This window comes from Faunimonas sp. B44, assembly GCF_052655945.1.
The window spans coordinates 165060-220412 of the sequence record NZ_JBQYEX010000004.1 but is presented as its reverse complement, the minus strand read 5'-3'; the positions used below and the strand labels follow the sequence as shown (position 1 = coordinate 220412).

The 55353-nt window shown below is 68.6% G+C and carries 53 protein-coding genes and 1 riboswitch (2 of these 54 running past the window's edge); of the genes, 28 read left to right on the top strand and 25 right to left on the bottom strand.

Going from position 1 to position 55353, the window contains the following annotated elements; all coding sequences use genetic code 11:
- The 3 genes from pth to ACUN0C_RS09910 all read right to left on the bottom strand — a co-directional run.
- Window positions 1-19, bottom strand: the start of a protein-coding gene (gene pth / locus ACUN0C_RS09920; protein ID WP_445466194.1) for an aminoacyl-tRNA hydrolase. Its footprint begins 692 nt before the window's first position; only the first 19 of its 711 coding nucleotides appear in the window; its start codon is at window positions 17-19; the stop codon falls past the left edge of the window.
- Window positions 20-40: 21 nt separating this feature from the next.
- Window positions 41-670, bottom strand: coding sequence for a 50S ribosomal protein L25/general stress protein Ctc (locus ACUN0C_RS09915; RefSeq protein WP_445466193.1), 630 nt, complete (start codon window positions 668-670; stop codon window positions 41-43).
- Between the two features lie 135 nt (window positions 671-805).
- Window positions 806-1765 (bottom strand): hypothetical protein, encoded by a 960-nt coding sequence (locus ACUN0C_RS09910; protein WP_445466192.1) that lies wholly within the window; start codon window positions 1763-1765, stop codon window positions 806-808.
- Between the two features lie 213 nt (window positions 1766-1978).
- Between ACUN0C_RS09910 and ACUN0C_RS09905 the strand changes: the two genes are divergently transcribed.
- The 3 genes from ACUN0C_RS09905 to chrA all read left to right on the top strand — a co-directional run bounded on the left by ACUN0C_RS09905 (window position 1979) and on the right by chrA (window position 7249).
- Window positions 1979-2440 carry an OsmC family protein gene (locus ACUN0C_RS09905; protein WP_445466191.1) on the top strand — a complete coding sequence of 154 codons (462 nt, stop codon included), beginning with the start codon at window positions 1979-1981 and terminating at the stop codon, window positions 2438-2440.
- Between the two features lie 64 nt (window positions 2441-2504).
- Window positions 2505-5873 carry a type ISP restriction/modification enzyme gene (locus tag ACUN0C_RS09900; protein ID WP_445466190.1) on the top strand — a complete coding sequence of 1123 codons (3369 nt, stop codon included), beginning with the start codon at window positions 2505-2507 and terminating at the stop codon, window positions 5871-5873.
- Window positions 5870-7249 (top strand): chromate efflux transporter, encoded by a 1380-nt coding sequence (chrA, locus tag ACUN0C_RS09895; protein WP_445466189.1) that lies wholly within the window; start codon window positions 5870-5872, stop codon window positions 7247-7249. The genes ACUN0C_RS09900 and chrA overlap by 4 nt, the downstream gene beginning before the upstream one ends.
- Before the next feature lie 329 nt (window positions 7250-7578).
- On the opposite strand, the gene ACUN0C_RS09890 is transcribed toward chrA, so the two are convergent.
- The 5 genes from ACUN0C_RS09890 to lgt form a co-directional block, all read right to left on the bottom strand.
- Window positions 7579-8511 (bottom strand): ribose-phosphate pyrophosphokinase, encoded by a 933-nt coding sequence (locus ACUN0C_RS09890; RefSeq protein ID WP_445466188.1) that lies wholly within the window; start codon window positions 8509-8511, stop codon window positions 7579-7581.
- A gap of 145 nt (window positions 8512-8656) precedes the next feature.
- Window positions 8657-9808, bottom strand: a complete 1152-nt coding sequence (locus ACUN0C_RS09885; protein WP_445466187.1) for a M24 family metallopeptidase — start codon at window positions 9806-9808, stop codon at window positions 8657-8659.
- A 2-nt stretch (window positions 9809-9810) separates the two neighbouring features.
- Window positions 9811-10605: a peptidoglycan editing factor PgeF gene (pgeF, locus tag ACUN0C_RS09880; protein WP_445466186.1), complete on the bottom strand. Its 795-nt coding sequence runs from the start codon at window positions 10603-10605 to the stop codon at window positions 9811-9813.
- Between the two features lie 31 nt (window positions 10606-10636).
- Entirely contained in the window at window positions 10637-11710 is a 1074-nt protein-coding gene (locus ACUN0C_RS09875) for a class I SAM-dependent methyltransferase (protein WP_445466185.1), read from the bottom strand.
- On the bottom strand, window positions 11707-12516 hold the full coding sequence (lgt, locus tag ACUN0C_RS09870) for a prolipoprotein diacylglyceryl transferase (RefSeq protein ID WP_445466184.1): 810 nt from the start codon (window positions 12514-12516) through the stop codon (window positions 11707-11709). Before lgt ends, ACUN0C_RS09875 begins: the two co-directional genes overlap by 4 nt.
- Before the next feature lie 218 nt (window positions 12517-12734).
- On the opposite strand from lgt, the gene ACUN0C_RS09865 reads away from it, so the two are divergent.
- The 5 genes from ACUN0C_RS09865 (at window position 12735) to ACUN0C_RS09845 (ending at window position 15692) form a co-directional block, all read left to right on the top strand.
- A complete protein-coding gene (locus tag ACUN0C_RS09865) occupies window positions 12735-13085 on the top strand; it encodes an accessory factor UbiK family protein (RefSeq protein ID WP_445466183.1) in 351 nt (116 codons plus the stop codon).
- A 221-nt stretch (window positions 13086-13306) separates the two neighbouring features.
- On the top strand, window positions 13307-13807 hold the full coding sequence (locus tag ACUN0C_RS09860) for a YbjN domain-containing protein (protein WP_445466182.1): 501 nt from the start codon (window positions 13307-13309) through the stop codon (window positions 13805-13807).
- The gene (gene proC / locus ACUN0C_RS09855; RefSeq protein ID WP_445466524.1) at window positions 13804-14622 is read left to right on the top strand and encodes a pyrroline-5-carboxylate reductase; all 819 of its coding nucleotides are present in this window, start codon (window positions 13804-13806) and stop codon (window positions 14620-14622) included. The genes ACUN0C_RS09860 and proC overlap by 4 nt, the downstream gene beginning before the upstream one ends.
- A gap of 75 nt (window positions 14623-14697) precedes the next feature.
- Window positions 14698-15342, top strand: coding sequence for a TetR/AcrR family transcriptional regulator (locus ACUN0C_RS09850; RefSeq protein ID WP_445466181.1), 645 nt, complete (start codon window positions 14698-14700; stop codon window positions 15340-15342).
- Window positions 15339-15692 carry a tRNA-binding protein gene (locus ACUN0C_RS09845; RefSeq protein ID WP_445466180.1) on the top strand — a complete coding sequence of 118 codons (354 nt, stop codon included), beginning with the start codon at window positions 15339-15341 and terminating at the stop codon, window positions 15690-15692. The genes ACUN0C_RS09850 and ACUN0C_RS09845 overlap by 4 nt, the downstream gene beginning before the upstream one ends.
- Here the strand turns inward: ACUN0C_RS09845 and ACUN0C_RS09840 are convergent.
- The 3 genes from ACUN0C_RS09840 to ACUN0C_RS09830 form a co-directional block, all read right to left on the bottom strand.
- Window positions 15689-17035, bottom strand: coding sequence for an ATP-binding protein (locus ACUN0C_RS09840; RefSeq protein ID WP_445466523.1), 1347 nt, complete (start codon window positions 17033-17035; stop codon window positions 15689-15691). The two genes, ACUN0C_RS09845 and ACUN0C_RS09840, sit on opposite strands and share 4 nt — an antisense overlap.
- Window positions 17036-17105: 70 nt before the next feature.
- Window positions 17106-17810, bottom strand: a complete 705-nt coding sequence (locus ACUN0C_RS09835; RefSeq protein ID WP_445466179.1) for a response regulator — start codon at window positions 17808-17810, stop codon at window positions 17106-17108.
- Window positions 17811-17816: 6 nt separating this feature from the next.
- Window positions 17817-18347, bottom strand: a complete 531-nt coding sequence (locus tag ACUN0C_RS09830) for a MarR family winged helix-turn-helix transcriptional regulator (RefSeq protein WP_445466178.1) — start codon at window positions 18345-18347, stop codon at window positions 17817-17819.
- 161 nt (window positions 18348-18508) lie between these two features.
- On the opposite strand from ACUN0C_RS09830, the gene ACUN0C_RS09825 reads away from it, so the two are divergent.
- On the top strand, window positions 18509-19408 hold the full coding sequence (locus tag ACUN0C_RS09825; RefSeq protein ID WP_445466177.1) for a branched-chain amino acid aminotransferase: 900 nt from the start codon (window positions 18509-18511) through the stop codon (window positions 19406-19408).
- A gap of 254 nt (window positions 19409-19662) precedes the next feature.
- On the opposite strand, the gene ACUN0C_RS09820 is transcribed toward ACUN0C_RS09825, so the two are convergent.
- The 5 genes from ACUN0C_RS09820 to ACUN0C_RS09800 all read right to left on the bottom strand — a co-directional run bounded on the left by ACUN0C_RS09820 (window position 19663) and on the right by ACUN0C_RS09800 (window position 24064).
- On the bottom strand, window positions 19663-20172 hold the full coding sequence (locus ACUN0C_RS09820) for a molybdenum cofactor biosynthesis protein MoaE (protein ID WP_445466176.1): 510 nt from the start codon (window positions 20170-20172) through the stop codon (window positions 19663-19665).
- 8 nt (window positions 20173-20180) lie between these two features.
- Window positions 20181-20432 (bottom strand): molybdopterin converting factor subunit 1, encoded by a 252-nt coding sequence (moaD, locus tag ACUN0C_RS09815; RefSeq protein ID WP_445466175.1) that lies wholly within the window; start codon window positions 20430-20432, stop codon window positions 20181-20183.
- Between the two features lie 4 nt (window positions 20433-20436).
- Window positions 20437-21003, bottom strand: a complete 567-nt coding sequence (gene pgsA, locus ACUN0C_RS09810; protein WP_445466174.1) for a CDP-diacylglycerol--glycerol-3-phosphate 3-phosphatidyltransferase — start codon at window positions 21001-21003, stop codon at window positions 20437-20439.
- A gap of 162 nt (window positions 21004-21165) precedes the next feature.
- Window positions 21166-23121, bottom strand: a complete 1956-nt coding sequence (uvrC, locus tag ACUN0C_RS09805; protein WP_445466173.1) for an excinuclease ABC subunit UvrC — start codon at window positions 23119-23121, stop codon at window positions 21166-21168.
- A gap of 184 nt (window positions 23122-23305) precedes the next feature.
- Window positions 23306-24064 (bottom strand): glycosyltransferase family 2 protein, encoded by a 759-nt coding sequence (locus ACUN0C_RS09800; protein WP_445466172.1) that lies wholly within the window; start codon window positions 24062-24064, stop codon window positions 23306-23308.
- Between the two features lie 195 nt (window positions 24065-24259).
- On the opposite strand from ACUN0C_RS09800, the gene ACUN0C_RS09795 reads away from it, so the two are divergent.
- From ACUN0C_RS09795 to ACUN0C_RS09785, 3 genes are all read left to right on the top strand, one after another.
- A complete protein-coding gene (locus ACUN0C_RS09795) occupies window positions 24260-24910 on the top strand; it encodes an outer membrane protein (protein WP_445466171.1) in 651 nt (216 codons plus the stop codon).
- 174 nt (window positions 24911-25084) lie between these two features.
- Window positions 25085-25702: a glutathione S-transferase family protein gene (locus tag ACUN0C_RS09790; RefSeq protein WP_445466170.1), complete on the top strand. Its 618-nt coding sequence runs from the start codon at window positions 25085-25087 to the stop codon at window positions 25700-25702.
- Window positions 25703-25775: 73 nt separating this feature from the next.
- Window positions 25776-26000 (top strand): hypothetical protein, encoded by a 225-nt coding sequence (locus ACUN0C_RS09785; RefSeq protein WP_445466169.1) that lies wholly within the window; start codon window positions 25776-25778, stop codon window positions 25998-26000.
- A 40-nt stretch (window positions 26001-26040) separates the two neighbouring features.
- On the opposite strand, the gene ACUN0C_RS09780 is transcribed toward ACUN0C_RS09785, so the two are convergent.
- The 3 genes from ACUN0C_RS09780 to carB form a co-directional block, all read right to left on the bottom strand.
- Window positions 26041-26682, bottom strand: a complete 642-nt coding sequence (locus ACUN0C_RS09780; RefSeq protein WP_445466168.1) for a glutathione S-transferase family protein — start codon at window positions 26680-26682, stop codon at window positions 26041-26043.
- Window positions 26683-26686: 4 nt separating this feature from the next.
- Window positions 26687-27160 carry a transcription elongation factor GreA gene (gene greA, locus ACUN0C_RS09775; RefSeq protein ID WP_445466167.1) on the bottom strand — a complete coding sequence of 158 codons (474 nt, stop codon included), beginning with the start codon at window positions 27158-27160 and terminating at the stop codon, window positions 26687-26689.
- A gap of 91 nt (window positions 27161-27251) precedes the next feature.
- Entirely contained in the window at window positions 27252-30596 is a 3345-nt protein-coding gene (gene carB / locus ACUN0C_RS09770) for a carbamoyl-phosphate synthase large subunit (RefSeq protein WP_445466166.1), read from the bottom strand.
- A 272-nt stretch (window positions 30597-30868) separates the two neighbouring features.
- On the opposite strand from carB, the gene ypfJ reads away from it, so the two are divergent.
- The 8 genes from ypfJ (at window position 30869) to ettA (ending at window position 40715) form a co-directional block, all read left to right on the top strand.
- Window positions 30869-31804, top strand: coding sequence for a KPN_02809 family neutral zinc metallopeptidase (gene ypfJ / locus ACUN0C_RS09765; RefSeq protein WP_445466165.1), 936 nt, complete (start codon window positions 30869-30871; stop codon window positions 31802-31804).
- A gap of 10 nt (window positions 31805-31814) precedes the next feature.
- Window positions 31815-32342 carry a DUF2937 family protein gene (locus tag ACUN0C_RS09760; RefSeq protein WP_445466164.1) on the top strand — a complete coding sequence of 176 codons (528 nt, stop codon included), beginning with the start codon at window positions 31815-31817 and terminating at the stop codon, window positions 32340-32342.
- A gap of 168 nt (window positions 32343-32510) precedes the next feature.
- Entirely contained in the window at window positions 32511-33434 is a 924-nt protein-coding gene (locus ACUN0C_RS09755; RefSeq protein WP_445466163.1) for an ABC transporter ATP-binding protein, read from the top strand.
- Window positions 33434-34195: an ABC transporter permease gene (locus tag ACUN0C_RS09750; RefSeq protein WP_445466162.1), complete on the top strand. Its 762-nt coding sequence runs from the start codon at window positions 33434-33436 to the stop codon at window positions 34193-34195. The genes ACUN0C_RS09755 and ACUN0C_RS09750 overlap by 1 nt, the downstream gene beginning before the upstream one ends.
- 257 nt (window positions 34196-34452) lie before the next feature.
- Window positions 34453-35625: a lytic murein transglycosylase gene (locus tag ACUN0C_RS09745; RefSeq protein ID WP_445466161.1), complete on the top strand. Its 1173-nt coding sequence runs from the start codon at window positions 34453-34455 to the stop codon at window positions 35623-35625.
- Between the two features lie 59 nt (window positions 35626-35684).
- Window positions 35685-36593, top strand: a complete 909-nt coding sequence (locus ACUN0C_RS09740; RefSeq protein ID WP_445466160.1) for a trypsin-like serine peptidase — start codon at window positions 35685-35687, stop codon at window positions 36591-36593.
- Window positions 36594-36759: 166 nt separating this feature from the next.
- On the top strand, window positions 36760-38964 hold the full coding sequence (locus ACUN0C_RS09735) for a putative bifunctional diguanylate cyclase/phosphodiesterase (protein ID WP_445466159.1): 2205 nt from the start codon (window positions 36760-36762) through the stop codon (window positions 38962-38964).
- A gap of 95 nt (window positions 38965-39059) precedes the next feature.
- Complete coding sequence (gene ettA, locus ACUN0C_RS09730) at window positions 39060-40715, top strand: energy-dependent translational throttle protein EttA (protein WP_445466158.1); 1656 nt, start codon at window positions 39060-39062, stop codon at window positions 40713-40715.
- Window positions 40716-40730: 15 nt separating this feature from the next.
- Here the strand turns inward: ettA and ACUN0C_RS09725 are convergent, their stop codons facing one another.
- Window positions 40731-42380 (bottom strand): AIPR family protein, encoded by a 1650-nt coding sequence (locus tag ACUN0C_RS09725; RefSeq protein ID WP_445466157.1) that lies wholly within the window; start codon window positions 42378-42380, stop codon window positions 40731-40733.
- Window positions 42381-42383: 3 nt separating this feature from the next.
- Window positions 42384-43025 carry an MT-A70 family methyltransferase gene (locus tag ACUN0C_RS09720; protein WP_445466156.1) on the bottom strand — a complete coding sequence of 214 codons (642 nt, stop codon included), beginning with the start codon at window positions 43023-43025 and terminating at the stop codon, window positions 42384-42386.
- A 132-nt stretch (window positions 43026-43157) separates the two neighbouring features.
- Here ACUN0C_RS09720 and ACUN0C_RS09715 point away from each other — a divergent pair, with 132 nt between their 5' ends.
- The 4 genes from ACUN0C_RS09715 to ACUN0C_RS09700 all read left to right on the top strand — a co-directional run bounded on the left by ACUN0C_RS09715 (window position 43158) and on the right by ACUN0C_RS09700 (window position 45884).
- A complete protein-coding gene (locus ACUN0C_RS09715; RefSeq protein ID WP_445466155.1) occupies window positions 43158-43967 on the top strand; it encodes a polyphosphate kinase 2 family protein in 810 nt (269 codons plus the stop codon).
- A gap of 561 nt (window positions 43968-44528) precedes the next feature.
- Window positions 44529-44783, top strand: coding sequence for a NepR family anti-sigma factor (locus ACUN0C_RS09710; protein WP_445466154.1), 255 nt, complete (start codon window positions 44529-44531; stop codon window positions 44781-44783).
- A 7-nt stretch (window positions 44784-44790) separates the two neighbouring features.
- Window positions 44791-45339 (top strand): sigma-70 family RNA polymerase sigma factor, encoded by a 549-nt coding sequence (locus tag ACUN0C_RS09705; protein ID WP_445466153.1) that lies wholly within the window; start codon window positions 44791-44793, stop codon window positions 45337-45339.
- 83 nt (window positions 45340-45422) lie between these two features.
- Entirely contained in the window at window positions 45423-45884 is a 462-nt protein-coding gene (locus ACUN0C_RS09700; RefSeq protein WP_445466152.1) for a RidA family protein, read from the top strand.
- Between the two features lie 51 nt (window positions 45885-45935).
- Here ACUN0C_RS09700 and ACUN0C_RS09695 read toward each other — a convergent pair whose 3' ends face one another.
- From ACUN0C_RS09695 to ACUN0C_RS09685, 3 genes are all read right to left on the bottom strand, one after another.
- Entirely contained in the window at window positions 45936-47849 is a 1914-nt protein-coding gene (locus ACUN0C_RS09695) for a TRAP transporter large permease subunit (protein WP_445466151.1), read from the bottom strand.
- A gap of 109 nt (window positions 47850-47958) precedes the next feature.
- Window positions 47959-49026 (bottom strand): C4-dicarboxylate TRAP transporter substrate-binding protein, encoded by a 1068-nt coding sequence (locus ACUN0C_RS09690; RefSeq protein WP_445466150.1) that lies wholly within the window; start codon window positions 49024-49026, stop codon window positions 47959-47961.
- A 101-nt stretch (window positions 49027-49127) separates the two neighbouring features.
- Window positions 49128-50225 (bottom strand): DNA topoisomerase IB, encoded by a 1098-nt coding sequence (locus ACUN0C_RS09685; protein WP_445466149.1) that lies wholly within the window; start codon window positions 50223-50225, stop codon window positions 49128-49130.
- Between the two features lie 139 nt (window positions 50226-50364).
- On the opposite strand from ACUN0C_RS09685, the gene ACUN0C_RS09680 reads away from it, so the two are divergent.
- The 3 genes from ACUN0C_RS09680 (at window position 50365) to ACUN0C_RS09670 (ending at window position 54549) form a co-directional block, all read left to right on the top strand.
- A complete protein-coding gene (locus tag ACUN0C_RS09680; protein ID WP_445466148.1) occupies window positions 50365-52671 on the top strand; it encodes a xanthine dehydrogenase family protein molybdopterin-binding subunit in 2307 nt (768 codons plus the stop codon).
- A gap of 43 nt (window positions 52672-52714) precedes the next feature.
- Entirely contained in the window at window positions 52715-53521 is an 807-nt protein-coding gene (locus ACUN0C_RS09675) for a DUF1206 domain-containing protein (RefSeq protein WP_445466147.1), read from the top strand.
- A 104-nt stretch (window positions 53522-53625) separates the two neighbouring features.
- Window positions 53626-54549: a DMT family transporter gene (locus tag ACUN0C_RS09670; RefSeq protein ID WP_445466146.1), complete on the top strand. Its 924-nt coding sequence runs from the start codon at window positions 53626-53628 to the stop codon at window positions 54547-54549.
- Window positions 54550-54552: 3 nt separating this feature from the next.
- Here ACUN0C_RS09670 and ACUN0C_RS09665 read toward each other — a convergent pair whose 3' ends face one another.
- The gene (locus ACUN0C_RS09665) at window positions 54553-54789 is read right to left on the bottom strand and encodes an Lrp/AsnC ligand binding domain-containing protein (RefSeq protein ID WP_445466145.1); all 237 of its coding nucleotides are present in this window, start codon (window positions 54787-54789) and stop codon (window positions 54553-54555) included.
- Between the two features lie 110 nt (window positions 54790-54899).
- Window positions 54900-55001: riboswitch (TPP riboswitch) on the top strand.
- Window positions 55002-55042: 41 nt separating this feature from the next.
- Between ACUN0C_RS09665 and ACUN0C_RS09660 the strand changes: the two genes are divergently transcribed.
- A protein-coding gene (locus ACUN0C_RS09660; RefSeq protein ID WP_445466144.1) for a hydroxyethylthiazole kinase crosses the window boundary here: on the top strand, window positions 55043-55353 show its beginning. Its footprint extends 427 nt past the window's final position; only the first 311 of its 738 coding nucleotides appear in the window; its start codon is at window positions 55043-55045; the stop codon falls past the right edge of the window.

The following is a 55353-nucleotide window of genomic DNA, read 5'->3' as shown; positions in this document are numbered from 1 at the left end:
GCCCGACGATGAGCAGCATCGGCGCCTCCGGCCGCGCGGCTCAGGCCTCGCTCTCGCCGCCTTCGGCCTCGCCCTCGGCGCCCTCTTCCTCGACCTCGCGCAGGACCGCCGGCGCGGCGATCGTGGCGATCGTGAAGTCGCGGTCGGTGATGGTCGGGCGCACGCCTTCCGGCAGCGTCACGTGCGAGATGTGGATCGAATCACCGATGTCGAGCCCGGCGAGGTCGGCCGTGAGGGCATCCGGGATCGCGTCGGCCGGCACGACGAGCTCGACCGCGTGGCGGACGACGTTCAGCACGCCGCCGCGCTTGATGCCGCGCGACTTCTCGTCGTTGATGAAGTGCACCGGCACCTCGAGCACCAGCGTGGCGCCTTCCGCGACGCGCAGGAAGTCGACATGGACCGGGAAGTCCTTGACCGGGTCGAGGCTGTAATCCTTCGGGATCACCCGGATCCGCTCGCCCGCGACGTCGAGCGTGGCGATGGTGGTGAGGAAACCGCCGCCGTGGATCTTCTTGGTCACTTCGTTCGCCGACAGCGCGATCGGGATCGGCGGCTTCTTGTCGCCGTAGATGACGGCCGGGATCTTGCCCTCGCGGCGCACGGCCCGGGCAGCCCCCTTGCCGACCCGGTCGCGCACCTCGGCCTTGAGCTCGTAGGTCTCGCTCATGGTGCACTCCTGAAAGTTGAAACGAGAAATGGCCGCTCGCGCGGCCATGCGGGCGCGAGGCCTCCAAGGGTGCCTGCGCGCGGCCTGCTTATAGGCATGGCGCGGCGAAAACGCAAACGAAACGCCGCGGGCGGCTCAGGGCGCGATGCGCTCCATCTCCAGCACCGCCTCCTTGCCGTAGCCGGCGGTGGCGAGCACGTGGCGGTGCGTGAAGCGGGCGATGAGGGCGAGGGCGTAGTCGTACTCCGCGTCGGCGCGCTCGCTCATCTCCATGCCGTCCGCGAGCTCCGCTGCGAGCCGGGCCTTCACCGCGGCGCGGTCCTCCGGCCGGGCCGCCGCTTCGGCGAGGCCCTGCAGCACGGGCCCGAGGGCGCGCGCGGCGGCGTCGGGGTCCATGCCGATGCGCCAGCCGAGCTCCAGCACCACCGGCTCGCCCTCGCGCCGGCCGGCGGCGCTCGCCGCCCAGCGCCCGTCGACCATCACGGCGCCCGGGCCGGTGTAATCGTCATAGCTGCGCACGCTGCCGTCGGTGTTGAAGCCGAGGAGATGGCCGACGCTCGCGAGATAGAGCGGGCGGTAGAGGACGGTCACGCCTTCGGGGTCGAGGCGGTCGAGCGCGGCGGCGAGCCCGCGCGCCGTCTCCGGGTCGGTGTGGCGGGCGAGCCCGGCCGCGACCTCGCGTTTCAGCGCGGCCCAGGCGGTCTCCACCGGGGCGCCGCTGTCGTGCAGGACGGCCGGCAGCGCGCGGCCTTCGAGCGTCTTCGCGACGAGGTAATAGGGATCGTCGGCGGGGCCCTCGTCGAGGCGGACGTCGCTGAGCGTGATCGTGGCCTCCAGCATGTCGGGCGGCCGCGCCCCGCCGACGCGGACCTCGACCACGTGGCTCCAGGCGCGGGCCTTCTCGGTGCCGGCGAAGACGACCCGGTCGCGCTGCACGATGCGGTAGGCGAGGCGCCCGTCGGCAGGCGGCTTGAAGCGGAAGCGGAGCACCTGCGGCGCCTCGGCCTCCGGTGCCGCCGGCTGCTGGGCGAGACCGAAAGCGGGCGCAGCGAAGGCGAGGAGGGCGGCGAGGAGGAGGCGGGAAAGGGCAGCCATGACCAGGCCTCCGGCAGCGTGATCGCCCGCCCGCGGACGAGGCGGCTTCGTCGCGCGTGGCATTCCTGCGGGAAGGGCGCGGCGGCGCGAAGCTAGCACATCCGCTCCTCGGCACACCACCGGCCCGCACGTTGCCGTGAGGGCGGCCGCGGGTCCTTGGAAGAAGCAGCGCGAGCGGCTATCCGCGAGGCCAAACCAAGTGGAGGGAATGCCGTGCTCGTGAAACAGAAGATGGTCGTGACGAACCGCCTGAAGGCCGACTGCCCGACGCATTCGCGGACGGAGATCGCCGCGCGCGACACGGCGATGGTGATCGACGAGCCGAAGGAGCGCGACGGCACCAACCAGGGGCCGACGCCGACGGAGACGCTGGTGGCGGCGCTCGTCGCCTGCACCAACGTCATCGGCCACAAATGCGCGCGGAAGAACGGGGTGGAGTTCCGGGCGATGTCGATCGCCGCGGAATGGGATTTCGACCGCCGCGGCACGCAGCTCGTGGAGGAGGTCGAGACGCCCTTCTTGGCGATCCGCATGACCATCGACGTCGCGACCGACGCCGACGAGGAAGCGATGGCGCGGGTGCGCGCCGACCTCCAGAAGTTCTGCCCGCTCGCCAAGCTCATCCGCGCCGGCGGCACCACGATCGAGGAGACGTGGAACGTCAGGCGGGGGTGAGGGGGCGGCGGGGCGTTCCCTCGGCGTTCCCGATCGGCTCTAATGTTCCCGCCTTGGGGGAATCATGAGCCAGCTGCTCGTCAACCAGTATCTTGCCGAGATCGAGCGCATCCGGACGTTCTCCGGCGTCAGCGGCGAGCAGGTGATCCGGCCGGCCTTCCGCCGGCTCCTCGACAATTGGGCCTCGTCGCAGAAGCTCGTCTTCCTGGAGGAATATCCCTACCAGACGAGCCAGAAGACGAGCGTGCGGCCGGACGGCACGGTGCTCCACGACATCCGCGTGCCGCTCGGCTGGTGGGAGGCCAAGGACACGGCCGACGTCCTCGACGAGGAGATCGCCAAGAAGCTCCGGCGCGGCTATCCGCAGGACAACATCATCTTCGAGAACTCGGAGACCGCAGTCCTCATCCAGAACCGGCAGGAGGTGATGCGGTGCTCGATGACCGACACCGCCGAGCTGTCGCGGCTCCTCACGCTCTTCTTCGGCTACGAGCGGCCGGAGATCGCCGAGTTCCGCAAGGCGGTCGAGAAGTTCCGGCACGACCTGCCGGCCGTGCTCGGCGCGCTCCGCGCCCGCATCGACACGGCCTATTCGGAGGATCGGGACTTCAAGCAGGCGGCCGACGCCTTCCTCGACCATGCCAGGAAGACGATCAACCCGAGCGTCGGCGAGGCTGACGTGCGGGAGATGCTGATCCAGCACATCCTGACCGAGGAGATCTTCGCCCACGTCTACGACAGTTCGGATTTCCACCGCGAGAACAACATCGCCAAGGCGCTCTACGGCCTGGAGGCGAAGTTCTTCACCGGGGCGGTGAAGCGCGACACGCTGAAGGCGCTCGAACCCTATTACGCCACGATCCGCGCCAACGCGGCGCTGATCACCAGCCACCACGAGAAGCAGAGCTTCCTCAAGGCGATCTACGAGACGTTCTACAAGGTCTACAACCCGAAGGCGGCCGACCGGCTCGGCGTCGTCTACACGCCGAACGAGATCGTGAAGTTCATGATCGAGGGCGCCGACTGGCTCTGCCACAAGCATTTCGGCAAGGCGCTCATCGACGAGCACGTCGAGATCCTCGACCCCGCCGCCGGCACCGGCACCTTCATCTGCGAGCTGATCGAGCATTTCGCCGGCGACAAGCGCAAGCTCGCCCAAAAGTACCGCAACGAGCTGCACGCCAACGAGGTGGCGATCCTGCCCTATTACGTGGCGAACCTGAACATCGAGGCGACCTACGCGGCGATCACCGGCCAGTTCGCCGAATACCAGAACCTCTGCTTCGTCGACACGCTCGACAACGTGGCCGGCCTCGGCATCCGCGCCGGCTACCAGCACGACATGTTCGCCGGACTGTCGGAGGAGAACGTCGAGCGCGTGCGCCGCCAGAACAAGCGCAAGATCTCCGTCATCATCGGCAACCCGCCGTACAACGCCAACCAGCAGAACGAGAACGAGAACAACAAGAACCGCGAGTACAAGCGCATCGACGAGCTCATCAAGTCGAGCTACGTCCGGCTCTCGACCGCGCAGAAGACGAAGGTCTACGACATGTACGCCCGCTTCTTCCGCTGGGCGTCGGACCGCCTGCACGACGACGGGGTGCTGGCCTTCGTCACCAACCGGAGCTTCATCGACAGCCGCACCTTCGACGGCTTCCGCCGCGCGGTGGAGAAGGAGTTCCAGGAAATCTACGTGGTCGACCTCGGCGGCGACGTGCGCGCCAACCCGAAGCTCTCCGGCACGAAGAACAACGTATTCGGCATCCAGACCGGCGTCGCAATCTCCTTCATGGTGAAGCGGCACAGGCAGCAGGGCTGCAGGATCTTCTATGCGCGCCGGCCGGAGCTCGACACGGCGGCGGACAAGCTGGCGTTCCTGGGGTCTTCGAAGCTGTCGGGGATGAGCTTCGAGCGGATCGAGCCGGATAAAAAGGGGAACTGGGTCAACCTGACGGATAATGATTGGGATCGGCTGATTCCCGTCGCGGACAAGAAGACGAAGTCGGCAAAGGGGAGGGGGCAGGAGAAAGCGATCTTTCGTCTCTACTCTCTCGGGATTGTCACCAATCGCGACGATTGGGCCTACGATTTCGACAAGCGCTCTTTGGAGGCAAAGGTTTTGCTTTTCGCCTCATGCTTCAACCGGGAGATTCAACGCTGGCGAGAGGCTGGTCGCCCAAGGAATACGTCTGAGCTGGTTACCCGAGACATCAAGTGGACATCTGAGCTTGAGGCGGAGCTTCGAAGAGAAAAGCCAATCAGGCTCAAGCAAAAAAACGCTCTTCGATCAGCATATCGTCCCTTTGTTTCGAAGTGGACCTATTTTTCGAAACCGATAACGCACAGGCCATACCAGAATTTGGACTTGTTTCCGAACGCGTTAGCCGAAAACGTCACAATCGTTACCGTGGTTGAGCCGCGCGCGGAATTTGCGGTGTTGGCGGCGAACATCCTCGTCAACAAAGATTTTTTTATGCCGAGTGCAGCTCAGCATTTTGCCCGCTTCCGCTACACCGCCTCGGGCGAGCGCGTCGACAACATCACCGACTGGGCGCTGAGGCAGTTCCGGGCGCATTACGGCAAGGGCGGCGGGAGCCCTCACCCTGAGGTGCTGCCGCAGGCGGCCTCGAAGGGCTCCTTCGAGACGGCCGCTGCGCGGCCTCCTCAGGATGAGGGGGCAGAGCAAGCGGCTGTGCGGGCTCCTCGGCCCTTCGAGACGGCCGCTGCGCGGCCTCCTCAGGGTGAGGGGGTGGGGCAAGACGCTGCGCGGGCTTCTCGGCCCTTCGAGACGGCCGCTGCGCGGCCTCCTCAGGGTGAGGGGGCGGGGCGGCGCGGCGGGGCGGCGGCGATCGCGAAGGACGACATCTTCCACTACGTCTACGGCGTGCTGCACGATCCCGTGTACCGGGAGAAATACGCGCTGAACCTCAAGCGCGAGTTCCCCCGCATCCCGTTCTATCCCGACTTCCGGCGCTGGGCGGACTGGGGCGAGCGGCTGATGGAGCTCCACATCGGCTACGAGAGCGTCGAGCCCTGGCCGCTCGAACGCCTCGACGTTCCGGACGAGAAGGCGCGCGCGGCGGGCGTGGCTCCCAAGGCGCTGCTCAAGGCCGACAAGGAGAACGGAATCATCCGCCTCGACACCGAGACGCAGCTCTCCGGCGTGCCGAAGGCGGCCTGGGACTACCGGCTCGGCAACCGCTCGGGGCTCGAATGGATCCTCGACCAGTACCGCGAGAAGACGCCGAAGGACCCGACCATCCGCGAGAAGTTCAACACCTACCGCTTCGCCGACTACAAGGAGAAGGTGATCGACCTCCTGATGCGGGTGACGCGGGTGAGCGTGGAGACGATGGCGATCGTGGAGGCGATGAAGGGCGCGCGCCGGGAGCCGGAGGCGGCCGCGCGGGACGGCGTCCCCACTCCATGACATCTTCCGCCCCCGGCGACCCCGCCCGACCAACACGCCCTGACGAGCCGGTCCCGTCCGTCTCGTTCCGCGAGGCGCTCGGGGTGTGGGCGAAGATCGGGGTGCTGAGCTTCGGCGGGCCGGCGGGGCAGATCGCGCTGATGCACCGCATCCTCGTCGACGAGAAGCGCTGGATCGGCGAGCTGCGCTTCCTGCACGCGCTCAACTATTGCATGCTCCTGCCCGGGCCGGAGGCGACGCAGCTCGCCACCTATGTCGGCTGGCTGCTGCACGGCGTGAAGGGCGGGCTCGCCGCGGGCCTCCTCTTCGTGATGCCGGGCGTGCTGGTGCTCCTCGCGCTCTCCATCGCCTATGTCGCGCTCGGCGAGGTGCCGCTCGTGGCGGGGCTCCTGTTCGGGCTGAAGACGGCCGTGCTCGCCGTCGTCGCCGAGGCGCTGGTGCGGGTGGCGAAGCGCGCGCTCAAGAGCCGGACGGCGTACGGGATCGCGATCGCCGCCTTCGTCGCCATCGCCTTCCTGTCGGTGCCGTTCCCGCTCATCATCGCGGCCGCGGCGGCGTTCGGCTTCCTCGCCGGCCGCCTCGCGCCGACGCTGCTCGGGCCCGGCGGGGGCGGGGCGGCCGCCGAGCCGGCCGACGCGGTGGCGCTGCGCTCCGAGCCGCCGTCCTGGAGCCACGCGATCGGGACGGGGCTCGTCTGGGGTGCGGTCTGGCTCGTGCCCGTGGCGGCGCTCGTCGTCCTCCTCGGCTGGAGCCACGTCTTCGCGCAGGAGGCGGTGTTCTTCTCCAAGACGGCGGTGGTGAGCTTCGGCGGCGCCTATGCCGTCCTCGCCTATGTCGCGCAGCAGGCGGTGGAGGTCCATCGCTGGCTCGCGCCGGGCGAGATGCTGACCGGGCTCGGCCTCGCCGAGACGACGCCCGGGCCGCTGATCCTCGTCCTCGTCTTCGTCGGCTTCCTCGGCGGCTTTCGCGGCGAGACGGGGCTCGACCCCTATCTCGCCGGCACGATCGGCGCGGCGATCACGGTGTGGGTCACGTTCGCGCCCTGCTTCCTGTGGATCTTCCTCGGCGCGCCCTGGATCGAGGCGCTGCGCGGCAACCGGGCCCTGAACGGCGCGCTCTCCGCGATCACGGCGGCGGTCGTCGGCGTCATCGCCAACCTCGCCGTCTGGTTCGCCGTGCACGTGCTCTTCGCCGAGGTCGGCGAGGCGCGGCTCGGGCCGGTCGCGCTGCCGGTGCCGGAGCTCTCGTCCTTCGACTGGCGGGCCGGGCTGATCGCGGCCGCGGCCGGGCTCATGCTGCTCCGGCTCCATGTCGGCATGATCCCGACGCTCGCGGCCGCCGCGGCGGCGGGTGCGGCCTTGACGCTTGCAACCTGATAGTGCAAATCCTGTTGCTGCAATTCAACCTTGCGGGTTGAACCCTCTCGGGGGAGGAAGCAACGATGCCATCCTACTATGTCAATCGGCAGTCCCAGCCGAACGGAGACCACGAGGTCCATACGTCCGACTGCCGGTATCTGCCGTCAGAGTCCAATAGGCAGTACCTCGGCGAATTCGACAGCTGTCAACCAGCCGTTCGCAAAGCGAAGGAATCCTATCGCACCGCCAACGGATGTTGGACGTGTAGCCGAAGCTGTCATACGAGCTAGTCGACAGGCTAGTCATTACCACAAAGCTGCTTTGGTTGTAGGAGAGCCGCCTGCCCGTCAGTCGAACAGGCTCGACACCGATTTCTCCAGCGCCGTCCGGCTGATCGCCTCGCCGAGGAGCGGCGCGATGGAGACGACGCGGATGTTGTGGGCGGCCTGCATCGCGCTCGTCGTCTCGATGGAATCGGTGATGACGAGCTCGCGCAGCTTCGAGGCGGTGATGCGGGCCACCGCGCCGCCGGAGAGCACGCCGTGGGTGATGTAGGCCGTGACCGACACGGCGCCGACCGAGATCAGCGCGTCGGCCGCGTTGCACAGCGTGCCGCCGGAATCGACGATGTCGTCGACGAGCAGGCAGTGCCGGCCCTCGACGCTGCCGATGATGTTCATCACCTCGGATTCGCCCGGCCGCTCGCGGCGCTTGTCGACGATGGCGAGCGGCGCGTCGATGCGCTTTGCGATGGCGCGGGCGCGCACCACGCCGCCGACGTCCGGCGAGACCACCATCACGTTGTTGGTCTCGTAGCGCTCCTTGATGTCGCGGGTGAAGACCGGCGCGGCGTAGAGGTTGTCGGTCGGGATGTCGAAGAAGCCCTGGATCTGGCCGGCGTGGAGGTCGATCGTCAGCACGCGGTCGGCGCCAGCCTCGGTGATGAGGTTCGCCACGAGCTTGGCCGAGATCGGCGTGCGGGCCGCCGATTTCCGGTCCTGCCGCGCATAGCCGAAATAGGGCAGGACGGCGGTGATGCGGCGCGCGGAGGCCCGGCGCAGCGCATCGATGATGATGAGGAGCTCCATCAGGTTGTCGTTCGCCGGGAAGCTCGTCGACTGGACGACGAAGACGTCCTCGCCGCGGACGTTCTCCTGGATCTCGACGAAGATCTCCTGGTCGGCGAAGCGCCTGACGGCGCATTGCGCGAGCTCGAGATCGAGGTAGCCGGCAATCGCCTGGGCGAGCACGCGGTTCGAATTGCCGGCGACGATCTTCATCGGGAGGGGGCCTCGCTTAGGGCGCAGGAGCGGCCGGCCGGGGCTCTGCAGCGCCGCCGACGGAACGGGCGCGCTTTTAGCAATGTCGCTGCGCCGCGACAACAACGCCGTGGCGCATGCACGGCCGCCATGCGCGGCCGGGGCATCAGCGCGTCAGAAGGTCGAGGCCGTGGCGGGACAGCGATTCCGGGTCGCCCTCGGTGGTGAGATAGGTCCGGCCGAGGCACATCGCGGTCTCGGTGTCGGAATCCATCAGGATCATGTGCGCGAAGAGCACCATGTTCGGCACGATCTCGGCCGGGTTCTCCCGGTAGAACATCGGCCAGTCCATCCAGGACGGCGCATAGCGCGCGCCGAGCGAGTAGCCGCAGGCATTCAGCCGGTGGCGGGCGAGGCCGTGCGAATCCATCGCCTCGGCGTGCGCAGCATAGACCTCGCCGAACGTGTGGCCGGGCCGCATCACCGCCTCGCAGGCGGCGAGCGCCTCCACGCAGGCGGCGTGCAGCTCGCGGTGGCGGGGGCTCGGCTCCCCGACGATCACGGTCCGCATCAGCGCGACGTGGTAGAGCCGGTAGGTGCCGGCGAATTCGAGCGTGATCTGGTCCTGCGGGTCGAGGCGGCGGCGGCCGGTCTTGGTGCGGCAGAGCAGGGCGTCCCGCCCCGAGCCGATGATGAACGGGTTGGCCGGGTAGTCGCCGCCGCCGCGGAAGACCGTGCCCTGCATGGCGGCGAGGATCTCGCCCTCGTCGGCGCCGGCGCCGATCCCGGCGAGTGCGGCGTCGAGCGCATCGTCGGCGAGCGCGGCCGCGCGGCGGACGTAGTCGAGTTCGGCTGGGCTCTTCACCGAGCGCAGGCGCGGCACGAGGTTCGAGGCGTCCTCGATCGTGCCGAAGCTCTTCAGCGTGTCGTCGACGGCGCGGCCGTTCGCCGCCGTCAGGCCGTGCGTGTCGTACTCGATCCCGATCCGGCAGCCGAGGAGGTCGAGCTCGTCGAGGAGCTCGCGCAGCTGCGCGGCCGGCGAGGCGTTGAGCTGGTCGGTCCACAGCACGATCGATTCGATGAGCGAGGTGTGGCGCGCCTGGCGCAGATCGGCGGAGCGGGTGAGCAGCGTCACGTCGCCGTCCCGCTTCAGCACCAGGCACTGGAAGAAGCAGTAGCCGAACGTGTCGTAGCCGGTCAGCCAGTAATGGCTTTCGGGCGCGAACATCAGCAGCGCGTCGAGCTTGCGCGCGGCCATCTCCTCGAGCACCTGCGCCTTGCGCGCCTCGAACTCGCCGCGTTCGAAATGGAGCGCCATGCCTAATGCTCCCTCAGCGCGATGGCCGACAGCTGGCGGCCGTAATCCGGTTCGCCGCGATGGGTCGCGCGCCGGTAGGAGAAGAAGCGCTCCTCGTCCGCATAGGTGCAGAGCGCGAGCGTCTCGACCGTGCCCAGGCCGGCCGCGCGCAGCCGCGCGGCGATGTAGCCTGGCAGGTCGAAGCGGGCGCGGCCGTTCGGCCCGTCCGCCCGGAAATATTCCTCGTTGGCCTCGTCGGCGGCGAGGAAGCGGGCGACGAATTCCGGCCCGACCTCGTAGGCCTCCGGCGAGATCGTCGGCCCGAGCACGGCCACCATGCGGGAGCGGTCGGCGCCGAGCCGCTCCATCGCCTCGATCGCGGCCTCGAGCACGCCGGTGAGCGCGCCCTTCCAGCCGGCATGGGCGGCGCCGATCACGCCGGCCTGCCCGTCGGCGAAGAGGATCGGCCCGCAATCGGCGGTGCCGACGCCGATCGCGATCCCCGGCCGGTTCGTCACCACGGCGTCGGCCTGCGGCCCGAGCCCGGGGCCCCAGGGCGCGTCCACGACGACCGCTTCGGCGCTGTGGATCTGGTAGGGCGTGGCGAGCCGGTCCGGCGCGACGTCGAGCGCCGCGGCGGCGCGGGACCGGTTCTCCAGCACCGCCTGGCGGTCGTCCTGCGACCCCAGGCCGGTGTTCATGGCGCCGTAGAGGCCGGTCGAGACGCCGCCCTGCCGGGTGAAGAAGCGGTGCGCGACCCCGGACGCCTGGTCGAGGCCCGGCGCGGCGACGCCGAGCGGCTGGTGCTCTGATTTCATGCGCGGACGTTGCCGCCGCCTCGCCGCCAAGTCAAATGGCTTGGCCGAAGGGCGGCGGCGTCAGCCCGTGCGGCGTGACCGCGACGACCTTGAAGAGCTCCCCCATCGCATCCCGGCCGGCGAGGCGCTCGACCGCGGCCCGGATCGCCTCGCGCGCGGCCTCGTCCGCCGCGGCGCCGAGCTGCCCGGCGCGGTTAAGGAGCCCCAGGTCGAGCAGGAACCGGCCCTGCGCGATCGGGCCGTGGACGGAAGCGCCGCCGGCCCGCGCCGCCGCGGCGAGCGCCTGGAAGTCGACATGGGCGGTCAAGTCGGATTCGCCCGGCGCCTCCAGCGGATCGCAATAAGCGTGCCGCCGGACGGCCTGAAGCGTGTCGCCCGGCGCAGTCGCCGCGTGACCGTAGTCGATGACGAGCGCGGCCCCGCCGTGCCGGGCGATGCGGCCCGCGATCGCCTGCATCATGGCAGCGGCGGGCGGGTTCACCTCCAGGATCGCCCCGTCGGGTGCGGCGAGCGGGGTGTCGATCATGCCGGGCCCGATCCCGAAAGCGAGGCGCTCGCCTTCGCCGAGACCGACCATCCGCTCGCGCCACGCGCCGCGCGCGCGCACGAACTGCCGGATCGGCAGGGCGTCGAAGAACTCGTTCGCGACGAGAAGGATCGGCCCCTCCGGCACGGCTTCGAGGCGGTCGTGCCACGCGATGCTGCCGGCATGCCCGGAGAGCGTCTCGCGCTGGCGGGCGCAGAGGGCCGGGCTGGTCTCGACCAGGTGCACCGGCGCCGCCGCGAGGCCGGGCACCCTGGCGAGGACGCGCAGGACGTCCGCCATCAGCGTGCCGCGCCCGGGGCCGAGCTCCACGATCCGGACCGCGGCAGGCGCGCCGGCGAGCGCCCAGGCGTGGGCGAGCCAGGCGCCGACGATCTCGCCGAACATCTGGCTGATCTCCGGCGCCGTCGTGAAATCGCCGGCGGCGCCGAGCGGATCGCGCGTGGCGTAGTAGCCGTGCTCGGGATCGCCGAGGCAGATCGCCATGTAGTTGGCGACCGTGATCGGCCCGTTCGCCCGGATCAGGCGCGCGAGCTTCGCGGCGAGCGGCGTCCCGGTCACGCCTGGCGCGGTCGCCGGAGCGCCCACACGGCGGCGCCGAGGCCGACGAGCATCATGGGGATCGAGAGCAGCATGCCCATGGTGAAGAAGCCGGTGATGAAGCCGAGCTGCGGGTCCGGCTCGCGGTAGAACTCCACGAAGGTCCGGGCGAGCCCGTAGAGCCCGACGAAGGCGGCGCCCGTCAGGCCGGGCCGCTCGAGGCCGCGGCACCAATGGGTGATGATGCGGAGCGCGAGGAAGAGCGCGACGCCTTCGAGCGCGGCCTCGTAGAGCTGGCTCGGATGCCGCGGCTCCGGCCCGGCGCCGGGGAAGACGACCGCCCACGGCACGTCCGCCGGCCGGCCCCACAGCTCGGCGTTGATGAAGTTCGCGATCCGCCCGAAGAACAGGCCGAAGGGCGTGGCCGCCGCAGCGACGTCGAGGAGCGACAGGATCGGGATGCCGCGCCGCGAGGCGAAGACGACGATGGCGAGGATGGTGCCGAGCATGCCGCCGTGGAACGACATCCCGCCCTCCCACAGGCGGAAGAAGCCGAAGGGATCGTCGAGATAATGGCCGGGCTGGTAGAAGATCGCATAGCCGAGCCGCCCGCCGAGGATGATGCCGAGCGTGACCCAGAGCAGGAGGTCGTCGATGTCGGCGGGCGTCATCGGTGCGGGGCGCCCGCCCCACAGGCGCGGCGAGGCGACGAGGCGGCGCGCATAGTGCCAGCCGAGCAGGATGCCGGCGAGATAGGCGAGACCGTACCAGCGGACGGCGAGGGGACCGATCTGGACGGCGATCGGGTCGATGTCTGGAAAGGGCATTCGGCTCCGTCGGGCTGTGGACGCGGCGGACCATGCGTCCCGGGCCGGACGGGCGTCAAGGCGCGCCCTTGTTTCGGCCCCGCGGCGACTTTATCTAGGCACGGGGCGGAAACCGTCTCGCCGGCGCCACAAAGCCCTGCTTTCTCGATCGGGGTCGATCGGGCGTCCATCCGGCGGCAGGTCCGGCGCCGAACGACGGCAGCCCGCGGGAGAGTAGCATGACCCAATCCTCCAGCCGCATCCTGGATGAATTCGCAAAGCTGATGACCGATGCGGCCGGCGTCGCCCAGGGCGTGCGCCGGGAGGTCGAGACGGCCGTCCGCCACCAGGCGGAGCGCTTCCTGAACGACATGGACCTCGTGCAGCGCGAGGATTTCGAGGCCGTTCGGGAGACGGCGTCCCGCGCGCGTGCCGAGGCCGACACGCTGCGCGCCCGCGTCGGCGCACTGGAGGAGCGGCTCGCGAAGCTCGAGGCAGCCGGCGGAGGGTCTCACACCCCGGGCGCGCGCTCCCGTACCCGCAAGTCCGGGACGAGCGAGGCGGCGTCCGAGGCGGGCACCGACATCTGAGCTTTTCCGCGGGATAACTACCCGCCCATCATCCAGAGAGTGCCATCCCTGCCGCAGCGTGTTTCTATAGTCCGGAACGAAGAGAGATTCGCGCTGTCATTCGTTCGTCACGCGGGGTCAACAGGCTTGGGTCAATCGACGGCACCAACAGCCGAATCGGCCGGGAAGGCCGGACCCGACCCGTTCCGCGTCCCTTCCTCACAACTCAGCGAGGACATTCCATGAGTCTCATCGACATCGACATGTCCACGGCCAACAATCCCGTCGATCTGGTCGAGCAGATCGCCTCGTCGCACGACTGGGCGTTCGACCGCTCCGGCGAGGACGAGATCACGATCTCGGTGGCCGGCAGCTGGTGCGACTACAACATCTCTCTTTCGTGGATGGGCGAGCTGGAGGCTCTGCACCTCGCCTGCGCGTTCGACTTCAAGGTCGCGGAGCGGCGCAAGACGGAGGTCATGCGCCTGCTCGCGCTGGTGAACGAGCAGCTCTGGATCGGCCATTTCGACCTGTGGCAGGCGGAAGGCGTGGTCATGTACCGCAACGGGCTGCTGCTGACCGAAGGGCTGGAAGCCGGCTCCGGGCAGCTCGAGGCGATGCTGAACGCCGCCGTGGACGCCTGCGAGCGCTACTACCAGGCTTTCCAGTTCGTGATCTGGGCCGGCAAGACGCCCGAGGAGGCGCTCGGCGCGGTGCTGTTCGAAACGCTCGGCGAGGCCTGATGCTGGAACGGGCTGCGCCGCTCCTCCTCGTCGGGGCGGGCAAGATGGGCGGCGCGATGCTCGACCGCTGGCTGGCGCTCGGGCTCCCCGGCCCGGCCGTGACGATCGTCGATCCCCATCTGGACGGAGCCCGCCGCGCAGAGCTCGCGGGGCTGGGGGTCCGGTTTGCCGACGAGGCGGATGAGGGTATGGCGCCTGCCGTGCTCGTCCTCGCCGTGAAGCCGCAGTCGATGGCGGACGTGCTGCCGAAGGCGGCGCCTGCGGCGGGGCCCGCCACCCTCGTCGTCTCGATCGCGGCCGGCACCGGCATGGGCACGATCGCGGCCGCCTTTCCCGCGGGGCAGCCGGTCGTGCGGGTGATGCCGAACACGCCGGCACAGATCGGGGCCGGCATGAGCGCGGCCTTCGCGAACGACAATGTGGACGAGGCGGGGCGGGCCGTTGTCGGCGCGCTGCTCGGCGCCGTCGGCGCCGTGGAGTGGCTCGACGACGAGGGCCATCTCGACGCCGTGACGGCCGTGTCCGGGTCCGGGCCGGCCTACGTGTTCCTGCTCGCCGAATGCCTTGCCGTCGCGGGCCGGGAGGCGGGCCTTCCCGCCGACCTCGCCGAACGGCTCGCCCGCCAGACCGTGATCGGCGGCGGCGCGCTGCTTGCCGAGAGCACGCTTCCCGCCGGCCGGCTGCGCGAGAACGTCACCTCGCCGAACGGCACGACCGCCGCGGCGCTCGCCGTCCTGATGGCGGACGACGGCCTGCAGCCGCTCCTGACGCGGGCGGTGGCGGCCGCCAAGGCGCGGTCGATCGAGCTCGGCTGAAGGTGCCCGTCCGCATCGGTTGACGGTTCCGCATCGCTCCTGCTCTATCCCCGGCAGCACGCAACGGAGGCATTGATGGCCACTGCGAAGGTCCGGCAACGGATCAGGGACGCGCTGCTCTCGCTCGCCGCCGAGCGCGGCTGGGAGGAAGCGGGCCTCGAGGCGATCGCCGCGCGTGCGGAGGTCAGCCTCCCGGCGCTGCGCTCCGCCTATGACGGGCGGCTGGCGATCCTCGACGATTTCGTCCGCACGGTGGACGAGCAGGTGCTGGCGGCACGCGATCCCGACCTGTCGGGGGAGGCGCCGCGCGAGCGCCTGTTCGACGTCCTGTTCAGCCGCATCGAGGCGCTGCTGCCGCATCGTCCCGCGCTGCGCAGCCTCGCTGCCGCGGCGCTCAGGGATCCGCTCCTGGCGCTCGAGCTCAACCGCATGACGGTGCGCTCGATGGCCTGGATGATGACGGCGGCCGGCCTCCCCGCGGCCGGCCTGCGCGGCACCGCACGCGCGCAGGGGCTGGCGCTCGTCTGGGCGCAGGTGATGCGGGTCTTCCTCGACGACGAGGACGCCGGGCTCGCGCGCACGATGGCCGAGCTCGACCGGCGGCTGCGGCAAGGGGAACGCGCGGTGATCCGCCTCGACCGGATCGGCCGGCTGTTCGGCCGGGACGGGCGCGCGCCGCGCGCCGACGACCCGGACATCGCCGAGGGCCACCCTTCATGAGCGGCGAGCGGGCGCCGGCCATCTCGTTCGCGGACTTCCTGAAGGTGGACGTGCGGGTCGGGCGGGTGGTCGAGGCCGCGCCGTTCCCGCAGGCGCGCAAGCCGGCCTACCGGTTGGTCATCGATTTCGGCGCCGAGATCGGGCTGAAGAAATCGTCGGCGCAGATCACCCGGCACTATCGCGCGGAAGAGCTGGTCGGAAAGCTGGTGCTGGCGGTGGTCAACTTCCCGCCGCGGCAGATCGGGCCGATGATGTCCGAGGTGCTGACCCTCGGCGTGCCCGACGAGGACGGCGAGGTGGTGCTGATCGCGCCCGACGAGGACGTCCCGGTCGGCGGCCGGCTGTTCTAGGCCGGGATCCGCAGCATCGCCCGCAGCCCGCCGAGCGGGCTGTCGTCCAGGGTGACGTCGCCGCCGTGGCTCCGGGCCACGTCGCGCGCGATGGTCAGCCCGAGGCCCGTCCCGCCGGCATCGACGTTGCGCCCCTTGTCGAGGCGGAAGAAGGGCCGGAACACCGTCTCCCGGTGTTCCTCGGGAATGCCGGGGCCGTCGTCGTCCACGGTCACGGTCAGCCAGCCGCCCTCGTGGCGCGCCTCGACCGCCACGCGGTGCGCGTGCTTGCCGGCATTGCCGACGAGGTTGGCGAGACAGCGCCGGAAGGCGACGGCGCGCACCAGGATCGTCGGCTCGCCGGCGAACGAGACCTCGACCTCGTCGCCGCCCCGGCGCGCGGCTTCGCCGACCGCCTCGAGCTCGGCGGGCAGGTCGAGCGGGACCGTCGGCTCGCCGGCGTCGCCCTTCGCGAAGGCGAGATAGTCCTCGAGCATGCGGCTCATCTCGTCGACGTCGCTGCGGAGCGCCTCCGTCTCCGGACCGTCCTCCAGCATGGCGAGCTCCAGCTTGAAGCGGGTCAGGATGGTCCGCAGGTCGTGGCTGACGCCCGAGAGCATGGCCGTGCGCTGCTCGACATGCCGCTCGATGCGGTCGCGCATGTCGATGAAGGCCTGGCTCGCCTGGCGCACCTCGCGCGCGCCGCGCGGCCGGAACTCCCCGACCGCACGGCCGCGTCCGAACGCTTCCGCCGCCTGGGCCAGGCGCTGGATGGGCTTGATCTGATTGCGCAGGAACAGGAGCGCGATCGCGATCAGCACGAGCGAGGTCACCACCATCCAGACGAGGAAGATGTGGGAGTTCGACGCGTAGGCCTGATGGCGCGGCGCGAAGACGCGCAGGATGTGGCTGTCGAGCTGGATCCGGATCTCCACCATGTCGGAGTTCCCGACCGTGTCGATCCAGAACGGACGGCTGATCCGGTTCGTGATCTCGTTGGAGAGCGCCCGGTCGAGCAGCGAGAAGAAGGGTTTCGGCGCCGTCGGCGGCAGCGGGCCGGGCGGCAGGACGGAAACCGTGAGGCCGAACGTGTTCGCGGCGAGCGCCGTGACGGTGGAGAACCTCGGATCCTGCGGGTAATCCTCGATGACCTGAATGATCGCGGCGATGTCGCGCGTCACCGCCGCGGAAAGGCGCCGCGTCACGGTCTGCCAGTGCCGCTCCATGAAGATGTAGGCGACGACCGACTGCAGGATGACGATCGGCATCACGACGATGAGGATGGAGCGGGCGAAGAGGCCCTTGGGCAGCCGCGTCGAGAGCCGGCCGGCGACCTTCGCCAGCGGGCGCCAGGCGGCGCGCAGCGCGGCGCCCGTGCGCCCCAGGACCCGGGCGGCGCGGTTCACCAGCTCGCGCAGGCGCGGGCGGGCCGCATCATTCGACGAGGAGTCGATAGCCAATTCCGCGCACCGTCTGCAGATGGACCGGGTTGGAGGGATCGCTCTCGATCTTCCGTCGCAGCCGGTTGATCTGGACGTCGACCGTCCGCTCGCCGCCGCCATTGGTGCCGGACAGCAGCTCGTGGCGGCGCACGGTGTCGCCCATGCGCGCCGCGAGCAGCCGGAGCATCTCCCGCTCGCGCTCGGTGATGCGGACCGTCTCGCTGCCGCGCCTGAGCTCGCCGCGGCCGAGATGGAAGAGGAACGGGCCGAAGCGGACCTCCTCGACATCCGGCTGAGGCGGTGTCGCGCCGCGCCGCAGGATGTTGTTGATGCGCAGGAGCAGCTCGCGTGGCTCGAACGGCTTGGCGAGGTAATCGTCGGCGCCCGTCTCCAGGCCCTCGATCCGGTCGTCCGGCTCAGATCGCGCGGTGAGCATGAGGACCGGCACGTCCGAGGTCTCGCGGAGCGAGCGGGTCAGCTCGACCCCGGATTCCCCCGGCATCATCCAGTCGACCACGAGGAGGTCGAAGGCGAGGTGGCCCATGTGGCGGCGTGCCTCCGCCGCCGACGCCGCCGCGGTGACGCGGAAGCCGCTGCCGCCGAGGAACTTCGAGAGGAGCGTGCGGATGCGGTTGTCGTCGTCGACGACCAGGAGATGGGCCGCATCGTCCGCCGGGTTGGCCGCGCTCCGGTTCATGGCGCTCTATCTGGCCTTTCCGTTGGTCCGCGTGAGCGCGGCCGCACGTGAGCGGCCGCTCGCATCGACCATGCCGAACAGGAACCGCGTCACGCTCTCCCGGGCGCCCGCGGGCAGTCCCGCGAGGGCGGCCCGGATCCGTCGCGATTGCGGCTCCGCCAGGCGCCGCGCGAGAACCTGCCCGGAATCCGTGGCGAAGAGGAGGCGCTGCCGGCGGTCCTCGGAGCCGGTGCGCTGCTCGATGAAGCCACCGTCGATCAGCTGCTTCAGCACGCGCCCGAGGCTCTGCTTCGTGATCTTCAGGATCTCCAGGAGATCGGCGACGGTCAGCCCGGGGTTGCGCGACACGAAATGGAGGACCCGGTGGTGCGCCCGCCCGAAGCCGTATTGCGTGAGGATCGCGTCGGGGTCGGACGTGAAATCCCGGTAGGCGAAGAACAGCAGCTCGATGAGATCGATGGGCTGTTCGCCGGCGATTTCGGGCGTGGCGCCGTTCGTTCTCGGCGCCGGCCGGACCGTGCCAGTTACGTCAGTCATGTTGACATATTTCGCCCGGCTGGCTAGCTAAAGCAAGTCTCGCGCCGTAGATCGGAATGGCGTGATCCTCTCTTCGGCAGTTTGCGCGAAAAGCCCAAGCCTGCGCAATCGGCGGCGGCGAGACGATCGCGGCATTCGACCGCCCACTTGAGGAGACGGCAATGGCCGGCGTTCCCTTCGACAGCATGACAGGAAAGATCTGGTACAACGGCGATCTCGTCGACTGGGCGGACGCCAAGGTCCACGTGCTGACGCACGGGCTGCATTACGGCAGCTCCGTATTCGAGGGCGAGCGCGCCTATGGCGGCGCCATCTTCAAGAGCCGCGAGCACAGCCAGCGCCTGCTGGAATCCGCGCGCCTGCTCGATTTCGAGATCCCCTACACGGTCGAGGAGATCGACGCCGCGAAGAAGGCGGTGCTCGACGCCAACGGCTTCAAGGACGCCTACATCCGGCCCGTCGCCTGGCGCGGCAGCGAGATGATGGGCGTCTCCGCCCAGGCCAACCGCATCAACCTCGCGATCGCCGCCTGGGAATGGCCGTCCTATTTCGATCCGGCGCAGCGGCTGAAGGGCATCCGGCTGGACATCGCCGAGTACCGCCGGCCGGACCCCCGCACGGCGCCCTCGCGTTCGAAGGCGGCCGGCCTCTACATGATCTGCACGATCTCCAAGCATCAGGCGGAGCGGAAGGGCTATGCCGACGCGCTCATGCTGGACTGGGAGGGACGGGTCGCGGAGTGCACGGGCGCGAACATCTTCTTCACGAAGAACGGCGTGATCCACACCCCGATCGCGGACTGCTTCCTGGACGGCATCACGCGGCGCACCGTGATCGATCTCGCGCGGGCGCGCGGCATCGAGGTGGTGGAGCGGCGGATCATGCCGGAGGAGCTCGGCGACTTCGAGGAATGCTTCATCACCGGCACGGCGGCCGAGGTGACCCCGGTCGGCGAGATCGGCCCGTACCGCTTCACGCCCGGGCCGATCTGCACGGCGATGTTCGAGGACTACATGGCTGCCGTGCAGCCGAAGGCGGAGCGCAAGTCGGCGGCCGCCTGAGCCTCCGGCGGGCAGGACGGCGGGCACCGCTCTCCGTCTGCATCGCCGCGCTCGCATTCGAAGCAGCGCGCTTCCCACGCATTATCGTCATCGCCGGACTTGATCCGGCGACCCACTCGCGCGCGTCGGCTGGATGCCCGGGTCGGGCCCGGGCATGACGACAGTGGAGACGGGATGGCGAAGGGGAGGAAGGGAGGCGTCCGGACAGCGCCACGCCCTCCGTCGTCATCGCCGGACCGCCCCTTTCTCTGTCGTCATCGCCGGACTTGATCCGGCGACCCATCCGGCCTCTCTGCGGCCCGCGTCCAGCGGCCGGCCGCGGCGTCGTCGCTCGCCTTTGCGGCGACCCAGCCGCCCGAGCCGGTGTCGCGGCGATGCTCCTTCTTCCAGAACGGCGCGCTGGTCTTCAGGAAATCCATCAGGAACGCGGCGGCCTCGAAGGCCGCCTCGCGGTGCGCCGAGGCTGCCAGCACCAGCACGATCGGTTCGCCCGGTGCGATCCGGCCGTGGCGATGGATGACGGTCAGCCCGTCGAGCGGCCAGCGTTCGGCCGCCTGCCGGGCGATCGCCTCGATGGCGTGCTCGGCCATGCCGGGATAATGCTCGAGTTCCAGCGCGGCGAGGCTGCCGCCTTCGTCGCGGCAGAGGCCGACGAAGGAGACGACCGCCCCGATGTCGGTCCGGCCCGCGGTCAGCCGATCCGCCTCCGCGGCCGCATCGAACGGTGCGGCCTGCACGCCGATCCTCGGGCTCCAGGCCGTCATGGCCCGGATCAGCCGCCGGTCATCGGCGGGAAGAAGGCCACCTCGCGCGCGCCGGCCAGCGGCGCATCGTGGTCGGCATGCTCGAGGTCGAGCGCGGCGCGGATGACCTGCGGTTCGGCGAAGGCCGCGGCGTAGCCCTCGTCGCGGGTGGCCAGCCAGCCGATCAGGTCGCCGACCTTCGTCACGCCCTCCGGCAGCTCGACCGTCTCTTCGGCATGGCCGATCCGTTCGCGCACCCAGGCGAAATAGCGGATGTGCATTGCCCTACTCCTTGACGATGTGGCGCAGCCCGGCCCGGAAATAATCGTACCCCGTATAGAGCGTGACGATGGCGGCCGCCCAGAAGAAGGTGAGGCCGATATCGATGATCAGGCCGCTCTGCGCCCCCTGCACGGCCGGCGCGACGAGGAGAGCGGCGATCGCCACCAGCTGCATCGCCGTCTTCCACTTGGCGAGCCGGGTGACGGGCACGCTGACGCGGAGCTCGGCGAGGAATTCGCGCAGGCCGGACACGAAGATCTCCCGCATCAGGACGATGATCGCCGCCCAGATCGACCAGCCGGCGAGCATGCCGTTCGCCACCAGGACCAGGATCGAGACTGCCACCAGCAGCTTGTCCGCGATCGGGTCGAGCATCCGGCCGAGCACGGATTGCTGCTCCCAGGCGCGGGCGAGATAGCCGTCAACATAGTCGGTGATGCTGGCAGCGGCGAACAGCGCGAACGCGAGCCAATGGCCGATGTCGCCCTCGATGAAGAAGGTCGCTCCGACCAGGGGAGCGGCCGCGATCCGGCCGTAGGTGAGCAGGTTCGGCACGGAGAGGGCGTGCATTCGGATTGGCCGCACGTGACCGCTCCGATCCATCGGCACCGTCATGTCTGCACCATCATCATCAGGACCCAAGGCGGTCAAGCCCCGCCGATAGCGCATCGCCGTGACCATCGCATGTCGCGGCGCCCGCGCGCCGCCTGGGGCCCGCCGTCGCGACCGCCGTCATTTCGGTGCGCCTTCGTTGAAATGGTCGTAGATGGCCTCGGCCACCGACTGCGAGATGCCCTTCACCGCCATCAGGTCCGGGATCCCGGCGCGGCTGACCGCCTTCGCGGTGCCGAAGTGCTGGAGGAGGGCGCGCTTGCGGCCCGGGCCGATGCCGGCGATCTCGTCGAGCGGGTTCGCCCCCATCGCCTTGGCCCGGCGGGCCCGGTGCGAGCCGATGGCGAAGCGGTGCGCCTCGTCGCGGAGCCGCTGCACGAAGTAGAGCACGGGATCGCGGTGCGGCAGCATGAACGGCTCGCGGCCCGGCATGTGGAAGGTCTCGCGGCCGGCCTCGCGGTCGCGCCCCTTGGCGATGGAGACGATCGGCTGGCTCTCCAGCCCGAGCTCGCGGAGCACCTCCATTGCGGCGGAGAGCTGGCCCTTGCCGCCGTCGATCACCACGATGTCCGGCCAGGCCGCGTCGACGGCTTCTGCGTCTGCGTCCTCGCCGGGCCGCGGGCCGCTTTCCTTCACGAGCCGCGCGAACCGGCGCCGCAGGACCTCGCGCATCATGCCGAAATCGTCGCCCGGGACGAGCTCGGCCGAGCGGATGTTGAACTTCCGGTAGCTCGACTTCTGGAAACCCTCGGGTCCCGCCACGATCATGGCGCCGACGGCATGGGCGCCCATGATGTGGCTGTTGTCGTAGACCTCCACGCGCCGCGGCGGCCGCTCCAGGCCGAACACCTGTGCGAGCCCGGCGAGCAGCCGTTCCTGGCTGGAGGTCTCGGCCAGCTTGCGTCCGAGCGCCTCGCGGGCGTTCGTGAGGGCGTGCTCGACGAGCCGCACCTTCTCGCCGCGCCGGGGCACTGCGATCTTGACGCGCCGGCCGGCACGCTCGCAGAGCGCCGCGGCGAGGAGCTCCCGCTCCTCGAACTCGGTCGAGGCGAGGATCAGGCGCGGCACCGGCTTGTCGTCGTAGAACTGCGCGATGAAGGCCTGGAGCACCTCGCCCGCTTCCATGCTCTTGTCAGCCCGGGGGAAATAGGCCCGGTTGCCCCAGTTCTGCCCGGTCCGGAAGAAGAAGACCTGAACGCAGGTCATGCCGCCGTCCTGGTGTGCGGCGAAGACGTCGGCCTCCTCGATCCCGCGCGGATTGATCTCCTGGTGCGCCTCGATGTGGGAGAGCGCGGCGAGCCGGTCCCGGCAGATCGCGGCGGCCTCGTAATCGAGATTCTCGGCCGCGCGGTTCATCTGCTCGGCCAGGTGCGTGCGCACCGCGTTGCTCGACCCGGACAGGAAGGCCTTCGCCTCGGCGACGAGCGCCTGATAGTCCGCGATCGCGATCTCGCCGGTGCAGGGCGCGGCGCAGCGCTTGATCTGGTGGAGCAGACAGGGGCGCGTCCGGCTCTCGTAGACGGAATCGGAGCAGGTCCGGATCAGGAACGCCTTCTGCAGCGCGTTGATCGTGCGGCCGACCGCGCCGGCGGACGCGAACGGGCCGAAATAATCGCCCTTCTGCCGACGCGCGCCGCGGTGCTTCAGGATCGCCGGCGCCTCGTGGTCGCCCGTGATGAGGATGTAGGGGAACGACTTGTCGTCCCGCAGGAGCACGTTGAAGCGCGGCCGCAGGCGCTTGATGAGGTTCGCCTCGAGGAGCAGCGCCTCCGTCTCGGTGCGGGTGCGGACGAAATCCATCGTCGCCGTGGCGGCGATCATGCCTGCGATCCGGCCGTTCTGGCCGGCGATGCGCGTGTAGTTCTGGACCCGCTTCTTGAGGCTGCGCGCCTTGCCGACATAGAGCACGTCGCCCTTGGCGCTGATCATGCGGTAGACGCCCGGCGCGTTCGGGAGCGTGCGCACCGCGGCTGCGATCACCTGCGGACCCGGCGCGGCCGAAGCCTCCGCGGTCTCCCAGGCGAGGTCGCCGCGGGCCGGTGTCGTCTCGTCGATCATGTCGGCGTGGGTTTCCATCGCAGCCGTGTGAACCGCGCCGAGCCTTCGCGCGCGGCGGCTCTCGAGCCTCAACAATGACGGGAGATTCGCAAGGCATTGCGGGGTTGCCCCGCGCCCGGCAGATGCGTCGCCGCCGGCGTTGATGTAAGGGCCCGCGTCCCCTCAGTCCACTCGCAGGCGACCTCCGCCGCACGCGCCGAGCCTATTCGAGCGCGGCGAGGAACCGCTTCACGCGCAGGCGCTTCGCACGGGCGTGCTCGAGCGCGTAGCGGAAGCCGTCGATCCCGCCCGTGAAGTGCCTGCGGCCGACGTAGTAGCGCAGGAAGTGCATCGGGGTCTCCGTCAGAAGCCTGAGCCGGAGCTTGGCACGCGACCGCCCGGGCGCCTTCTCGCGGGCCTGCAGGTCGGCGTAGCGCGTCAGCTTCTCCCCGATATGGTCGAAGGACCGGAAGGAATGGTGCCAGACCGAGCCGGGCAGGAGCGCGCTTTCCATCCCGCCGTCCATGACGCGGTCGTCGGTCAGGCTCGGCGAGTAGCGTGCGGCGCGCCGGTCGTAGAGCCGCACCGGGGCGACGTAGTCGGCGAGCGGGCGGGGCCGGCTGCGGCCCGGATACACGGTCTCGATCCTGATCCGGTAGAGCTTCAGCGGCGGGTCGCCGTCCCGGAAGAGTCGCTCGATGGCGGCCGCCAGATCCGGCTGGACGATCTCGTCGGCATCGAGGTTGAGGAGCCAGTCGTGCCGGCATTGCTCCTCGGCGAAACGCTTCTGCGGGCCGTAACCGGTCCAGTCGTGCCGGATCACGCGCGCGCCGTACCGTTCGGCGACGGCGACCGTGTCGTCGGTCGAGCCGGAATCGACCACCACGAGATCGTCGCTCAGGCCGCGAACGGCAGCGAGCGTCGCGCCGAGCCGGTCCGCTTCGTTGCGCGTGATGAGGAAGATGGAGAGGCGCAGCGGCAAGACTGTCGATCGACTCCCATTAGCCGGCAACGCAAGTGTTGCGCGCATGTCACGTCCGGCCTTTTCGCGGGGCCGGCCGCTTTTCCGCCCTGTTCTCGTCGGCCCGCCCTCACAATCTAGATACAGGTTCGGGCCATGAAACGCAGCGCCCATTCACCGCGTTCATGGTGTCCCGGGCATCAGGAGGTCTTGTAAATGCGTATTCGTGTTCTTCTCGCGGCGGTCGCCGCGTCGGTTCTGGCGGCACCGGCCCTCGCGGCCGATCTGGGCGCCATGGAGCCGATGCCCCCCGCACCCCAGATGGAGCCGGTGTCGACCGTCGCTCCGACCTGGTCCGGCTTCTACATCGGTGCGCTGCTCGGGTACACGTGGGGCGAAACCGACACCAATGCGGCGCGTCCGCTCAACAACGTCGACGTCGACGGCATCGACGGCGGCGTCTATGTCGGCGGCAACGTGCAGCTCGACCAGTTCGTGGTCGGCCTGGAAGGCGACATCCTCGCCTCCGGTGTCCGTGACGACACGGCCGGCGTGAACATCCGGCAGGATTGGTCCGGGTCGCTCCGCGCCCGCGCCGGTATCGCGCTCGACAACTTCCTGCTGTACGGCACGGCCGGCGGCGCCATGACCAACGTCAAGATGACGGCCGGCGGCGCGAGCGACGACCACACCCTGATGGGCTGGACGGCCGGCGTCGGTGCCGAGGCGCTCGTGACGGACAACATCACCGCGCGCGTCGAGTACCGCTACACCGACTACGAGAACAAGACGTTCAACCTCGGCACTCCGGTGCGCGGCGATCTCAGCACGCATTCCGTGCGCGCCGGTGTCGGCTTCAAGTTCTAAGCGTCCCTCCCAAGCGGACCACCTGGGGCCCGGGTCTAAGCACCCGGGCCTCTTCTTGTCTGGAGCATGCCGGCGGCCGCGTGACCGCGCGGCGCCGGGCAAAGCCTCTTCTCCCTTCGCGCGAACGGCGGCGATCCGCTATGGTGCCGAACGGGCGAGACCGGGGATCGGGCGATGCTGACGCTCTATTCGCAGCAGGATTCCGGCAATTGCTACAAGCCGAGGCTGCTGCTCGCGCATCTCGGCAGGCCGTTCCGGCTGATCGATGTCGACGCCAATTCCGGCGTCACCCGCTCCGACGACTTCCTCTCGCTCAACCCGATCGGCAAGGTGCCCGTCCTCGAATTCCCGGACGGCAGGCGGCTCGCCGAATCGGGCGCCATCCTCCTCCACCTCGCCGAAGGCACGGCCTTCCTGCCGGGGGACGCTTACGCGCGCGCGAAGGCCTACGAGTGGATGTTCTTCGAGCAGTACAGCCACGAGCCGACGATCGCGGTCCGGCGGTCGCTGCTGATCTATCCGGAGCGGGCGGACGAAGCGACGCCGGAGCGCCTCGCAGCGCTCTTCGAAAGCGGCACCAGGGCGCTGGAGGTGATGGAGAAACGCCTGCGCGACGCGGACTGGCTGGCGGGAGAGGCCTTCTCCGTCGCCGACATCGCCCTCTACGCCTACACGCATTGTGCAGGGGAGGGCGGCTTCGACCTCGGCGCCTATCCGGGCATCGGCGCATGGCTCGACCGGATCGATGCGCTATCTGGTCACGTTACGATGGACTGGCGCCCGCCCGAATGATCCAGCTCAATTCCGCCGCGCCGGATTCAGGATAGCCGTTCGGTCGGGAACAAGCGATTCGCGAGGAGAGCGCATGTCCACCAGGTTTCGCATCACCATGCTGATCTACGGAATGGTGAATGCCGTGCTGTTCGGCGCCGGCGCGATCACGGTCCTGTCCGTCCGCGCCTGGCAGGAGCAGTGGAAGTTCCTGATCCCGGCCGTGGTGGTGGCGAGCATCGTGCTCGCGGCACCCATCGCATGGCTGATCGCGCCGTGGCTGCGGGCGCGCTTCTGGCGGGACCACCCGGACCGCTGAGGCGATCCCCGCCGGCGGCTGCGCCGGCGGGATCGGCGCGTCACGCCATGACGGCCGGCATCGGAATGTCGCCGGTGTGCTTCGGCACGTGATAGCCCTTCTGCACCGCCGGACGCTCCGCGATGCGCAGATACCAGTCGCGCACGTTCGGGAACTCGGCGAGGTCGACTTCCTGCCACTCGAAGCGCGCGGCCCAAGGCCAGATCGCCATGTCGGCGATCGAGTATTCGTCCACCACGAAGCGCCGTCCGGCGAGCCGCTGGTCGAGCACCTTGTAGAGCCGGCGCGCCTCCTTGCCATAGCGCTCCTCGGCATAGGGCGCCTTGCCCTTGTTGTAATGGAGGAAGTGGTGCGCCTGGCCGAGCATCGGCCCGAACCCGCCCATCTGCCACATCAGCCATTCCATGACCTGCCAGCGCCGATCCGGATCGGTCGGCATGAACCGGCCGGTCTTCTCGGCGAGGTAGAGCAGGATCGCGCCCGATTCCATGACGCTGCGGCCATTGTCGCGGTCGACGATCGCCGGGATCTTGTTGTTGGGCGAGATCGCCAGGAATTCCGGGCGGAACTGCTCGTCCTCGCCGATGTTCACGGCGTGCGCCTCGTAGGGAAGGCCCATCTCCTCGAGGGCGATAGAGACCTTGCGGCCGTTCGGCGTCGTCCAGGTGTAGAGGTCGATCATCGGGTCACGCGAAGGTCACGTTGAGGATCTCGTAGGAGCGCGCGCCGCCCGGCGCTGCGACCTCGACCGTGTCGCCCTTGGCCTTGCCGATGAGCGCGCGCGCGATCGGCGACGAAATGGAGATCCGGCCCTCCTTCACGTCCGCCTCGACGTCGCCGACGATCCGGTAGACCTTTTCCTCCTCGGTGTCCTCGTCGACGAGAGTGACCTTGGCGCCGAACTTGATCGTGTCGCCGGACAGCTTGGAGACGTCGATCACCTCGGCACGCGAGAGCTTGTCCTCGATCTCGGCGATCCGGCCCTCGTTCAGGCTCTGCTGCTCCTTGGCGGCATGGTACTCGGCATTCTCCGAGAGGTCGCCATGGGACCGCGCTTCCGAGATCGCCTGGATGATGCGCGGCCGTTCCTCGGCCAGGAGGCGCTTCAGCTCGGCTTCGAGCTGCGCGTACCCGCCAGCGGTCATCGGAACCTTTTCCATTCTCAACCTCCAGACCCGCATCGCGCGGGGCAGACAACAGGAAAGGGCGCCCCAGCGCGTTTCGGCGCCGGGACAACCCGGTCATCAGGGCTCAAGCCGCTGCGAAATAGGCCTGCAGCGGCTTCACCTCAAGCCTGCCGCTCAACAGCGCCTCGATGCCGAGCGCCGCGGCAACCGCACCTGACAGGGTCGTGTAATAGGGGACCTTGTGCAGGAGGGCTGCGCGCCTGAGAGAGCGACTATCGGCGAGAGCCTGCAGGCCTTCGGTGGTATTGAAGACCAGCTGCACCTCGCCGTTCTTGATAGCATCGACGATATGCGGCCGGCCTTCAAGAACCTTGTTGACCTTGTCGCACTCAATGCCCTGCCCGGCCAAGAAGTGTTGCGTCCCCTGCGTGGCGATGATGCGGAAGCCGAGCTCCGCAAGCCGGCGCACCGGCTCCACGATGCGCGGCTTGTCGCCGTCGCGCACGGAGACGAACACGGTGCCGCCGGTCGGGACCTTGGTGCCGGAGCCGAGCTGGCTCTTGGCGAAGGCGATCGGGAATGAATTGTCCAGCCCCATCACCTCGCCGGTCGACCGCATCTCGGGGCCGAGCACGGTGTCGACGCCGGGGAAACGGGCGAACGGGAAAACCGCCTCCTTCACCGCGATGTGATCGAACGCGGGGCGCTTCAGCCCGAAGGAGGCGAGCGGCTCCCCGGCCATCACCCTGGCGGCGATCTTGGCGATCGGGATCCCGATCGTCTTCGCCACGAAGGGCACGGTGCGCGAGGCGCGCGGATTGACTTCGAGCACGTAGATGTCGCCGTCCTTCACCGCGTACTGGACGTTCATCAGGCCGCCGACCTCCAGCCCGCGGGCGAGAAGCTCGGTCTGCCGTTCCAGCTCGGCGATGATCTCCGCCGGCAGCGAGTGCGGCGGCAGCGTGCAGGCCGAGTCGCCGGAATGGATGCCGGCTTCCTCGATGTGCTCCATGATGCCGCAGACGAAGACGTCCTTGCCGTCGCAGAGCGCGTCGACGTCGACCTCGATCGCATCCGCGAGGTAGCTGTCGATCAGGACCGGCGAGGTGCCGGAGACGACGACCGCGTCGGTCATGTAGCGCTCGAGCTGGGCCGGATCGCGGACGATCTCCATGGCGCGGCCGCCGAGCACGTAGGACGGCCGGATGACCACCGGGTAGCCGATCCGGTCGGCGACGGCGCGGGCCTCCTGGGCGGAGCGGGCGATGCCGTTGTTCGGCTGGCGGAGGCCGAGCTTCTCCAGCAGCGTCTTGAAGCGGTCGCGGTCCTCGGCGAGGTCGATCGCGTCGGGCGACGTGCCGAGAATGGGCACGTTCGCCTCCTGGAGCGCGCCGGCGAGCTTCAGCGGGGTCTGTCCCCCGAACTGGACGATCACGCCGTGCAGCGTCCCGTTCGACTGCTCGGTTCGGATGATCTCCAGCACGTCCTCGGCGGTGAGCGGCTCGAAATAGAGCCGGTCGGAGGTATCGTAGTCGGTCGAGACCGTCTCCGGATTGCAGTTGATCATGATCGACTCGTAGCCGGCATCGTCGAGCGCGAAGGCGGCGTGGCAGCAGCAATAGTCGAACTCGATGCCTTGCCCGATCCGGTTCGGCCCGCCGCCAAGGATGATCACCTTGCGGCGGTCGGACGGCCGCGCCTCGTCCTCCGGCAGGCCGGCGAACGGCGTCTCGTAGGTCGAGTACATGTAGGCGGTGGGCGAGGCGAACTCCGCGGCGCAGGTGTCGACCCGCTTGAAGACCGGGTGCACGGCTAGGGCGTGCCGATGGGCGCGGACGTCCGCCTCGCTCGCGCCGGAGAGCGTCGCGAGCCGCGCGTCGGAGAAGCCCATGGCCTTCAGCCGGCGCATGAGCCCGGCGCTTTGCGGCAGCCCGTGCTCGCGGACGCGGGCCTCGGTCTCCACGAGGCCCTCGATCTGCCGGATGAACCACGGATCGATGTGGCAGGCGCGGTGGATTTCCTCCACGGTCATGCCGAGCCGGAGCGCTTGCGCCACCGTCAGCAGCCGGTCCGGCCGGGGGGCGGCCAGCGCGGCGCGGACGGCGTTCCGGTCGTCGCCCTGCCCGAGGCCGGCGATCGCGACCTCGTCGAGGCCGGTGAGCCCGGTCTCCAGGCCGCGGAGCGCCTTCTGGAACGATTCCTGGAAGGTGCGGCCCATGGCCATGACTTCGCCGACCGACTTCATGGACGTGGTCAGCGTGGGCTCGGCGCCCGGGAACTTCTCGAAGGCGAAACGCGGGATCTTGGTGACGACGTAGTCGATCGTCGGCTCGAAGGCGGCGGGCGTCGCGCCGCCGGTGATGTCGTTCTCCAGCTCGTCGAGCGTGTAGCCGACCGCCAGCTTCGCCGCGACCTTGGCGATCGGGAAGCCGGTCGCCTTGGAGGCGAGCGCGGAGGAGCGGGACACGCGCGGGTTCATCTCGATCACCACCATCCGCCCGTCGGCCGGGTTGATCGCGAACTGCACGTTCGATCCGCCGGTCTCCACGCCGATCTCGCGCAGCACCGCGATCGAGGCGTCGCGCATCGACTGGTATTCCTTGTCGGTCAGCGTCAGCGCCGGCGCGACCGTGACCGAATCGCCGGTATGGATGCCCATCGGATCGACGTTCTCGATGGAGCAGATGATGATGCAATTGTCGTCCCGGTCCCGGACGACCTCCATCTCGTACTCCTTCCAGCCGAGCACCGACTGCTCGATCAGGACCTCGTTGGTGGGTGAGGCGTCGACGCCGGTGAGGACCAGGTCGTAGAGCTCGTCGATCGTGTAGGCGATGCCGCCGCCCGTGCCGCCGAGCGTGAAGGACGGCCGCACCACGGCGGGGAGGCCGGTGACCTTCGTCGCCTGCAGCGCCTGGGTGCGGGCGTTGAGATGGTATTCCTCGATGAGGTGCTGCCGCTCCGCGGCCGGCATGCCCGCGGCGTTCGCCGCCGTCAGCCGCCGCGACATCTCGTGCATGTTGACGAAGGCGGCACGCGGCGTCTCCAGCCCGATCTTGCTCATCGCATCGCGGAAGAGCTCGCGGTCCTCGGCCTTGTCGATGACCTCGGCGCGGGCGCCGATCATCTCGACGCCGTACTTCTCGAGCACGCCCATCTTGTTGAGCGAAAGGGCGCAGTTCAGCGCCGTCTGACCGCCCATGGTCGGCAGGAGCGCGTCCGGGCGCTCCTTCTCGATGATCTGTGCGACGATCTCGGGCGTGATCGGCTCGATATAGGTCGCGTCCGCCATCTCCGGGTCCGTCATGATCGTCGCCGGGTTGGAATTGACCAGGATGATCCGGTAGCCCTCCGCGCGCAGCGCCTTGCAGGCCTGCGTGCCGGAATAATCGAACTCGCACGCCTGCCCGATGATGATCGGGCCGGCGCCGATGATGAGGATGGAGGAAATATCGGTGCGTTTCGGCATAATCCGCGCGTGTTTGAAGAGCCTGGCGACGATGCCCGGCCGGAGAGAGACTGCTTCCCGACGTGAGAGTCCGGGGCTTATAAAGGAAAAGACCGGACGCGCAAAGGCGACCGGCTGGCCGCTGAGGCGCGGCGCGGCGGGCGTGCGCCGTGCAATCTCCCTGCAGCAGCAGCGCCCTGCCGCGACCGCAGCGAAGTATCGCATGGACCGGAACCGGCGCACGGCTCCGCTGCTTACATAGCCGGGTGAATTCTCGCGGGAGCGACCGTTCGATGCGTTGGCAAGGGCGCCGTCAGAGCAGCAACATTGAGGATCGGCGCGGCGGCGGCGGCGGCTTCCGGATGCCGACCGGGATGGGTCGCGGCGGCGGCCCGGTGATCCGGCGCGCCGGCGGCGGCGGGATCGGCATGCTGATCCTCGCCGTGATCCTGATGGTCTTCTTCGGCATCAATCCGATGGACCTCCTCCAGGAGGGCGGAGGCCCGACGTCCCAACCGACGGAGACGCAGCGCGCAGATCGCCCGGGCCAGACCGGATCGGTCAGCGCGCAGAGGACCGGCCCGGCCGTCAGCGACGAGACGAGGGCCTTCGTCGCAACCGTGCTCGCCGAGACCGAGGACACCTGGAACCGCATCTTCGCCGATGCCGGCGCCGAATATCGCGAGCCGACGCTCGTCCTCTTCGAAGGCGGCGCGCGTTCGGCCTGCGGCTTCGCGAGCGCCGCCGTCGGCCCCTTCTACTGCCCGGGCGACCAGCGCATCTATCTCGATCTCTCCTTCTTCGAGGAACTCCACCGCCGCTTCCAGGCGCCCGGCGACTTCGCGCAGGCCTACGTCATCGCGCACGAGGTCGGGCACCACGTGCAGAACCTGATCGGCATCCTGCCCGAATTCGCGCGTGCCCGCGCGCGCCTCAGCGAGCGCGACGCGAACGCGATGTCGGTGCGGGTCGAGCTGCAGGCGGACTGCTTCGCCGGCATCTGGGCGAACCGCACCGAACGTCGCGGGCTGCTGGAGGAGGGCGACATCGAGGAGGCGCTCAACGCCGCCCAGCAGATCGGCGACGACATGATCCAGAAGCGTTCGCAGGGCTACGTCGTGCCGGACAGCTTCAACCACGGCACGTCGGAGGAGCGGATGCGCTGGTTCCGGCGCGGCTTCGAGACCGGCGACCTGGACGCCTGCGACACGATGACGGCGTCGAACTGAGGGGGATCGCGTGATCAGGCGGGCGATCGTCATCGCCGCCGCGCTGGCCGGCGGCGTGGGCGCCTCCCAGCTGCCGGAATTCGCGCAGCAGTACCGGCAGCGGCTCGGCGGCGCACTCGACGAGATCAGGCAGGTCGTGGCCGATTTCGACGCCGACGCCGGGCGCAACCGGCTGACCCGCGAGGAGGCACTCGCCACCTACGACCGGTCGGACGAGAACTTCCTGCGCGACCGCGGCGAGACCATGACCGGCGTGGTGCGCCGCTACGAGAACCTCGCCCGCCAGCGCGAGCGGATGGACGCCGTCGCCCCGGCGCTCAGGCCGCTCGCGGTCCTGCAGTTCCCCGACGAAAGGGTGGTGGAGGGCGCCTGGTCCGATTTCGAGCCGGCGGTGCCTGTCACCCCGGCCGGCCTTCTCTGGGCCGGCCTCGGGCTCCTGCTCGGCGCGCTCCTCGCATGGCTCGTCCTCCTGCCGTTCCGGCGGCGCAGCCGGAGGGCAGGGCCCGCACCGGCAGCCGGGGGTCGCGCGAACTGGTAGAGCCGGGCGCGCGGCCGGCTTCTCCGCCGGCGGCGCGGCGAGACGGGTGGGGCGCGACGGGGGCGGCTGGCCAAGTTCGCTTCGGCGGCGTAGAAAGGCGACCCTCGCCGCACCGGCCGTTCCGGATGCGAGCGGCCGCTCCTCCGCGTCTCGCGAGTTGTCCGCGCCATGCAGCCGATCATCGAAGTCTCCGACCTCTCGAAGACCTATGCGACCGGGTTCCGGGCGCTGAAGCACGTCGACCTGGAGATCCGAAAAGGCGAGATCTTCGCGCTGCTCGGGCCGAACGGCGCCGGCAAGACCACGCTCATCAGCGTCGTCTGCGGCATCGTCAACCCGACGTCGGGGACGGTGCGGGTCGGCGGCCACGACATCGTATCGGACTACCGGATCGCCCGCTCCATGATCGGCCTGGTGCCGCAGGAGCTCACGACGGACGCCTTCGAGACGGTCCGGGCGACGGTTTCCTTCAGCCGCGGCCTGTTCGGCAAGCCGGCCGACCCGGCCCATGTCGAGCACGTGCTGAAGGCACTCTCGCTCTGGGACAAGCGCGATTCGAAGATCATGACGCTGTCGGGCGGCATGAAGCGGCGCGTGCTGATCGCCAAGGCGCTTTCCCACGAGCCGTCGATCCTCTTCCTCGACGAGCCGACTGCCGGCGTCGACGTCGAGCTCCGCCGCGACATGTGGCGCCTCGTGCGCGAACTGCGGGAGACCGGCGTCACCGTCATCCTGACCACGCACTACATCGAGGAGGCGGAGGAGATGGCCGATCGGGTCGGCGTCATCAGCCACGGCGAGCTGATCCTGGTGGAGGAGAAGACGGCGCTGATGCGCAAGCTCGGCCGCAAGCAGCTCATACTGGAGCTGCACGAGCCGGTGGAGGCCGTTCCGCCCGCGCTCGCCCGCCACGGCCTCGAGATCGTGAACGGCGGCGACAGGCTCGTCTACACCTACGACACGCAGGCGGAGCGGACCGGCATCACGACGCTCCTGCAGGACCTTGCCGGCGCCGGCATCCGCTTCCGCGACCTGCAGACGCGCGAGAGCTCGCTCGAAGAGATCTTCGTCGGCCTGGTGAGGGAGCGGTGATGAACCGGCACGCCATTTCCGCCATCTACCGCTTCGAGATGGCGCGCGCCTTCCGCACGCTGCTGCAGAGCATCGTGTCGCCGGTGATCTCCACCTCGCTCTATTTCGTGGTGTTCGGCTCGGCGATCGGCTCGCGGATCGAATCGATCGACGGGGTGAGCTACGGCGCCTTCATCGTGCCGGGCCTGATCATGCTGTCGCTGCTCACCCAGAGCATCTCGAACGCTTCCTTCGGCATCTATTTCCCGAAGTTCACGGGGACGGTCTACGAGCTGCTCTCCGCCCCGGTCTCGTACTGGGAGATCGTGATCGGCTATGTCGGCGCGGCGGCGACCAAGTCGATCATGCTCGGCCTCATCATCCTCGCCACTGCCGGCCTGTTCGTGCCGCTGCGGATCGAGCATCCGCTCTGGATGCTCGGCTTCCTCGTGCTCACGGCGGTCACGTTCAGCCTGTTCGGCTTCATCATCGGCATCTGGGCCGACGGCTTCGAGAAGCTGCAGCTCGTGCCGCTCCTCATCGTCACCCCGCTCACCTTCCTCGGCGGCAGCTTCTATTCGATCGACATGCTGCCGCCGTTCTGGCGCACGGTGACGCTCTTCAATCCGGTGGTCTATCTCGTCAGCGGCTTCCGCTGGAGCTTCTACGGCAGGGCCGATGTCGGCATCGGGGTGAGCGTGTTCATGACGCTCGTCTTCCTCGCCATCTGCCTCGCCCTCATCGCCTGGATCTTCCGCACCGGCTACAAGCTGAAGAACTGACGCCCGCGCCCCGGTTCCTTCCGCCGGGAAGGCCTGCGCCGTCACCAGCCCCGCGCTGTGCGAGGCCGCGCGGCCGCGCGGACCGCCCGTGAGAAGGTCGGGCATGAAATCTCCGCACTTCCCGGCCATGCAATGCGCGTGCGGCCCAGCCACGGGTTCGTGACCGTTGGATCGGCGCAGTCCCGGCCGCTTCGGATTCAATTGCCCCCATTCTCCGACTAGACTGCCGATTCGGAACACGAAGGAGCCAGCCCCACATGCGCCTCGCGGTCCTTGCCGTCCTGCCCGTCCTTTTCGCCTCGCCGGCGCTGGCGAACTTTTCCGCCTGCGTCGGCGGGCTGAAGGACGCCGCCGTGAAGGCGGGGGTCAGCCGCGCCGTCGCGGATCGCGCGCTCGCCATCAGCCAGCCCGACGAGAAAGTGATGCGGCTGTCGCGCGCGCAGCCGGAGTTCAAGACGCCGATCTGGGACTATCTCGGCTTCCTCGTCGACGAGGAGAGGGTCGAGCAGGGCAGGGTGATGATGCGCCGCTACGACAACGTGCTGCGCGCGGCCGAGGAGCGCTTCGGCGTCAACCGCTTCGTGATCGCCGCGGTGTGGGGCGTGGAATCGAATTTCGGCCAGGATGCCGGCGACAATTTCCTTCCGCACTCGCTCGCCACGCTCGCCTGCCAGGGCGGGCGCCGCACGGCCTTCTGGCGCGGAGAGCTCATCGCGGCGCTGAAGCTCGTCACTCGCGGCGACCTCCAGCTGAACGAGCTCTACGGGTCCTGGGCGGGCGCCTTCGGCCAGACCCAGTTCATCCCCTCCACCTACGAGCGGCTCGCGGTCGACTTCGACGGCGACGGCCGGCGCGACCTGGTCAAGTCGGTGCCGGACGCGCTCGGCTCGACCGCCAACTATCTGCGCAGGGCGGGGTGGCAGCCGGGCGGGTCCTGGATGATCGAGGTGAAGGTGCCGCCGAACTATTCCGGCCCGACGGGGCGTAAACAGAAGGCGCCGCTCTCCACCTGGGGCAGCCGCGGCGTGGTGAGGGCCGACGGTGCCGCCCTTTCCGGCGGCGCCCAGGCGGGCCTGCTCCTGCCGTCCGGCCCGCGCGGCCCCGGCTTCCTGGTCTTCAAGAACTTCGATGCGATCTACGCCTACAACCAGGCGGAATCCTACGCGCTGGCGATCTCGCACCTCGCCGACCGGATGGCCGGCCTGCCGACCTTCCGCACGCCCTGGCCGACCGACGACCCGCCGCTTTCGCGCGCTCAGCGCTTCGAGCTGCAGCGGCTGCTGGTCGCCGCCGGCTACCAGATCGGCGAGCCGGACGGCAAGGTCGGCCCGCTCACGCGCGAGGCGATCAGGGATGCCGAACAGCGCGCCGGCATGCCGCCGACGGGTCGGCCCGGCATGAAGATCTACCGGGCGCTCGGCGGCCGCTAGAGCGCGGCGCGGCCGCGGAGGGGCTGGAGCGGCGGAAGGCGCTCTCCTATGGTCCCGCCATGCCGCTGCCTTCGTCCGCTTTGGCGGGCCTTGCCTTCCTGATCGCTGCAATCGGATTGGCGTCGGCCGGTCCGGGGCGCCTGCCCGCGCCGGATTGGCCCTGGCCGGGGCTGCTCCATCGCGCCAACATCATCGACGGCCGCGACGACCGCGACTCGCTCCTCGTGCTGGCCCCCTCGCTCGGCCTTTCCCAGCAGGAGGTCGAGCGGATCCGCCGCGTCTCGGGCTATGTCGGGTGCCTGTCGCCTTCGCCCTCCGTCGGCAGCGGCGCGCTCTATCTCACGAACCGGCAGGTCCTCACCGCCGGCCACATCTTCTTCGAGCCCTCGGGGCGGAAGCGCTCCAAATGCTTCTTCCGCAACCAGGCGGCCGATTGGATGATGATCGACCTCCTGCTCGACCCCGCAAATGCGCGGTTCGGAGCCTCGCCCCCGAAGCCTGGCTCCAACGACGACTGGGCGGTCGTTCGCCTCGCCGAGCCGATCCCGGGGGCCGAGCCGTTCCCTGTGGCGGACGCCCCGCCCGTTGCCGCGGGCGACCGGCTCATCGTCGTCACCGCGCATCCGGCCGGCATGGAGAAGGAGGTCGACAAGGCGGTCCCGGTCACGCAGGGCTGCTCGATCCGCCGCGCCCCCATCTCCAGTGCGGCGACGAGCTTCTACCGCACCGACTGCGACGCCAGCGGCTCGTCTTCGGGCGGCATGCACCTGGCAAGGGTCGACGGCCGCCTGGTGTTCCGCGGCATGACGATCACGACGGGGCCCTGGCGCGAGGACCGGTTCCGCGGTGCGCCCTACGACGAGCGGACGGGAAGCGTGACGACCGCACTCGGGACCGACGCCGCCGTGCTCGAAGCGGGGCGGAGCCTGGCGGAGCGCATGCCGGCCGCCGGGCAGAAGCCCGAGTGACGATCCGAACCGGCGTCCGGTCGTTCTCCCGGCCGTCTCCTTGTTCTGGCGGACCATCCGCTAAAAATCGCATAAATTTACGCGCATCGGTTGCGTCGACCCCGTTAACGCAATCCGAACCGATCCTCGACTAGCGGTGGAGGAACGAAAGATCGGGCGCCGGGACATGGCCAGCGAGAAAGAGCGTCTGCGGTATCTCGACCGCCTTCAGATCGTCGATACCGAACGCACGCCCGGCTTCGACCGCATGGTCGATCTCGCCTGTCGCGTCTTCGACCTTCCGATGGCGACCGTGTCGCTGGTCGGCGCCGACCGCCAGTGGTTCAAGGCGAGCCGCGGCATGTGCATGACCGGCACCGACCGGCGCGTAGCCTTCTGTGACGCGACGATCCGCTCGGATGAGGTCTTCGTCGTTCCGGATGCCGCCGCCGATCCCCGCTTCGCCGACAATCCGCAGGTCACGGGCGAGCCCTTCCTGCGCTTCTACGCCGGTGCGCCACTCATCGTCGGGCCCGACGTCCGGATCGGCAGCCTGTGCGTCATGGACCGCGAACCCCGGCAATTCTCCGCGCGCGACTGCTCGCTGCTGGAGCTCCTGGCGGCTCAGACGGTCGAACTCATCCGCCAGCATCAGGCCGGTCTCAGGCTCGAACGCAACCTCCGGCAGCGCAGGCGGCAGCTGCACCTCCTCCTCGAGCAGAACCGCCTGCTCGAGGACCAGGAGCGACAGCTCCGGCAGATTTCCCGCCTGGCGCGGATCGGCGGCTGGTCCGTCGACCTGGCGACCGGCGATGCGAGCTGGACGCCGGAGGCGCTCGCCATCCTGGGCTGCACCGGTGAAGCCCCGGCGACCTTCGCCGACGGATTCCGGCAGCAGCCGGCGCGGGATCGGGCGGCGCTGCTCGATGCCTTCCGGGCGACGGCTTCGTCGGGGCGACCGTTCATTCTCGAATCAGGCCTCGATGGCGACGTCGACGAATCGAGGTGGGTGCGCGTGATCGGCGAGCGCGACGCTCGCGACCGCGTCATCGGCACCGTCCAGGACGTCACCCGCGAATGCGAGATGAAGGCCGAGCTGGAGCGGCTCGCCACCCGCGACGGGCTGACCGGGCTCGCCAACCGCCGGGTGTTCCGCGACACGCTGACGAGGGCGGCGGCGGAGGCATCGCAGGAGAACCCCGCCGCGCTCCTTCTCGTCGACCTCGACAATTTCAAGGACGTGAACGACACGCTCGGCCACCATGCAGGCGACCAGCTCCTCCGCGACATGGCCGCCCGCCTCACGGGCTGCCTCGGAGACGATGCGCTGATCGCCCGTCCCGGCGGCGACGAGTTCGCGGTGTTCCTGCAGGGGGACGAAACCGTTTCGCTGCCGGAGATCGCCGACCGGGTGCTGGCGACCGCCACGGCGCCGATTCAATACAACGGGCAGACGCTCCGCGTGGGCGCATCGGTCGGGATCGCGGTCGCGCGCGGTCCCAAGCCGAGCGACGAGCTGCTCCGCCGCGCCGACATCGCCGTCTACGAGGCGAAGCATGCCGGCGGCGACCGCTGGGCGGTCTACAGCCCGGAGCTCGGGGCACGGGTCGAGCACCGGCACAGGCTGTTCCAGGAGGTCCGCGAGGCGATCGACCAGCATCATTTCACGGTCGCCTACCAGCCGGTCGTGTGCCTCCGTTCCGGCGAGGCGGTGGCGCAGGAAGTGCTGATCCGCTGGTGCCATCCGACGGACGGGCTGCGGTCCGCCGGCGAGTTCATCGACGCGCTGGAGGACCCCGCGATCGGGCGCCTGCTTTCCAACAGGGCGATCCAGCTCGCGGTGCCGCAGTTTGCCGACTGGCGCCGGACCGGCGTTCCCGTCCACGGCATCGGCGTCAACATCGCCGCCGGCCAGCTGCGGGACTCCGCCTTTCCCGATACGCTCATCCATCTCATCGAGAAGCACGGCCTGAGCCCGGCCGACATCCGCCTCGAGATCACCGAGGGCGTGCTGCTCGGCCGCGGCGCCGACGTCGCCATGCGCAAGGTTTCGGAGATGCACGCGGCCGGCTTCCGGATCATCCTCGACGATTTCGGCACGGGCTACGCCTCGCTCACGCATCTGCGCGAGCTGCCGGTCGACGGCGTGAAGATCGACACGTCCTTCGTCCGCTCCATGACGCGCGAGCCGGCCGACCGGATCATCGTCCGTTCGGTGATCGAGATGGCCCACGGGCTCGGCATGACGGTGGTTGCGGAAGGCGTGGAGACGCCCGAGATGGACGCGCTCCTCAAGATCATGGGCTGCGATTTCGGCCAGGGCTTCTATTACGGCCGGCCCGTGCTTGCCCCGCAGATCGAGGCGGCGGCCGCCTTTCGCCGCGCCGGCTGAGGCGGCGCACCCGCACGCCGGATTGCCCCGGCGCGCCGCTTCCCTTAAACAGGCGCCGACCTTCCCGACATCCCTCCGACGGAGCATCGGCAGCCATGGCGCGCCAGTTCATCTACTACATGCACGACCTCTCCAAGGCCTATTCGGGCGGCAAGAAGGTGCTCGACGGCATCAACCTGCAATTCTACCCGGACGCCAAGATCGGCGTGCTCGGCCCGAACGGCTCGGGCAAGTCGACGCTGCTCAGGATCATGGCCGGCATGGACAAGGAGTTCACCGGCGAGGCCTGGGCGGCGGAGGGCGCCCGCGTCGGCTACCTCTCGCAGGAGCCCGTGCTCGACCCGTCCAAGGACGTGCTCGGCAACGTGATGGAGGGGGTCGCCGAGCGGCAGGCGATCATCGACCGCTACAACGAGCTGATGATGAACTACTCGGACGAGACGGCGGCGGAGGCGGCCGAGCTCCAGGACGAGATCGATTCGAAGAACCTGTGGGACCTCGAATCGAAGGTGCAGATGGCGATGGACGCGCTGCGCTGCCCGCCGGGCGACGCCGACGTGAACACGCTCTCCGGCGGCGAGCGCCGCCGCGTCGCGCTCTGCCGGCTGCTGCTGTGGGAGCCGGAGCTGCTGCTCCTCGACGAGCCGACCAACCACCTCGACGCGGAGACCGTCGCCTGGCTGGAGAAGCACCTCGTGCAATATCCGGGCGCCGTCCTGATCGTCACCCACGACCGCTACTTCCTCGACAACGTGACGGGCTGGATCCTGGAGCTCGACCGCGGCCGCGGCATCCCCTACCAGGGCAATTACACCGCCTATCTGGAGCAGAAGGCGAAGCGCTTCGCCCAGGAGCAGCGCGAGGACGCCGCCCGCCAAAAGGTGCTGGAGCGCGAGCGCGAATGGATGGGCCGCAGCCCGCAGGCGCGCCAGGCGAAGTCGAAGGCGCGCATCAAGGCCTATGACGAGCTGCTGAAGGCCAACGAGGCGCGGCTGCAGTCGCGCGACGCGCAGATCGTGATCCCGCCCGGGCCGCGGCTCGGCGAGGTCGTCATCGACGCCGAGCACCTCTCCAAGGGCTTCGGCGACCGCCTCCTCATCGACGACCTCTCCTTCAAGCTGCCGCCCGGCGGCATCGTCGGGGTGATCGGCCCGAACGGCGCCGGCAAGACGACGCTCTTCAAGATGATCACCAACGAGGAAGAGCCGGATTCCGGCTCGATCCGGATCGGCGACACCGCCGTGCTCGGCTATGCCGAGCAGAACCGCGGGCTCGACCCGAACGCCACCGTCTGGGAGGAGATCTCCGGCGGCGCCGAGGTGATCCAGCTCGGCAAGCGCGAGATGAACTCGCGCGCCTATTGCGGCGCCTTCAACTTCAAGGGCGGCGACCAGCAGAAGCCGGTCGGCCGGCTCTCCGGCGGCGAGCGCAACCGCGTGCACCTCGCCAAGATGCTGAAGTCGGGCGCGAACGTGCTCCTCCTCGACGAGCCGACCAACGACCTCGACACCGAGACGCTCGCCGCGCTCGAGGAGGCGCTGGAGGATTTCGCCGGCTGCGCCGTGGTCATCAGCCACGACCGCATGTTCCTCGACCGGCTCGCCACCCACATCCTCGCCTTCGAGGGCGACAGCCACGTCGAGTGGTTCGAGGGCAACTTCCAGGCCTACGAAGAGGACAAGAAGCGCCGCCTCGGCGCCGACGCCGTCGAGAACCCGCGCAGGATCAAGTACAAGCCGCTGACGCGGTGAGGAATTGCATAAAACTCAGAGTCCGACGCGCGCCTTAATTAAGGTACATTTGGTCACATTCTTAAATAGAGGCGCTAGGTATGAATCGGGAAATTCAGCTTGGAGCGCCTCCTCTATTCTGGAGATCATGAATGTAGTTGCCTCCAAGATTGCGTCGTCAGAAATCAGGTCGTCGCCATCCAGCGCATAAGACTGTTCGAGTCGTTTCAATACGCAATGCATCAGGAACCTGTTTCCGTGAACGACTATTCCACGAGCTATCGGAGAATTCTTATCATGGTTGTTCTTTACGACTAAATCAATCCGTCGGCACAATGACACTAACGCCCACAGTCGTTTTGAAGACGTTCCCGAATTAAATAGTGAACGATATGGCGGGGCGCCAATATCGGCATACAGGCCGCCAACATATCCCTTGGATAAAGCCACATATGACATCTCGTTACTAGCGCAAGCAAGTGCAATAATCCCCTCAACAAACTCAAAACCATTTGCTATTTCAGTTAGCGGTTCGCCCTCCCGGTATTCGTATCCAACGCCTGATATCAAAAGCTCCATTCGTATTCTTTCTTGATTAGCGTCGAGTGCGACAAAATTTCGTGAATCAATTTTGTTCTGCGTATTGGATGCGCGGGTAATCTGTTGACCAATCATCGAGTTCGGATCATCAACGACGATGATCCGCGCATGTAGAGATGCATCTGAGTTTTGTGACACTGACCGTCCAATAGTCCCAACGGTTTGAGCGCCGTTTACAATTGTAACCCCATCGCACTCGAAAATACCTACCGATCGGTCTGCACCTCCGATTGCCTGCTTCTTCATCTTTTCGACAATTATTGTCATGCCGTTATTAAAATACCAAAAATTGGAGGGGTTCTCTGCCAATGTTTTCTGGATGGCTGCGTTTACTTCTGAGCGCAGCCCCAAGAAATTGCGAATATTTCCAGCAAACAAGTTATTCCCGTGCTCCCGATACCATTCGGAAACATCAGTCGCCGACACTTGGCCGTAAACGGCCTGAAGTGGCGCCTCGACTAGTCCGTAATGGGACAATCGTATTGTCAACTTAATCTGTGGCGGTGCGGCCTCATGTACGAAGTATTGGAATAGTTGCTTCTGAGAAACAACAGCATAGGAAAATAGTTCTGATGTATCATTCTGGGAGCTAACGAAATCACGAAGCCCGAATTCAACATCCCGATGTATATTTGATGATCCAGAATAAGCAACGACCAGACGGACGTGAGCCAGGCGCATTAGGGCATCTTCAATCTCCGGCCATCGAGTTTGAACCTTAGTGTTAAATCGAAGCCGTTTATTAGATATAAGATCCCGAACGCCCTGAATAAATTTTAAAACGCCAGCTGAGTCTATGGACGAGCTGTGTGTATTGCTCCACTTAGACTGAACTAGAATAAGCGTTCCAGTGGAAGTGTCGTAATAAATAGCGTCAATTCCATTATCTTGGGCGCCATCAACAAGCGAATCGCATGCGAGTGGGATTTCGATCTGTCCAATTATGCGAACGGAAACAGCTGCTATTGCGCGGGACAAGAGGTGATCGGTTTGGCCGGGACCAACCGGGATGTCGGTTCCATCAATGTGTGGAACAACCTGTTCTAGGAGCTTTGCTCTGATCTGAGCGTGTTGAAGTTCAGCCACTTTCTAAGCCTCAAAAAGGGATGAGTTATACGCGTACGTGCTCCACGTCGGGCTGTAGCTCTCGTCCGCCTGATTGCCCCAGTAGGTCCAGCCCGGCCGGGTGCCGCGGGCGAAGAGCTCCAGATACGGGCCCTTGGAGCAGCTCTCGATCAGTTCGTACTGCTCGTCCGGCTTGCGCGAGTGCTCGCGCTTGCGCGAGGCGATGTAGTTCACCTGGCTCCGGCCCGGCGGCAGGGTTCTCGCGTTCTTGCCGCGGACGCCGAAGAGGAGGATTTCGGTCACGTTGCGGAAATAGAAGCCGACGCCCCGCCCGTCCGATCCGCCGTCCTTGCGCACCTTGTGCCAGACGATGTTCGACTTGTACTCGAAGCCCCAGGCCGCCAGCACGCGAATGCCGTCCGGCAGGAGCGCGTTCGGCACCCAGAGATAGAGGTGCGCCGGCGATACCGTCAGGTCCGCGACGGGCAGTTCGCAGATTTCGTCGGTGGTCATCGTTCCGTAGCGCGCGAGGCGGCGATGCTCGGGCGCCACCTTGCCGGTCCGGTTCGTGAAGCGCCACGGCGGATCGGCGAGCACGGTATGGAAGCGCTTTCCCGCCGTATGGCGGGCGAGATCGAGCACCGTATCCACCTCAGGCTTGCCCATGACCACTTCCTCGGACGGCGACGTACAGGAACATAAGAAGAACGATTTTACAAGTTCTACTGAGCACGATTCGGCGCGCTAGGATACCATCGTCGCCGGCCCGCTCGCCGGGCACACGAAAGGCCACGGCAGATGACCTCCCTCTCAGACCTCCTCGTGAAGCCCGGCTCCAGGCCGCGGCTCTCCGAGCGCGATCCGCGCTCGACGCTCTCCTTCGCGGACAAGGAGGTCGCGAAGGCGCGCACGGCCGACGACGCGGCGGAGATCGACCGGCTGCAGGACATCCTCTACGCGGAAGGGCGGTGCGCGCTGCTCGTCGTGCTGCAGGGGACGGACACCGCCGGCAAGGACGGCACGATCCGGGAGTTGTTCAACCGGACCGGCCCCCTCGGCGTGCGCGTGACGGCGTTCCGGGCGCCGAGCGAGGAGGACCTCGACCACGATTTCCTGTGGCGCGTGCACCGTGCGGTACCGCCGCGGGGCACGATCGGCATCTTCAACCGCTCGCATTACGAGGACGTGCTGGTGGTGAAGGTGCGCGGCCTCGTGCCGGCCGAGGCGGTCGAGAAGCGCTACGCGCAGATCAATGCCTTCGAGAAGATGCTCGTCGAGAACGGCACGACGATCCTGAAGTTCATGCTGCACATCTCGAAGGAGGAGCAGCGCGAGCGCCTGCAGGCCCGTCTCGACGATCCGCGGAAGCGCTGGAAGTTCCAGCAGAGCGACCTCGACGACCGCCTGCGCTGGGACGCGTTCCAGGAGGCCTACGAGACGATGCTCGAGCGCTGCTCGACGGACTGGGCGCCGTGGCGGGTGATCCCGTCCGACCGGAAATGGGTGCGCAGCGCCGTCATCGCGACAATCGTGCGCCAGACGCTCGAGGAGATGGACCCGAAATATCCCGTGCCGGGCTGGAAGCCGGAGGATTTCCGGATCCCGTGACGATGCGAGGCATCGGCGCGAGCCGCAGGTCGGATCGGGCGGGGAGGGAGGAGAGGGGGCCCCGGCCGACCGCGAGGGGGAAGGGGGCATGAGGAGGAGGTCGGCCGGGGTTGTGTCTATCCGTCACGTCCGCTCTCGGCACCAGGCAGTTGGGACGTCTGCTGGAACGGTGCCTCGGTAATGCGGCCGTGGCCGATCGACACGTCTGCTTTTTTGCTTCGCTCTGGTGACCAGGTCGGAACATCCAAGCGTCGAGGAAACGGCGCACTTCGCGATGGGTTCCGCCGGTTCGAAATTTTATTTTCGCTTGCCAAGCAAGGCTTCTGTCCGCAGAACCCTGCCTGCGGCCGGCTTGGCACCCGACCAGGGCCGATCGGCCGGACTCCTCTGCCGGCAGCGCCTCCGGCAGGACCGAAGGTCATAAGGCTTCGGTAACCAGGACGTGTGCAATTTGAGGAAAGTTGACGTGCGCCGGAACGTGGCGCGGCGGACGCCGTTGTTCATCCGGAACGGGTGCAGGCCTCGCGGAGGCTCTGGGGAGAGGGCCGTTGCAGCGGACGGATGACGAAGATGGCGATGGCGCACGGATCACTACCGCGTCTGGAGTGGATGAGTATGGCCGGTAACGACGAGCGCGACGCGCACGCGAAGGGCAAGGCGGCTGCGGCTGAGCCCGGCGCGGCCCAGATCGATCCGCGGGTGCAGTCCGAGATCGGCAAGCACCTGCGCGCCGCTTACGACGACGTCATCAACGAACCCGTCCCGCAGCGTTTTCTCGACCTTCTGGCGAAGCTCGAACATTCCCGCAAGAGCTGAGGCGCCCATGCCCGTTTCGGACGCCCTGCGCGACGATCTGCTCGCTTCGATCCCGAATCTCCGCGCCTTCGCCGTGTCGCTGTGCGGCAGCAGCGAGCGCGCCGACGACCTCGTCCAGGAAACCCTCATGAAGGCCTGGGCGAAGTTCGACACGTTCCAGGAGGGCACGAACCTCCGCGCCTGGCTGTTCACCATCCTGCGCAACGAGTTCTACTCGCAGGTCCGCAAGCGCGGCCGCGAGGTCGAGGATGCCGAGGGCACCTATGCCGCGCGGCTCGCCTCGCAGCCGGCGCAGACCGGGCACATGGACCTCCGCGACTTCCGGCATGCGCTCGTCAAGCTGCCGCCCGACCAGCGCGAGGCGCTGATCCTCGTCGGCGCGTCGGGCTTCTCCTACGAGGAAGCGGCCGAGATCTGCGACTGCGCCGTGGGCACGATCAAGAGCCGCGTGAGCCGGGCACGGACCCGCCTCGCCGAGCTCCTCGCGCTCGAGCCGGACGACACGTTCGGCGCTGATCCCCTCTCGGCCACCGTCGTGCACGGCCCGTCCGGCTGAAGCCGGGCAAGGACTTGCAATCGTTTGCAGTTGCGGACAATCTTGACCGGCCGCGCGGCGGCCCTGCTGGGAGAGTCCTCATCGTGCAACGTTCCAAGCCTTACCGCACCTCGCCGACCAATTCGGGCATCGGGGAGATCCACACCGAGCCCGATCGCGTGGCCGACATGCCCTATGCGCCGGCGATCCGCGTCGAGGCGCCCGGCGATCTCCTGTTCGTCTCCGGCGCCACGCCCTCGCCGCTCTACCACAAGCATCCGCACGACTGGTCGGAGCACGACCATCCGAACGACATCCGCGAGCAGACGCGGCGCGCCATGCGCTCCATCCAGACGATCCTGGAGCACGAGGGGCTGACCTGGACAGACGTGGTGAAGATCACGAAGTTCCTGACCGACATGCGCGAGATCGAAGTGATGACCGGGACGCTGAAGGAGTTCCTCGGCGACTGGTCGCCGGCGAGCACGACCATCTGCGTGAACTCGCTCTCCACCCCGGGCGCCCGCATCGAGATCGAGGTGATGGCCGTCTACCCGAAGGCCTGACGGGAGGGCGGCGGCCGTTCGGCCGCCGATTGTCCCCCTCATGCGTCCTCCTCAAAGGAGGACGAGGCTGAGGCCCGGGAAGCTCATCACCACCACGGTGACGAGCACCATGGCGAGGACGAAGGGGAAGGCGCCGGCGAAGATCTCGTTGAGCGAGGCGGTGCCTTCCGGCAGCGTCCCCTTCACGACGTAGGCCGCCAGGCCGAACGGCGGCGTGAGCAGCCCGATCTCCACCGCGATCGTCGTGACGATGCCGAACCAGACGAGGTCGCCGCCGAGCGACTGGACGACCGGCAGCATCAGCGGCAGCACGACCAGCATGATCGACACGGAATCGAGGAACATGCCGAGCACGATCAGTATCACGAGGTAGACGGCGAGGAAGCCGGCCAGCCCGAGATCCGCCGACACGATGAAGGCGGACACCGTCTGCGGGATGCTCGTCAGCGTCAGCATCCGGCTGTAGAGGTTGGCGGCGATGATGAGCACCAGGATCGCGGCGGTGATCTCGGCGCATTCGATCATGATCCGGCGGAACTTCTCCCAGTCGAGGCTGCGCCTTCCGAGCGCGATGAGGAAGGCGCCGGCGGCGCCGACCGCGCCCGATTCGGTCGGGGTGAAGAAGCCGGCATAGATGCCGCCGAGAACGAGCGCGACGAGGAGCACGATCGGCAGCATCTTCGTGGAAAAGTCCACGAGCGAGATCGTCTCGACGTCGTCGGCCGCGGACGGCCGCCCGAGGAAATCGGGCGCGAAGCGCGCCATCGCGAAGATCATCACGGAGAAGGTGCCGGCCAGCAGGAGGCCCGGCAGGATCGCCGCCGTGAAGAGCTTGCCGACGGAGACCTCGGCGATCAAGCCGTAGACGATGAGGAGGAGGCTCGGCGGGATCAGCATGCCGAGCACGGAGCTTCCCGCCACGCATCCGACCGCGAAGCGCCGCGTGTAGCCGTGGCTCATCATCTGCGGCGCGGCGACGCGGGTGAAGACGGCGGCCGACGCGATCGAGCTGCCGGTGATGGCGGCGAACACCGCGTTCGAGAACACGGTGGCGATCCCCAGCCCGCCGCGCAGGCGCCTGAGGAGGGTCGCGGCCACGGCGAAGGCGTCGCGGCCGACATTGGCGACCTCCACGAAGAGCCCCATCAGGATGAAGAGCGGGATCACGCCGAAGCCGTAGGAGCTGATGGCGCCGGTCGCGGCGAGCGACAGCGACCGGTCGGCGATCGCGGGATTGCCGCGCACCATCCAGATGCCGAAGAAGGAGAGGAGCAGGAGCGCGGTCGCGATGTGCAGCCCCGAGAGCACGAGGAGCAGCATGCCCGCGATCGCGACGAGCCCGATCTGCACGGGCGAGAGATCGCCGTAGAGGAGGACGTAGAGGCCGGTGCCGGCAACGGCGAGGAACGCCGCGAGCACCGCCCAGCCCGTGCGCTCCCGGCCCGCCGCCCGTCCGTCCCCGGAGCGGGGGTCCGCCAGGCGCGCGAGATCGGCCAGGACGAGCGCCAGGAACTGCGCCGTGGCGAGCGCCGATCCGGCGAGCATGGCGGCGAGGAACGGCCAGACCGGCCCGGTGAAGGCGCCGACGGCGCCGAAGAACTCCGAATTCGTCCAGGCGGAGGCGAAGCGCGGCCAGATGCCGAGCGTCATCTTCCAGAAGATGACGAGCCCGGCGGCGTCGAACAGGAAGGCGAGGACCGCGCCGGCGCGCGGATTGTTCCGGACGAATGGGCCGAACAGGAAATCGGCGCGCAGGAAGCGGGCGGTGCGGATCGAAAGCCCGGCGGCGAGGAAGACGATCGCCGGCACCGACAGCGACACCATTTCGGGCACGCCCATCAGCGGCGCGTTGAAGAGCGACCGCATCAGGACGTCCGAGCAGATCAGGATCATCAGTCCGAAGATCCAGGCCGCGCTCATCGCCGCGAACAGCCAGGCGAGGGCGCCGAGCGCCCGCGAGGGCATGTCCGCTGCGGCGGGTCGGTCTTCCTTGTGCATGGGCACCGGTTTCAAGCAAGGCGGCCGGCCCGAGGGCCGGCCGGATAGATTGGGCGTCGGCCGGACGAGGCGCTCGTCAGAGCTCCTTGTCCCACTCGCGCAGCGGCTCGGCGCCGCGCGCCCGCGCCTCGTCCATGAACTTGGTCAGGATCTCCTTGCCGGGCAGGCCGGACTTCTCGACCTGGTCGACCCACGTCCTGGCGAGGTTCGTGAGGCCCGCCACCCATTTCCTGCGCTCCTCCTGCGGAAGCTCGGTGATGGTGGCGCCGGCCTCCTTCATCTTCTGGAGCGAGGAATCGTAGCGGGCGGCGACATCCTCGGCATGGACGCGGCTATACTCGCGGCCGAGTTCGGAAAGCACCTTCCGCACGTCCTCCGGCAGACCCTCCCAGCGGTCCTTGTTGACCGCGAGGCCGCCGATCGTCGTCACGCCCATGTCGACCAGCGTGATGTAGGGGGCGACCTCGTAGAGCTTCAGCGAGAAGGCTCCGGTCGGGATGATGATGCTGCCGTCGGCGACGCCCGTCTGGATCTGCTGGTAGAAGGTCGGCAGCCCGCCGCCGACCGGGATCGCGCCGGTCCCTTCGAGCCACGGCCCGAGCGCCGGCGCCCCGACGATCTTCTTGCCCTTCAGATCGTCCAGCGAGTTCACCGGGAACTTGGTGAAGAGGTGGTAGGTGTCGGAGACGGTGGCGCCGAGGAAGACGAGATTGTGCCGGTCCCACTCGTCCTTCATCTCGGGGATGGTGTCGTTGAGGGCGTTCATCACCTCGATCGACAGCACCACGTCGCTGGTCACGAAGGGCGTCGCGAACATGATGTTCTGGAGCGGCATCTTGGCCGGCTCCCACAGCGAGCCGACCCAGCCCATGTCGGTCAGGCCTTCCTCGACCGCCTCGAGCGTGTCGTTGAAGTCGTAGAGCGAGCCGCCGAACGCCTCGGTCCATTCGATGCGGTAGTCGGACCCCATCTCCTCGAGGCGCGTGTTGGCGTTGTCGACGACGTGCGTCTTCAGCGCGCCGACCCAGGCGACCGCGGTCGGATGGCTCGACGACATGGTGAGGCGAACCGTCTCCAGGGCGAAGACGGGCTGCGCAAGAAGGCTGCTCCCGGCCAGGAATGCCGCGGCGAGTGCTGCTCTCATCGATCCCTCCCGATGTGGAGCGATCAGTATGCAAACGTTTGCGCAGTTGGCAATTCGAATCTACGGGGCGGCCGCTTGCCGGGATGGCGAAGACCGTGCCTTCAGGCGGTGGCCGCCATGTGGGTGAGGGCGGACACCGGGTTCCGGATGCGCTCGGCGTGCTGCCGCTCCTGCTGCGAGCGCGCCTCCAGGAAGCGCATGAGCGCGGTCTCCTCGCGCGAGAGGCCGCGCCGCTGCGGTCCCTTCAGCATCCCCGGGCCGAGCTCGCCGGCCTCGTAGGCATCCACCACGAGCGGGTGGACGTAGCTCGCCCGGGCCACGGCGGGGGTGTTCGCGAGGCGCTCGGATACGGAACGCATGACCTGCGCCACCACGCGCCGGCGCGCCCGCTCGCCGTCCGGCCGGCCGGCCGCCGCGAGCTCGGCGAGCGCCTGCGCGGTGGCGGCGAAGGTGCGGAAGTCCTTCGCGGTCACGTCGGAGCCGCCAGCCTCCTGCAGGTAGGCGTTGAGGTCGCGGGCGGCGAGATAGCAGCAGCGGCCGTGGTCGTCGTGGAAGGCGAACAGGCGCTTGCGGCCGATCGATTTCAGCTTGTGCATGCGGCGCAGGAGGACCGGGTCGTGGACCGTCTTGTCGATCCGCTTGCCGGACTTTCCCGTAAAGGTGAGGTGGACCTTGGTGCCGTTCAGCCGGACGTCGCGCTTCAGGAGCGTGGTGGCGCCGCGGCCGCCGTCCTCCAGGCCGTGCGTGTTGTGGCCGGACCGGAGCAGCGCCCGGTCGACGAGCCGGCCGGCGACGGCCGCGGCATAGTGCCGGTCGGGCTTGCGGCGGCGGAGGTCCACCTCGAGCCGGGCGCGGATGCGCGGCAAGGCCCGCCCGAACCGCACCAGCCTCTCGGCCTTCACCTTGTTGCGGAGCGTGGTCCACTCCTCGTGATAGCGGTACTGCAGCCGGCCCTCGGCATCCCGCCCGACCGCCTGGATGTGCGCCAGCGGATCCTCCGCGATGCACACCTCGGTCCAGGCCGGGGGCACCGCGAGCGCCTTGATGCGGGCGAGGATCACCGGGTCGCGCACGGGCCGGCCGTCCTGGTCGACATAGCGGAAGCCCTTGCCGCAGCGGCGGCGCCCGACGCAGAGCTGGGCGACCTCGGTATAGTGGAGGCCCAGTTCGTCCGCGCGGGCCGGCAAGTCGAGCTTCATCAACGGGTTCCCCTTCAGCGCCGGTCAACGCGCCGCCGCCGGCCGGTGTTCCGGAAGGCGCGCGGCCGTACCCTCGGCCTTTCATTCGTCTGCCCCCGCGCTATTGTCGGGGTCCTCTCGAACGGCCTCAGGACACCCGATGAACGAGTTCGCGCCGCTGAAATTCGGCATGGGCGCGCCGGTGCGGCGCCTTGAAGATCCGGCGCTCATCCGGGGCGAGGGCCGCTTCACGGCAGACGTCGCGCCGACGGGCGCGCTGCATGGTCACGTCCTCCGCTCCGCAGCCGCCCATGCCCGGATATCGCTCGCGGGACTGGAGGAGGCGCGTCAGCTGCCGGGCGTGCGCCTCGTCTGGACGGCGGCAGATGTCGCCGATCTCGGCTCGATGCCGTGCGAAGCGACGGGGCCGGCCAAGCCGAGCGGGCCGACGGACAAGCCGCCCTTCCCGGTCCTGTGCGGCGACCTCGTCCGGCATGTCGGCGACGCGATCGCCTTCGTCGTGGCCGACGATCCGCTGACGGCGCGCGACGCCGCCGAGGCGATCGGGGTCGACTACGACCCGCTGCCGGCGGTCACCGGCTCGGTCGCGGCGCTCGCGCCCGGCGCGCCGCTCGTCTGGCCCGAGCGCGGCACCAACGTCGCCTTCGAATACGAGCGCGGCGACGCCAGGGCAACGGCCGAAGCCTTCGCGAAAGCGGCGCACGTCGCGGAGCTGACGCTCGTGAACAACAGGCTCGTCTGCAACTACCTCGAGCCGCGGGCCGTGGTGGCGGAGTACGACGAAGCGCGCGACCGCTACGTGCTCACAATCCCCACCCAGGGCGTGCACAACATGCGCACGTCGCTCGCGAGCGTGCTCAAGGTGCCGCACGAGAGCATCCGGGTGCTCACGCCCGACGTCGGCGGCGCCTTCGGGGTGAAGGCCGTGCCCTATCGCGAGTACGCGCTTGCCGCCAAGGCCGCGAAGGCGCTCCGCCGCCCGGTCAAGTGGGTGTCGGATCGCAACGAGCATTTCCTCGCGGACGCGCAGGGGCGCGACCATGTCACGACGGCTGCGCTCGCACTCGACGCCACGGGGCGGATCATTGCGATGCGGATCAGGCTCCTCGCCGACATGGGGGCCTACCTGTCCCGATTCGGGCCGCTGATTCCCTGGCTCGGGCTCACGATGGCGCCCGGCGTCTACGACTTCCAGACGCTGCACATCACCTGCACCTGCGTCTTCACCAACACCGTGCCGACCGACGCCTATCGGGGTGCGGGCCGTCCGGAGGCCACGTACGTGATCGAGCGGCTGATCGATCACGCGGCGCGCGTCGTCGGCCTGTCGCCGGTGGAGATCAGGCGCCGCAACTTCATCCGCCCCGAGCAGATGCCGTACCGGACGCGGACGGGCCGGACATACGATACCGGGGATTTCGACGGCCACCTGACGCGGGCGCTCGAGGCCGCGGACTACGACGGCTTCGAGCGGCGGCTGGAGGAGAGCAGGGCGCGCGGGCGCATCCGCGGCATCGGGCTCTCCACCTATATCGAGGCCTGCGCCTTCGCCGGTTCCGAGCCGGCGCGCGCGGAGCTCGGGCCCGACGGCGTGGTGAGCCTCCACATCGGAACGCAGACCAACGGGCAGGGGCACGCCACCGCCTATGCCCAGTTTCTCGCCGAGCCTCTCGGCCTCGACTACGACGCGATCCGGGTCGTCCAGGGCGACAGCGACGACCTGCCGAGCGGCGGCGGCACGGGCGGCTCGCGCTCGATCCCGATCGGGGTTCCCTCCGTCGACCTCGCAGCGCGCGCTCTGGCGAAGCAGATCAGGGAGCTCGCCGCCGACCAGCTCGAGGCTTCGCCGGCCGACATCGAGCTCGCCGGCGGCCGGGCGGTGATCGCCGGCACGGATCGCAGCGTGTCGCTCGCCGAGCTGGCGCAGAAGGCGAGCGACCCGGCCAGGCTCGTCGCCACCGGCCAGTTCAAGAGCGAGGACGCCACTTTCCCGAACGGGACGCATGTCTGCGAGGTGGAGATCGACCCGGAAACCGGCGAGACGCACATCCTCGCCTATACCGTCGTGGACGATTTCGGCGCGACCGTGAACCCGATGCTGCTCGCCGGCCAGATCCACGGCGGCGTCGTGCAGGGCGTCGGCCAGGCGCTTCTGGAGCGCACCGTCTATGATGCCGACGGGCAGCTCGTGACCGCCTCGCTCAACGATTATGCGATGCCGCGGGCATGGGACATGCCGTTCCTTCATTTCGAGACGCGCAACGTCCCCTCGAAGAACAACCCGATGGGGATCAAGGGCGCCGGCGAGGCGGGGACGGTCGGCTCCTGCCCGGCGGTGATGAACGCCGTCGTCGACGCGCTTCACCGCGCCTACGGCATCGATCACATCGACATGCCGGCCACGCCGCAGCGGCTGTGGGAGGCGATCAGGTCCGCAAAGGCTTGAGCAGGCGAAGGAACATGCCTTCGGCTCGGTCGTTCTCCGGGGCATGCCGCAGACCGACGCCGCCATCAGCACCGGGATCGAGCGCCTCGCCCGGGCAGGCTATGCCGCGCGCGGAACCGTTTACCTGATCATCGGCTTCTTCACGATCCTCGCGGCGCTCGGCGGCTCCGAGGCCAAGGACAGCGAAGACGCGCTCGCCGCGGTCCTCGGCGCTCCCTTCGGTACGATCCTGGTCTGGGCGATGGTGATCGGCCTCTTCGGCCATGCCGGATGGCGGGTGATACAGGCCGTCAAGGACCCCGACCATCACGGCAAGGGGGCCAAGGGGATTGCCGTTCGCGCCGGACTGCTCGGGAGCGGGGTCGTGAATTTCGCGCTGGCGATGTTCGCCCTCGGCCTGGTCTCCCGCTGGGGCAGCTCCGGCGGCGACAATGGCGACCCGACCGGCGGCTGGATCGCGGCGGTGTTCGACGCGGGCCTCGGCTGGCTGGTCGTCTGGGCCGTCGCGGCCATTCTGCTCGCGGTCGCCGGCGCCCATTTCTGGAAGGCGGCGACGGCCGGCTTCGAGAAACACATGCGCTGTCCGCCCGACATCGGGCGCTGGGTCCGACCGCTGTCGCAGGCGGGCCTCTTCGCGCGCGGCGCGGTGTTCCTGATCCTCGCCATCCTGATCGTCACCGGCGGATTCGCCTACAGCCCCGAGAACCAGCCGGGCCTGAAGGATGCGCTCGCTGCCGTGCAGGGCCTCGCCTTCGGCTGGGCGATCCTGCTCGCGATGGGGATCGGCTTCCTCGCCTTCGCGGTCTACAGCTTCGCCGAGGCTCGCTATCGCCGGATCGATCCCGGCTGACCCCCGGTCCGGGCTGGAGCCCTGCGAATCGCGCATGGCGGAGCCGCGCATCGGCGACCGGTCCGCATGCGCGGCCGGCCCGACTCCATGCTAGGCACCGGACGATGAGCCCCGCCTACGGAATCGTCCTCAAGATCGCCTCGACCCTGCTCTTCACCCTGATGCTCGTCTGCATCAAGGCGACGGCGGGGCGCGTGCCGGAAGGCGAGGTCGTGTTCTTCCGCTCGGCCTTCGCGCTCATCCCGATCGTGGCGATGCTCGTCTGGCGGGGCGAGTTCCTGGTTGCGCTGAGGACCGACAAACCGATGGTCCATGCGGGCCGCGGCCTCGTCGGCGTCGCCAGCATGGGGCTGTGGTTCGCCGCGATCCAGCGCCTGCCGCTGCCGGAGGCGTTGGCCATCAACTATGCCGCGCCGCTCTTCATCGTCGTGCTCGGGGCGCTCGTGCTGCACGAGACGGTGCGTGCCTATCGCTGGAGCGCCGTCATCGTCGGCTTCGCCGGCATTCTGGTCATCCTGTGGCCACAGCTCGGGCTCCTCGGCGCCGGCGCCGTCGCCGATACCGCGCTCCTCGGCGCCGTGCTGGCGCTCGTCTCCACGGTGCTGTCGGCAATCACCGGCATCTTCGTGCGCAGCCTCACCCACACCGAGCGGACCGGCACGATCGTCTTCTATTTCACCGTGACTTCGAGCGTCGCCGGGCTGGCGACCCTGCCGTTCGGCTGGGTCGTGCCGGACCCCACCGACGCGGCGCTCCTCATCGCCTCGGGCCTCTTCGGCGGCATCGGCCAGATCCTCATGACCTCGGCCTACCGGCACGCCGACGCCTCCACGATCGCGCCCTTCGAATACGTCTCGATGATCTGGGGGCTGGCGCTCGGCTATCTCGTCTTCTCGGAGCTGCCGGGCCCTTCGCTCTTCATCGGCGGGCCGATCGTCATCGCGTCCGGCATCTTCATCATCCTGCGCGAGCGGCAGCTCCGGATCAGCCGGGAGCGGCAGCGCAAGGCGCAGCTGCCGCAAGGCTGAGGGTCAGAACGCCTTGAAGGTGATGATGGTTTTGGTGTCCTGGATGCCGGAGATCGGGTGCACCTTCTCGTTCACGAAATGGCCGATGTCCTCGCCGGGATTGACGTAGAACTTGGCGAGAAGGTCGTAGTCGCCGGCCGTCGAATAGATCTCCGAGGCGATCTCCGCGTCCGCGAGCTCGGTCGCGACCTGGTAGGATTTGCCGAGCTGGCATTTGATCATGACGAAGAAGGGGGTCATGCGGGCCTCCGGATTCGGCCGGAGTGAAGCGGATCGGGGCGTCCGCCGCAAGCGCCGCTCGCCGCAGGAACGGGTTGCGCGGCGCCCGCCTGCCGATTATGTCCTGGGAAGCTTGGCTCAGGGGGTGCCGCTGCGGCGGCTGAGAGGCGACACGCCAACCCCTCGAACCTGATCCGGTTAACACCGGCGGAGGGATGGGCACGATGGACGACAGACACCCTCATTTTGCCGTCGCAGGACTTCGGGGCCTCTGATGCTCGCCCCTGCGCCGTCGCCCGCGCCGGTTTTCGGCGCCGTCCGGGCGCGCCGTCCGCGCGTCCACTGCCTCACCAACTCCGTCGCGCAGGCCTTCACCGCGAACGTGCTGCTCGCGATCGGCGCCGTGCCATCCATGTCGACCGATCCGGCCGAGATTGGCCCCTTCGTGGCGAGCAGCGACGCGCTCCTCGTCAATCTCGGCATGCTGACCGGATCGTCGCGCCAGGCGATCGAGCGCGCCGTCGCCGCGGCCGAGGCATCAAGCAGGCGCTGGGTGCTGGACCCGGTCTTCGCCGACCGCTCGCC

What these genes read in the sequence shown, in the direction of transcription:
- ACUN0C_RS09865 (WP_445466183.1), top strand. Translation starts at nt 12,735, where the DNA reads ATGACCCAATCCTCCAGCCGCATCCTGGATGAATTCGCAAAGCTGATG.
- ACUN0C_RS09845 (WP_445466180.1), top strand. Translation starts at nt 15,339, where the DNA reads ATGAGCGGCGAGCGGGCGCCGGCCATCTCGTTCGCGGACTTCCTGAAG.
- ACUN0C_RS09790 (WP_445466170.1), top strand. Translation starts at nt 25,085, where the DNA reads ATGCTGACGCTCTATTCGCAGCAGGATTCCGGCAATTGCTACAAGCCG.
- ACUN0C_RS09830 (WP_445466178.1), bottom strand. Translation starts at nt 18,347, where the DNA reads ATGACTGACGTAACTGGCACGGTCCGGCCGGCGCCGAGAACGAACGGC.
- pgsA (WP_445466174.1), bottom strand. Translation starts at nt 21,003, where the DNA reads ATGCACGCCCTCTCCGTGCCGAACCTGCTCACCTACGGCCGGATCGCG.
- ACUN0C_RS09745 (WP_445466161.1), top strand. Translation starts at nt 34,453, where the DNA reads ATGCGCCTCGCGGTCCTTGCCGTCCTGCCCGTCCTTTTCGCCTCGCCG.
- ACUN0C_RS09820 (WP_445466176.1), bottom strand. Translation starts at nt 20,172, where the DNA reads ATGACGGCCTGGAGCCCGAGGATCGGCGTGCAGGCCGCACCGTTCGAT.
- ACUN0C_RS09665 (WP_445466145.1), bottom strand. Translation starts at nt 54,789, where the DNA reads ATGACCCCCTTCTTCGTCATGATCAAATGCCAGCTCGGCAAATCCTAC.
- ACUN0C_RS09785 (WP_445466169.1), top strand. Translation starts at nt 25,776, where the DNA reads ATGTCCACCAGGTTTCGCATCACCATGCTGATCTACGGAATGGTGAAT.
- ACUN0C_RS09710 (WP_445466154.1), top strand. Translation starts at nt 44,529, where the DNA reads ATGACGAAGATGGCGATGGCGCACGGATCACTACCGCGTCTGGAGTGG.
- ACUN0C_RS09705 (WP_445466153.1), top strand. Translation starts at nt 44,791, where the DNA reads ATGCCCGTTTCGGACGCCCTGCGCGACGATCTGCTCGCTTCGATCCCG.
- lgt (WP_445466184.1), bottom strand. Translation starts at nt 12,516, where the DNA reads ATGCCCTTTCCAGACATCGACCCGATCGCCGTCCAGATCGGTCCCCTC.
- chrA (WP_445466189.1), top strand. Translation starts at nt 5,870, where the DNA reads ATGACATCTTCCGCCCCCGGCGACCCCGCCCGACCAACACGCCCTGAC.
- ACUN0C_RS09735 (WP_445466159.1), top strand. Translation starts at nt 36,760, where the DNA reads ATGGCCAGCGAGAAAGAGCGTCTGCGGTATCTCGACCGCCTTCAGATC.
- ACUN0C_RS09860 (WP_445466182.1), top strand. Translation starts at nt 13,307, where the DNA reads ATGAGTCTCATCGACATCGACATGTCCACGGCCAACAATCCCGTCGAT.
- ACUN0C_RS09720 (WP_445466156.1), bottom strand. Translation starts at nt 43,025, where the DNA reads ATGGGCAAGCCTGAGGTGGATACGGTGCTCGATCTCGCCCGCCATACG.
- ACUN0C_RS09915 (WP_445466193.1), bottom strand. Translation starts at nt 670, where the DNA reads ATGAGCGAGACCTACGAGCTCAAGGCCGAGGTGCGCGACCGGGTCGGC.
- ACUN0C_RS09780 (WP_445466168.1), bottom strand. Translation starts at nt 26,682, where the DNA reads ATGATCGACCTCTACACCTGGACGACGCCGAACGGCCGCAAGGTCTCT.
- ACUN0C_RS09680 (WP_445466148.1), top strand. Translation starts at nt 50,365, where the DNA reads ATGAACGAGTTCGCGCCGCTGAAATTCGGCATGGGCGCGCCGGTGCGG.
- ACUN0C_RS09695 (WP_445466151.1), bottom strand. Translation starts at nt 47,849, where the DNA reads ATGCCCTCGCGGGCGCTCGGCGCCCTCGCCTGGCTGTTCGCGGCGATG.
- ACUN0C_RS09825 (WP_445466177.1), top strand. Translation starts at nt 18,509, where the DNA reads ATGGCCGGCGTTCCCTTCGACAGCATGACAGGAAAGATCTGGTACAAC.
- ACUN0C_RS09795 (WP_445466171.1), top strand. Translation starts at nt 24,260, where the DNA reads ATGCGTATTCGTGTTCTTCTCGCGGCGGTCGCCGCGTCGGTTCTGGCG.
- ACUN0C_RS09900 (WP_445466190.1), top strand. Translation starts at nt 2,505, where the DNA reads ATGAGCCAGCTGCTCGTCAACCAGTATCTTGCCGAGATCGAGCGCATC.
- moaD (WP_445466175.1), bottom strand. Translation starts at nt 20,432, where the DNA reads ATGCACATCCGCTATTTCGCCTGGGTGCGCGAACGGATCGGCCATGCC.
- ypfJ (WP_445466165.1), top strand. Translation starts at nt 30,869, where the DNA reads ATGCGTTGGCAAGGGCGCCGTCAGAGCAGCAACATTGAGGATCGGCGC.
- ettA (WP_445466158.1), top strand. Translation starts at nt 39,060, where the DNA reads ATGGCGCGCCAGTTCATCTACTACATGCACGACCTCTCCAAGGCCTAT.
- greA (WP_445466167.1), bottom strand. Translation starts at nt 27,160, where the DNA reads ATGGAAAAGGTTCCGATGACCGCTGGCGGGTACGCGCAGCTCGAAGCC.
- ACUN0C_RS09685 (WP_445466149.1), bottom strand. Translation starts at nt 50,225, where the DNA reads ATGAAGCTCGACTTGCCGGCCCGCGCGGACGAACTGGGCCTCCACTAT.
- ACUN0C_RS09890 (WP_445466188.1), bottom strand. Translation starts at nt 8,511, where the DNA reads ATGAAGATCGTCGCCGGCAATTCGAACCGCGTGCTCGCCCAGGCGATT.
- ACUN0C_RS09675 (WP_445466147.1), top strand. Translation starts at nt 52,715, where the DNA reads ATGCCGCAGACCGACGCCGCCATCAGCACCGGGATCGAGCGCCTCGCC.
- uvrC (WP_445466173.1), bottom strand. Translation starts at nt 23,121, where the DNA reads ATGGAAACCCACGCCGACATGATCGACGAGACGACACCGGCCCGCGGC.
- ACUN0C_RS09670 (WP_445466146.1), top strand. Translation starts at nt 53,626, where the DNA reads ATGAGCCCCGCCTACGGAATCGTCCTCAAGATCGCCTCGACCCTGCTC.
- ACUN0C_RS09835 (WP_445466179.1), bottom strand. Translation starts at nt 17,810, where the DNA reads ATGAACCGGAGCGCGGCCAACCCGGCGGACGATGCGGCCCATCTCCTG.
- ACUN0C_RS09885 (WP_445466187.1), bottom strand. Translation starts at nt 9,808, where the DNA reads ATGGCGCTCCATTTCGAACGCGGCGAGTTCGAGGCGCGCAAGGCGCAG.
- carB (WP_445466166.1), bottom strand. Translation starts at nt 30,596, where the DNA reads ATGCCGAAACGCACCGATATTTCCTCCATCCTCATCATCGGCGCCGGC.
- ACUN0C_RS09740 (WP_445466160.1), top strand. Translation starts at nt 35,685, where the DNA reads ATGCCGCTGCCTTCGTCCGCTTTGGCGGGCCTTGCCTTCCTGATCGCT.
- ACUN0C_RS09755 (WP_445466163.1), top strand. Translation starts at nt 32,511, where the DNA reads ATGCAGCCGATCATCGAAGTCTCCGACCTCTCGAAGACCTATGCGACC.
- ACUN0C_RS09750 (WP_445466162.1), top strand. Translation starts at nt 33,434, where the DNA reads ATGAACCGGCACGCCATTTCCGCCATCTACCGCTTCGAGATGGCGCGC.
- ACUN0C_RS09715 (WP_445466155.1), top strand. Translation starts at nt 43,158, where the DNA reads ATGACCTCCCTCTCAGACCTCCTCGTGAAGCCCGGCTCCAGGCCGCGG.
- ACUN0C_RS09850 (WP_445466181.1), top strand. Translation starts at nt 14,698, where the DNA reads ATGGCCACTGCGAAGGTCCGGCAACGGATCAGGGACGCGCTGCTCTCG.
- pgeF (WP_445466186.1), bottom strand. Translation starts at nt 10,605, where the DNA reads ATGAAATCAGAGCACCAGCCGCTCGGCGTCGCCGCGCCGGGCCTCGAC.
- ACUN0C_RS09690 (WP_445466150.1), bottom strand. Translation starts at nt 49,026, where the DNA reads ATGAGAGCAGCACTCGCCGCGGCATTCCTGGCCGGGAGCAGCCTTCTT.
- ACUN0C_RS09910 (WP_445466192.1), bottom strand. Translation starts at nt 1,765, where the DNA reads ATGGCTGCCCTTTCCCGCCTCCTCCTCGCCGCCCTCCTCGCCTTCGCT.